53 protein-coding genes (2 of these 53 running past the window's edge) are annotated in these 57671 nt (G+C 67.3%); 25 read left to right on the forward strand and 28 right to left on the reverse strand.

What is annotated here, in order from left to right:
- Positions 1-543 carry the beginning of a glycerol-3-phosphate dehydrogenase/oxidase gene (locus QCD75_RS01450; protein ID WP_301224968.1) on the reverse strand. The gene continues 1209 nt to the left of window position 1, outside the view, so only the first 543 of its 1752 coding nucleotides appear in the window; it begins with the start codon at positions 541-543; the stop codon falls past the left edge of the window.
- Positions 544-617: 74 nt separating this feature from the next.
- On the reverse strand, positions 618-1754 hold the full coding sequence (locus tag QCD75_RS01455) for a GuaB3 family IMP dehydrogenase-related protein (protein WP_226762066.1): 1137 nt from the start codon (positions 1752-1754) through the stop codon (positions 618-620).
- A 190-nt stretch (positions 1755-1944) separates the two neighbouring features.
- Here QCD75_RS01455 and QCD75_RS01460 point away from each other — a divergent pair, with 190 nt between their 5' ends.
- From QCD75_RS01460 to QCD75_RS01475, 4 genes are all read left to right on the forward strand, one after another.
- Complete coding sequence (locus QCD75_RS01460; RefSeq protein ID WP_301224970.1) at positions 1945-2808, forward strand: hypothetical protein; 864 nt, start codon at positions 1945-1947, stop codon at positions 2806-2808.
- Between the two features lie 52 nt (positions 2809-2860).
- A complete protein-coding gene (locus QCD75_RS01465; protein ID WP_301224972.1) occupies positions 2861-3484 on the forward strand; it encodes a hypothetical protein in 624 nt (207 codons plus the stop codon).
- Positions 3485-3604: 120 nt separating this feature from the next.
- On the forward strand, positions 3605-4138 hold the full coding sequence (locus tag QCD75_RS01470; protein ID WP_301224974.1) for a hypothetical protein: 534 nt from the start codon (positions 3605-3607) through the stop codon (positions 4136-4138).
- Between the two features lie 34 nt (positions 4139-4172).
- Positions 4173-4601 (forward strand): hypothetical protein, encoded by a 429-nt coding sequence (locus QCD75_RS01475; RefSeq protein WP_301224976.1) that lies wholly within the window; start codon positions 4173-4175, stop codon positions 4599-4601.
- On the opposite strand, the gene QCD75_RS01480 is transcribed toward QCD75_RS01475, so the two are convergent.
- The 3 genes from QCD75_RS01480 to QCD75_RS01490 all read right to left on the reverse strand — a co-directional run bounded on the left by QCD75_RS01480 (position 4547) and on the right by QCD75_RS01490 (position 10241).
- Positions 4547-6388 (reverse strand): ABC transporter ATP-binding protein, encoded by a 1842-nt coding sequence (locus tag QCD75_RS01480; protein ID WP_301224978.1) that lies wholly within the window; start codon positions 6386-6388, stop codon positions 4547-4549. The two genes, QCD75_RS01475 and QCD75_RS01480, sit on opposite strands and share 55 nt — an antisense overlap.
- 100 nt (positions 6389-6488) lie before the next feature.
- Positions 6489-8000, reverse strand: a complete 1512-nt coding sequence (guaB, locus tag QCD75_RS01485) for an IMP dehydrogenase (RefSeq protein ID WP_301224980.1) — start codon at positions 7998-8000, stop codon at positions 6489-6491.
- Between the two features lie 180 nt (positions 8001-8180).
- A complete protein-coding gene (locus tag QCD75_RS01490; RefSeq protein WP_301225109.1) occupies positions 8181-10241 on the reverse strand; it encodes an acyltransferase family protein in 2061 nt (686 codons plus the stop codon).
- Positions 10242-10405: 164 nt separating this feature from the next.
- Between QCD75_RS01490 and QCD75_RS01495 the strand changes: the two genes are divergently transcribed.
- On the forward strand, positions 10406-11377 hold the full coding sequence (locus QCD75_RS01495; RefSeq protein ID WP_301224982.1) for a DUF389 domain-containing protein: 972 nt from the start codon (positions 10406-10408) through the stop codon (positions 11375-11377).
- A gap of 84 nt (positions 11378-11461) precedes the next feature.
- Here QCD75_RS01495 and groL read toward each other — a convergent pair whose 3' ends face one another.
- The 3 genes from groL to QCD75_RS01510 all read right to left on the reverse strand — a co-directional run bounded on the left by groL (position 11462) and on the right by QCD75_RS01510 (position 14096).
- Positions 11462-13072: a chaperonin GroEL gene (groL, locus tag QCD75_RS01500; RefSeq protein ID WP_226762074.1), complete on the reverse strand. Its 1611-nt coding sequence runs from the start codon at positions 13070-13072 to the stop codon at positions 11462-11464.
- Between the two features lie 76 nt (positions 13073-13148).
- On the reverse strand, positions 13149-13445 hold the full coding sequence (gene groES, locus QCD75_RS01505; protein ID WP_056635831.1) for a co-chaperone GroES: 297 nt from the start codon (positions 13443-13445) through the stop codon (positions 13149-13151).
- Positions 13446-13664: 219 nt separating this feature from the next.
- Positions 13665-14096 (reverse strand): hypothetical protein, encoded by a 432-nt coding sequence (locus QCD75_RS01510; protein ID WP_301224988.1) that lies wholly within the window; start codon positions 14094-14096, stop codon positions 13665-13667.
- 56 nt (positions 14097-14152) lie between these two features.
- On the opposite strand from QCD75_RS01510, the gene QCD75_RS01515 reads away from it, so the two are divergent.
- Positions 14153-15370 (forward strand): class I SAM-dependent methyltransferase, encoded by a 1218-nt coding sequence (locus QCD75_RS01515; protein WP_301224990.1) that lies wholly within the window; start codon positions 14153-14155, stop codon positions 15368-15370.
- Between the two features lie 65 nt (positions 15371-15435).
- Here the strand turns inward: QCD75_RS01515 and QCD75_RS01520 are convergent, their stop codons facing one another.
- Positions 15436-16269, reverse strand: a complete 834-nt coding sequence (locus tag QCD75_RS01520; RefSeq protein ID WP_301224992.1) for a shikimate 5-dehydrogenase — start codon at positions 16267-16269, stop codon at positions 15436-15438.
- 232 nt (positions 16270-16501) lie between these two features.
- On the opposite strand from QCD75_RS01520, the gene QCD75_RS01525 reads away from it, so the two are divergent.
- Positions 16502-17653, forward strand: a complete 1152-nt coding sequence (locus tag QCD75_RS01525) for a glutamate--cysteine ligase (protein WP_301224994.1) — start codon at positions 16502-16504, stop codon at positions 17651-17653.
- A 20-nt stretch (positions 17654-17673) separates the two neighbouring features.
- Here the strand turns inward: QCD75_RS01525 and QCD75_RS01530 are convergent, their stop codons facing one another.
- The 6 genes from QCD75_RS01530 to QCD75_RS01555 all read right to left on the reverse strand — a co-directional run bounded on the left by QCD75_RS01530 (position 17674) and on the right by QCD75_RS01555 (position 23291).
- Positions 17674-18852 carry a tRNA (adenosine(37)-N6)-threonylcarbamoyltransferase complex transferase subunit TsaD gene (locus tag QCD75_RS01530; RefSeq protein ID WP_301224996.1) on the reverse strand — a complete coding sequence of 393 codons (1179 nt, stop codon included), beginning with the start codon at positions 18850-18852 and terminating at the stop codon, positions 17674-17676.
- Positions 18849-19316 carry a ribosomal protein S18-alanine N-acetyltransferase gene (rimI, locus tag QCD75_RS01535; RefSeq protein WP_301225111.1) on the reverse strand — a complete coding sequence of 156 codons (468 nt, stop codon included), beginning with the start codon at positions 19314-19316 and terminating at the stop codon, positions 18849-18851. Before rimI ends, QCD75_RS01530 begins: the two co-directional genes overlap by 4 nt.
- A 137-nt stretch (positions 19317-19453) precedes the next feature.
- Positions 19454-20125, reverse strand: coding sequence for a tRNA (adenosine(37)-N6)-threonylcarbamoyltransferase complex dimerization subunit type 1 TsaB (gene tsaB, locus QCD75_RS01540; protein WP_301224998.1), 672 nt, complete (start codon positions 20123-20125; stop codon positions 19454-19456).
- Positions 20125-20784: a tRNA (adenosine(37)-N6)-threonylcarbamoyltransferase complex ATPase subunit type 1 TsaE gene (gene tsaE, locus QCD75_RS01545; protein ID WP_301225000.1), complete on the reverse strand. Its 660-nt coding sequence runs from the start codon at positions 20782-20784 to the stop codon at positions 20125-20127. Before tsaE ends, tsaB begins: the two co-directional genes overlap by 1 nt.
- A complete protein-coding gene (gene alr / locus QCD75_RS01550; protein ID WP_301225003.1) occupies positions 20781-22001 on the reverse strand; it encodes an alanine racemase in 1221 nt (406 codons plus the stop codon). Before alr ends, tsaE begins: the two co-directional genes overlap by 4 nt.
- Positions 22002-22199: 198 nt before the next feature.
- A complete protein-coding gene (locus tag QCD75_RS01555; protein ID WP_301225005.1) occupies positions 22200-23291 on the reverse strand; it encodes a PfkB family carbohydrate kinase in 1092 nt (363 codons plus the stop codon).
- 81 nt (positions 23292-23372) lie between these two features.
- Here QCD75_RS01555 and QCD75_RS01560 point away from each other — a divergent pair, with 81 nt between their 5' ends.
- The gene (locus tag QCD75_RS01560) at positions 23373-24818 is read left to right on the forward strand and encodes a family 4 glycosyl hydrolase (protein WP_301225007.1); all 1446 of its coding nucleotides are present in this window, start codon (positions 23373-23375) and stop codon (positions 24816-24818) included.
- A gap of 34 nt (positions 24819-24852) precedes the next feature.
- On the opposite strand, the gene QCD75_RS01565 is transcribed toward QCD75_RS01560, so the two are convergent.
- Positions 24853-25389: a GNAT family N-acetyltransferase gene (locus QCD75_RS01565; RefSeq protein ID WP_301225010.1), complete on the reverse strand. Its 537-nt coding sequence runs from the start codon at positions 25387-25389 to the stop codon at positions 24853-24855.
- Positions 25390-25530: 141 nt separating this feature from the next.
- On the opposite strand from QCD75_RS01565, the gene mshA reads away from it, so the two are divergent.
- From mshA to QCD75_RS22160, 4 genes are all read left to right on the forward strand, one after another.
- A complete protein-coding gene (gene mshA / locus QCD75_RS01570; RefSeq protein WP_301225012.1) occupies positions 25531-26817 on the forward strand; it encodes a D-inositol-3-phosphate glycosyltransferase in 1287 nt (428 codons plus the stop codon).
- 58 nt (positions 26818-26875) lie between these two features.
- Positions 26876-28648 (forward strand): formate--tetrahydrofolate ligase, encoded by a 1773-nt coding sequence (locus QCD75_RS01575; protein WP_301225014.1) that lies wholly within the window; start codon positions 26876-26878, stop codon positions 28646-28648.
- Positions 28649-28771: 123 nt separating this feature from the next.
- On the forward strand, positions 28772-29230 hold the full coding sequence (locus QCD75_RS22155) for a hypothetical protein (protein WP_367400616.1): 459 nt from the start codon (positions 28772-28774) through the stop codon (positions 29228-29230).
- A 105-nt stretch (positions 29231-29335) separates the two neighbouring features.
- The gene (locus tag QCD75_RS22160) at positions 29336-29689 is read left to right on the forward strand and encodes an endonuclease domain-containing protein (protein ID WP_367400617.1); all 354 of its coding nucleotides are present in this window, start codon (positions 29336-29338) and stop codon (positions 29687-29689) included.
- Positions 29690-29773: 84 nt separating this feature from the next.
- On the opposite strand, the gene QCD75_RS01585 is transcribed toward QCD75_RS22160, so the two are convergent.
- The 8 genes from QCD75_RS01585 to glmS form a co-directional block, all read right to left on the reverse strand.
- On the reverse strand, positions 29774-30859 hold the full coding sequence (locus QCD75_RS01585; protein ID WP_301225016.1) for an inositol-3-phosphate synthase: 1086 nt from the start codon (positions 30857-30859) through the stop codon (positions 29774-29776).
- A 171-nt stretch (positions 30860-31030) separates the two neighbouring features.
- Positions 31031-32068, reverse strand: a complete 1038-nt coding sequence (gene mgrA / locus QCD75_RS01590; RefSeq protein ID WP_301225018.1) for an L-glyceraldehyde 3-phosphate reductase — start codon at positions 32066-32068, stop codon at positions 31031-31033.
- A gap of 15 nt (positions 32069-32083) precedes the next feature.
- Positions 32084-33898, reverse strand: a complete 1815-nt coding sequence (gene treZ, locus QCD75_RS01595) for a malto-oligosyltrehalose trehalohydrolase (RefSeq protein ID WP_301225020.1) — start codon at positions 33896-33898, stop codon at positions 32084-32086.
- A gap of 43 nt (positions 33899-33941) precedes the next feature.
- Entirely contained in the window at positions 33942-36281 is a 2340-nt protein-coding gene (treY, locus tag QCD75_RS01600) for a malto-oligosyltrehalose synthase (protein ID WP_301225022.1), read from the reverse strand.
- A complete protein-coding gene (gene glgX, locus QCD75_RS01605) occupies positions 36278-38515 on the reverse strand; it encodes a glycogen debranching protein GlgX (protein WP_301225024.1) in 2238 nt (745 codons plus the stop codon). Before glgX ends, treY begins: the two co-directional genes overlap by 4 nt.
- 91 nt (positions 38516-38606) lie before the next feature.
- Positions 38607-40121, reverse strand: coding sequence for an NAD(P)H-hydrate epimerase (locus QCD75_RS01610; RefSeq protein ID WP_301225026.1), 1515 nt, complete (start codon positions 40119-40121; stop codon positions 38607-38609).
- A 63-nt stretch (positions 40122-40184) separates the two neighbouring features.
- On the reverse strand, positions 40185-40532 hold the full coding sequence (locus QCD75_RS01615) for a holo-ACP synthase (RefSeq protein WP_175321209.1): 348 nt from the start codon (positions 40530-40532) through the stop codon (positions 40185-40187).
- A 4-nt stretch (positions 40533-40536) separates the two neighbouring features.
- Complete coding sequence (glmS, locus tag QCD75_RS01620) at positions 40537-42429, reverse strand: glutamine--fructose-6-phosphate transaminase (isomerizing) (protein ID WP_301225030.1); 1893 nt, start codon at positions 42427-42429, stop codon at positions 40537-40539.
- Between the two features lie 134 nt (positions 42430-42563).
- Between glmS and coaA the strand changes: the two genes are divergently transcribed.
- The 3 genes from coaA to mscL all read left to right on the forward strand — a co-directional run bounded on the left by coaA (position 42564) and on the right by mscL (position 44947).
- On the forward strand, positions 42564-43529 hold the full coding sequence (gene coaA, locus QCD75_RS01625) for a type I pantothenate kinase (protein ID WP_301225032.1): 966 nt from the start codon (positions 42564-42566) through the stop codon (positions 43527-43529).
- Positions 43530-43564: 35 nt separating this feature from the next.
- Positions 43565-44464: a M15 family metallopeptidase gene (locus QCD75_RS01630; RefSeq protein WP_301225034.1), complete on the forward strand. Its 900-nt coding sequence runs from the start codon at positions 43565-43567 to the stop codon at positions 44462-44464.
- A 75-nt stretch (positions 44465-44539) separates the two neighbouring features.
- Positions 44540-44947 carry a large conductance mechanosensitive channel protein MscL gene (mscL, locus tag QCD75_RS01635; protein WP_301225036.1) on the forward strand — a complete coding sequence of 136 codons (408 nt, stop codon included), beginning with the start codon at positions 44540-44542 and terminating at the stop codon, positions 44945-44947.
- Between the two features lie 67 nt (positions 44948-45014).
- On the opposite strand, the gene glmM is transcribed toward mscL, so the two are convergent.
- From glmM to rplM, 3 genes are all read right to left on the reverse strand, one after another.
- Entirely contained in the window at positions 45015-46376 is a 1362-nt protein-coding gene (glmM, locus tag QCD75_RS01640; protein WP_301225038.1) for a phosphoglucosamine mutase, read from the reverse strand.
- Between the two features lie 181 nt (positions 46377-46557).
- Positions 46558-47064 (reverse strand): 30S ribosomal protein S9, encoded by a 507-nt coding sequence (gene rpsI / locus QCD75_RS01645; protein WP_301225040.1) that lies wholly within the window; start codon positions 47062-47064, stop codon positions 46558-46560.
- A 36-nt stretch (positions 47065-47100) separates the two neighbouring features.
- A complete protein-coding gene (gene rplM, locus QCD75_RS01650; protein ID WP_024367145.1) occupies positions 47101-47544 on the reverse strand; it encodes a 50S ribosomal protein L13 in 444 nt (147 codons plus the stop codon).
- 293 nt (positions 47545-47837) lie between these two features.
- On the opposite strand from rplM, the gene QCD75_RS01655 reads away from it, so the two are divergent.
- From QCD75_RS01655 to QCD75_RS01700, 10 genes are all read left to right on the forward strand, one after another.
- Entirely contained in the window at positions 47838-48503 is a 666-nt protein-coding gene (locus QCD75_RS01655) for a prepilin peptidase (protein WP_301225046.1), read from the forward strand.
- Between the two features lie 270 nt (positions 48504-48773).
- Positions 48774-48977, forward strand: a complete 204-nt coding sequence (locus QCD75_RS01660; protein WP_301225048.1) for a Flp family type IVb pilin — start codon at positions 48774-48776, stop codon at positions 48975-48977.
- A gap of 148 nt (positions 48978-49125) precedes the next feature.
- The gene (gene cpaB, locus QCD75_RS01665) at positions 49126-49854 is read left to right on the forward strand and encodes a Flp pilus assembly protein CpaB (RefSeq protein WP_301225050.1); all 729 of its coding nucleotides are present in this window, start codon (positions 49126-49128) and stop codon (positions 49852-49854) included.
- Positions 49851-51044 (forward strand): AAA family ATPase, encoded by a 1194-nt coding sequence (locus QCD75_RS01670; protein WP_301225052.1) that lies wholly within the window; start codon positions 49851-49853, stop codon positions 51042-51044. Before cpaB ends, QCD75_RS01670 begins: the two co-directional genes overlap by 4 nt.
- Positions 51041-52489 (forward strand): CpaF family protein, encoded by a 1449-nt coding sequence (locus QCD75_RS01675; RefSeq protein ID WP_301225053.1) that lies wholly within the window; start codon positions 51041-51043, stop codon positions 52487-52489. The genes QCD75_RS01670 and QCD75_RS01675 overlap by 4 nt, the downstream gene beginning before the upstream one ends.
- 23 nt (positions 52490-52512) lie before the next feature.
- Positions 52513-53439 carry a type II secretion system F family protein gene (locus tag QCD75_RS01680; RefSeq protein WP_301225054.1) on the forward strand — a complete coding sequence of 309 codons (927 nt, stop codon included), beginning with the start codon at positions 52513-52515 and terminating at the stop codon, positions 53437-53439.
- 58 nt (positions 53440-53497) lie between these two features.
- Entirely contained in the window at positions 53498-54334 is an 837-nt protein-coding gene (locus QCD75_RS01685; protein ID WP_301225056.1) for a type II secretion system F family protein, read from the forward strand.
- A 59-nt stretch (positions 54335-54393) separates the two neighbouring features.
- On the forward strand, positions 54394-54849 hold the full coding sequence (locus tag QCD75_RS01690) for a TadE/TadG family type IV pilus assembly protein (RefSeq protein WP_301225058.1): 456 nt from the start codon (positions 54394-54396) through the stop codon (positions 54847-54849).
- A 53-nt stretch (positions 54850-54902) separates the two neighbouring features.
- Positions 54903-56303, forward strand: a complete 1401-nt coding sequence (locus tag QCD75_RS01695; RefSeq protein WP_301225061.1) for a pilus assembly protein — start codon at positions 54903-54905, stop codon at positions 56301-56303.
- Positions 56304-56558: 255 nt separating this feature from the next.
- Entirely contained in the window at positions 56559-57047 is a 489-nt protein-coding gene (locus QCD75_RS01700) for an Hpt domain-containing protein (RefSeq protein ID WP_301225063.1), read from the forward strand.
- Here QCD75_RS01700 and QCD75_RS01705 read toward each other — a convergent pair.
- On the reverse strand, positions 57044-57671 hold the 3' portion of the coding sequence (locus QCD75_RS01705; protein ID WP_301225065.1) for a response regulator transcription factor. Its footprint extends 134 nt past the window's final position; 628 of the gene's 762 nt are visible here — the last part of the coding sequence; its start codon lies beyond the right edge, outside the window; its stop codon occupies positions 57044-57046. The two genes, QCD75_RS01700 and QCD75_RS01705, sit on opposite strands and share 4 nt — an antisense overlap.

Here is a 57671-nt window from a genome sequence, read left to right on the forward strand (position 1 = left end):
GGAACCGACGAAGGCGTCGTCCTTAAGGCTCGGCGCGGCCCGAAGGGTCCCCCTGCGGCTCAGGTGCTTGTGGAACGGCACGCCCCGGCGCTGACCGGTGGAAATGGACATGGCGTCGTACAGGGCAATGCCGGCGCCCACGTAGGGCCGTTCGAAGAAGGGCTTGGTGAGCGGGTACAGGAACGGAACCGGCCGGGCGAGGTGCGGGGCGAGCGCCGAGAGGATCAGCCCGCGTTCGTGCAGCGCCTCCTTGACCAGGGCGAAGTCGAGCATCTCCAGGTAGCGGAGTCCGCCGTGGATGAGCTTCGAGGAGCGCGAGGAGGTGCCCGCGGCCCAGTCGTTGGCCTCGACAATCCCGACGCTCAGGCCGCGCGTGACTGCGTCCAGGGCGGCGCCGGTGCCGACGATCCCTCCGCCGACTATCAGGATGTCGAGTTCCTTGCCCGGGCTGGTGGTGCCCCTGAGCACCGCCAGTGAAGCTTCGCGTTCCGCAGGCCCAAGGGCACCGCCGGCCTTGGGAGAGCCACCGGGAAAACTGTTCATGTCACGCCTCCATCAGCATCATCGCTCGTAGTGCACCACACTACTTCCAACTCCCCCGGATGGGCAGGGGGCTTTCAGTTGCCGGCGTAGGGCGAGACCACGACGTCGACCCGCTGGAATTCCTTCAGGTCCGAATAGCCGGTGGTCGCCATGGAACGGCGCAGCGCACCGATCAGGTTGGACGTCCCGTTGGTGTGGTGGCCCGGCCCGAAGAGAACCTCCTCGAGGGCTCCGACGGTGCCAACGTTGACCCTGTCGCCGCGGGGAAGTTCAAGGTGGTGCGCCTCCTGGCCCCAGTGCCAGCCCTTGCCCGGCGCTTCTTCGGCGCGGGCGAGGGCACTGCCCAGCATGACCGCGTCGGCGCCCATGGCGATCGCCTTGACGATGTCACCGGAGGAGCCCATACCGCCGTCGGCGATCACGTGGACGTAGCGTCCGCCGGACTCATCCATATAGTCGCGGCGGGCAGCGGCGACGTCGGAGATGGCGGAGGCCATCGGCGAGTGGATGCCGAGGGCGCGGCGGGTGGTGCTTGTGGCCCCGCCGCCGAAGCCGACCAGCACGCCGGCGGCACCGGTGCGCATGAGGTGCAGTGCCGGTGTGTAGCCGGCGGCCCCGCCGACGATCACGGGGACGTCGAGTTCGTAGATGAACTGCTTGAGGTTCAGCGGCTCGTGGTCTTTGGAGACGTGCTCGGCCGAGACGGTGGTGCCGCGGATCACGAAGATGTCGACGCCGGCTGCCACGACGGTCTTGTAGTGCTCCTGGGTCCGCTGCGGGGTGAGGGAGCCGGCAACGGTGACGCCCGCGGCGCGGATCTCCGCGAGCCTGGTGGTGATCAGCTCCGGCTGGATCGGCGCCTGGTAGAGCTCCTGCATCCGGCGCGTGACGGCCGGGCTGTTGGTCTCGTCCTGGAGCGCGCCGATCTGGTCGAGTACGGCCTGCGGGTCCTCATACCGGGTCCAGAGGCCTTCGAGGTCGAGGACGCCGAGTCCGCCGAGCCGGCCAAGCGCGATCACCGTCTCCGGCGACATGGCCGAATCCATCGGCGCCGCGATGACCGGCATGTCGAACTTGTAGGCGTCGATCTGCCAGGCGACGGACACATCCTTGGGGTCACGGGTACGTCGGTTGGGGACGATCGCAATGTCATCCAGGGAGTAGGCACGACGCCCACGCTTGCCACGGCCAATTTCAATCTCGTAAGTCACTGCTCTAGGTTATCCCAGCCGCGCCACCGGCCACGGACCCGGCGGGACCGTGGAGCCGGAATGTGCCCGGGACTGCAGCGGGGGACATGACATGGGCAGCGGTGCCCATGGCAGCCGCCCGCAGAATCCCATAGCCTGAGGGAAAAGGTCCTCGCCGAGTGCCCTTACCCCACTCCTAGGAGGACCACCCATGGCCCCTGGCCTCTACGGCGCCGATATTGAACAGTTGCGGTCACTTTCAAAATCCATGGGACTCTCCGGATCGCGCCTGTCGGACACCGAACACAGGATCAACGGCCTGGTCGCCAGCACTGCATGGAAGGGCGCCGACGCGGAGCGCTTCCGGATCGAGTGGACCGGCACTTTGCGCCCCAAGCTCAACCAAGCGACGCGGTCCCTGATCGATGCCTCCAAACTCCTTCTCACGCAGGCCGATGAGCAGCAGGAGGCCAGCACGCAGGGTGGCGGCGCAGGTTCCGGGCCCGGCGGGACGGCACATCCCGGTACCGCCGGAGACAGCCCTCCCACCGGACTGGAAGGCATCGTCTCCGGAGCCGGAAGCTCGCCATGGTGGGCCGCCAATGGGGCAGTCACCGGCGCCGGCCTCTACGCGGACGATCTGCTGGCCACCATGGCCAAGGGCGGGCTCGTCACCAAACTGACCAACTGGCCCATGCTCAGCGCACAGTACGGCCAGGCCGCCGAGGCCGGGTACGTCCGGGGAACCCAGCTTCTCAACGGGACATCCATGCTGGGACGCCTTTCCGGCGGATTGGGCGTAGTTACCGGTGGGATACAGCTGACGCAGGGATTGTCCACCGGCAACACCGGGATGGCGATCGACGGCGGCATCTCCACCGTCCTTGCGGCCGGGAGCTTCATCCCAGGAGCCGGACCCTTCTTCGCTGTTGCCGGCATCGCGTGGGGCGGCTTGGGCCTGCTGGCGGGCAACCTTGGCTACGGTTCCGCCTCGGAGATGATCGGGGATGCCGCCGAAGACACAGCCGATGCCGTGGCCGACGGCGCCAAGAAGGTCTGGGGCTGGCTCACCTGAGCGCCCACCTTCCCTAGACTAAGAACCGAGACCTGTCGCCCGAAAGGCTGCTATGACCACTCAAGACGACGCACCCCTGCTCATCACCGAACACGAACTGATTGCCTTGATCGCTTTGGCGGGCACCAGCGGGGCCCTCAAATGCCAGCGCATGTTCAGGCTCGACCACGCCGCCGGCGCACCCCTGGAGCAGGCCGGCGTGGCCACGCTCCTGGAACGTGGGCTCATGACAATCGAGGGAGAAGGTCTCCTTCCGGCCGGTCCCGCCACCAGCGTCACCGCCGCCCTGGCGGGTTCGGACGCCTGGCTGGAAATCGCGTTGGTCACTCCCAAGGCTGAACACGTCTATTTCCTCTTCGGTTCCGCCGATGGCGCCCTGATCCTCAGCCTCAGCAAATACGGCGTGCACGAACTGCGCCCGCTCACCAACGCTGACGGCATGTTCACTACTGCCATCGAGATGGTGAATTTCTACCTCGGCACCGCACCCGACGGCCGGCCGGCCGCGGGCACGCTCCGCAGGCACCTTGCCGACGACTCATTCCGCGCCGTCCACGTCAAAGCGGGATCGGATGGTTCCCTTGAGCTGCGCGAAGGCGAGGGTGAGGACCTCCCCGCCACTGCCCTGCTTCCGGAAGACCTGGAACAGCGACTGCGCAAGGGGCTGGGTCTGTAGTCCGACATGAGCCTTCCAACTCCTTTCCCCGCCGGCCAGCCTGCGCATCCCCTTGATTACTGGACTTCTCCGGAGCTGGCACGGGTCAGTCCACCCAACGCACCCTCCCGTTTGCGGCAGTTGGCTGATGCCCAGGGCACCCTTGCCGCGGCCTGGAGCAGCGCCATCGGATCCGGGCCCCTCCTGCTCCTGACCGGTGGCTTCGTCTCGGCCATGTCAGGCAACCCCGCCTGGGTCTTGATCCTGGGCTTGCTGGGCGTTGCTTTGACGGTGCTGGGCCTGGTCTCCTGGAGGCGGGTACGTGGCACACTGCCGAATACCAACAGGCTCCTCATTGCCCGCGGCCCGGGGTCGGCGCGCGGCGGCGTCATGATGGTGGCCGTCCTGGCCATCATTCTGGGCTGCATTCTGGCCACCGCTTTCCCCGGGATCGCTTCCCGGGGAACTGCGACGCTGGCCGCGGTGAGCGGCGCGTATGTACTCTTCGTGGCTCTCCTGGCAGCCTTTATCCTCATCCCGTCCGTAGTCCTGGGACGGGCCCGGCAGTCCTTCCGGCGAAGGATCCACACGGACCCGGGGCTCCGCACCGCGGTGGAGGGCGATCTGGCCATGTGGCGCGACCCACAGGGCAACGCGGGTTACGGCCCCCTGTAAAGGACTGCAGGCAGGAGTCCTACGGGGTGACGCCATGGTGGAACTGCCTTCCGGCCACCGGATCCCGCTGGCCCCGGCCGCCGAGATCAGCGAGTTTATCGCTGCCGTCTACAACTTTGACGAGACCCGCGTGCTGGACATCAACCCGCTCGCGGCCCGGCTCAGCGCCGGGGTCCGCACCGCAGGCTCCGCGAAGGGCGGGCGGCAGGAGTATTACGGGGTCACCGATCTGCACCGCATCGATTCGGCGAGCGTCGGCTGGGGCGGCGGCGACGCCGGGTCCCTGTCCGCCATCCGGCCCGCCGTCGCGTTTGGTTTCAGCAGCGTTCCCCGGGAGCCCAGCCTGGCGCGGGTAAGGACAACCGTGGTCCGGGCGGCAGCCGGCAGCGGAAGCCAGCCCGGGCCTCCTCAGACCCCCTCTGCGTCGTCCACGGCGAGCTGGGATTCGAACATCCGGAAGTAGCGGCCGCGCAGGGCCACCAGTTCCTTGTGGGTGCCCTGCTCCGCGATCCGGCCGTCCTCGAGCATGTAGACGACGTCCGCCTTCTCGATGGTGGCGAGCCGGTGGCTGATGGCGATGATGGTGCTGCTGCGGTCGGCGAAGAGCCGGGTGAAGATCCGGTGCTCCGCGAGCGCGTCGATGGCCGAGGTCGGCTCGTCCATGACCATGAACGGGGCATTGCGGTAGAAGTTCCGGGCCATCGCGAGCCGCTGCCACTGCCCGCCGGACAGCCCGCTCCCCTTCCGTCCACGCGGATCCTCCATCCAGTTGCTGACGTGGTTGTCCAGGCCGTTGGGCAGTTTGTTGATGAACTCCAGGGCCTCCGCGTCGGCCGCGGCGCGGCGGATCCGCCCGTCGTCTCGCGGTGCATCGACGTCGCCGAAGAAGATGTTCTCCGCCGCGGTGGCGAACTCGTACTTCAGGAACTCCTGGCTGAGCACCGCCAGATGGCGGTGCCAGGACTTCACGTCGACGGCGGCGAGGTCGACGCCGTCGAGCAGCACCTGCCCGGAGTCCGGGCGGTAGAGCCCGGCGAGGATCCGGATCAGGGTGGACTTGCCGGCGCCGTTCTCGCCCACGACGGCGACGTGCTGGCCTTCGCGGATGGTCAGCGAGATTCCCCTGATGACCTCCAGTTCGCTGCCCGTGTAGGTGAAGCGGATGTCGCGCAGTTCCACGGTGGTGGGCGCCTGCAGCAGCGGCGGCGCGTGGTCGGAGTGCACCGGCAGCGCCATGAAGAGCTCGTAGTCCTTGAGGTTCGCGAGGTCCTCGTCGATGGAGCTCAGGGAAGAGACGAGGCTGTTGGCGGTGGACAGGGCCCGGCTGACGATCTGCTGGACGTAGAGGAACTGCCCCACCGGCTGGGCCCGGGCGATGATCTGCCCGACCACCCAGATCAGCGACACGACCTCCGCGCCGTACTGCAGGGCATCGGCGGCGAGCTGTTTGGGGATGTAGCGCTTCTGGAAATCCAGCCGCCGGCGCTCGTCCGCGTCGCGCAGCCGGGAGCGGAGCCCCATCAGGTACCCGACGATCCCGTAGAGGCGCATCTCGGCGATGTGCTGCGGGCGCAGGAGGTTGGTCTCGATCATCCTGCGCTGCCGGCGGGAGTCGATCTGGGTGTTCCAGTGCGCGATCTGCTCGCGGGAGAGCTTGAACTGCAGGTAGACGCTGGGCACGATTGCCACGAGCACGATCACGGCAATCCACCAGCTGACCAGCAGCAGCGCCCCGATCGCGAGGAGCACCGAGACCAGCTGCGTGAAGATCGCGGCGATCCGGTCCAGGACCCGGGCGTAGGAATCGGAGAAACGCTTGGCCCGGTCGTACAGGTCCACGGTTTCTTTGTCGTCGTAGCGCCAGAAATCCAGCGCCAGGAAGCGTTCGTACATCAGGTCGCCCACGATCGCGCCGACCTTGAAGCTCATGAGCTGCTGGATGTAGCGGTCCACGCTGCTGAAGGCGCCCCAGAACAGCCCCAGCGCGGCCGTGATGATGACGTAGACAATCGCCTGCTGCCCTGCCACGGCGTTGCCCGCATAGGCGGCCGCGAGGGCCGTGGTGGTCAGGGAGGCGTAGTAGGTGGTGACCAGCGGCAGCAGCGCCGAAATCAGCGAGCCGGCAACTTTCATCACGACGGCGGCGGGCGAGGCCCGGAAGCTGACGCGCAGCACCTGCGCCACGGCCCGGGCGTAGGGCCTTAGCGCCAGTTTGCGCTTCGGCTCACGCGCGGGCAGGAGTTCGGACATGCCTCCAGCCTAGGACACCCGCCTGCCCATCCAGCTAGCAGCACGGGCCGTTATGGGGGTCCAAAACGGCCCCTGCTGCGGGTGAGCCGGGCGGCGCGGTTTAGCGCGAACCGTAGTTCGGTGCCTCCACCGTCATCTGGATGTCGTGCGGGTGGGACTCCTTCAGTCCGGCGGCCGTGATCCGGACGAACTTCCCGCGGGCCTTCAGTTCCGGCACGGTCGGTGCGCCGGTGTAGAACATGGTCTGGCGGAGGCCGCCCACCAGCTGGTAAGCCACCGAGGCGAGCGGGCCGCGGTACGCGACCCGGCCCTCGATGCCCTCCGGGATGAGCTTGTCATCGCCGGAGACGTCGGCCTGGAAGTAGCGGTCCTTGGAGTAGGAGGTGTTCTTGCCGCGGGTCTGCATGGCCCCGAGGGAACCCATGCCGCGGTAGAGCTTGAACTGCTTGCCGTTGACGAAGATCAGGTCACCCGGGGACTCGTCACAGCCGGCGAGCAGGGAGCCGAGCATAACGGTGTCCGCGCCGGCGACCAGTGCCTTGCCGATGTCGCCCGAGTACTGCAGCCCGCCGTCGGCGATCAGCGGTACGCCCGCCGGGATGGCGGCCTTCGCGGATTCGTAGATGGCGGTGATCTGCGGGACGCCGACGCCGGCGACCACGCGGGTGGTGCAGATGGATCCGGGACCGACACCGACCTTGATGCCGTCGGCACCGGCGTCGATGAGCGCCTGGGCGCCTTCGCGGGTGGCGGCCTGGCCGCCGATGATGTCCACGTGCGCCGCCACCGGATCGGACTTCAGCCGGGTGATCATGTCCAGAACGCCCTGGGAGTGGCCGTTGGCGGTGTCCACGAAGAGGGCGTCCACCCCGGCGTCGATCAGGGCCATGGCGCGCTCCCAGCCGTCGCCGAAGAACCCGATGGCCGCGCCGACGCGCAGCCGTCCTTCATCGTCCTTGGTGGCCAGCGGGTACTGCTCGGCCTTGGTGAAGTCCTTGGTGGTGATGAGGCCCTTGAGCCGGCCCTGCTCGTCAACGAGCGGGAGCTTTTCGATCTTGTTGGTCGCCAGTTTGTGCGAGGCTTCCTCGCGGCTGATGCCGACGTGCCCGGTGACGAGGGGCATCTTGGTCATGACGTCGCTGACCAGCCGGATCGGGAAGTCTGCTTCCGGCACGAAGCGGGTGTCGCGGTTGGTGACGATGCCCAGCAGCCGCATGCCCTCGTCCACAACGGGCAGCCCGGAGACCCGGTAGTGTGAGCAGATTTCGTCCAGTTCGGCCAGGGTGGCTTCCGGGCCGATGGTCAGCGGGTTGGTGATCATGCCGGATTCGCTGCGCTTGACCCGGTCCACCTGGTCCGCCTGGTCGGCGATGGAGAGGTTGCGGTGGACGACGCCGAGGCCGCCCTGGCGGGCCATGGCGATCGCCATCCGCGATTCGGTGACGGTGTCCATCGCGGCGGAGAGCAGCGGCGTGTTCACGGTGATGCGCTTGGAGATCCGGGAGGAGGTGTCAGCCTCGGAGGGGATGACATTCGTGTGGCCGGGCAGCAGCAGGACGTCGTCGTAGGTCAGTCCGATGAAGCCGAAGGGGTTGTGTTCGGGCTGGGTCATGAGTGCGCCTCTTACCTTGGGTTTTGGGTTTCACGGGTAGGGGTTGCAGCAGATGACCAGCCCGTCATTACGGGCATGGCCTGTGCAGAAGTGTTGAATAAATACTAGAACCTTGGCGGCGATCCCCATATTCCGGGGCAGTAATGTGAGCAACGGCACCGGCCGGGTGACGCCGCCGGGTCAGGTCCAGCCGGTGGCCGCCAGCAGGCGCTGCTCGAACATGGGGATCATGCTTTGGACGTACGTCTTGGTCAGATGGTTGTCGTCTTTGTAGACGTACACGTTCCCGACGACGGCCGGGCAGATCGCGTCGGCGCAGATGAAGTCGCTCAGGTCCATCAGGTGCAGCCCCGGCACCCTCCCCCGGTAGGCGTCCAGAGGTGAGGAGTCGGCCAGGGATTCCTGCAGCGGCACCCTGCACTTCGGGGCCTCGGGCCCGTTCTTCTGGACGCATTCGGGCATGCTCATGTTGAAGCGCGGGTTGTCGCGGATGCCGACCACTTCCATGCCGGCGCCGGTGAAGGCCTGGATGCCTTCAAGGTAGTCCGGCACCTCGGTTTCGAAAGGTGCATCCTTGTGGGTCAGTGAGGCGACGGTGAAGACGGCGTCGGGCCTGCGGTCCAGGACGTACTTGGCGCTGGCCTGGTTGAAGGCGTTGCATTCGGCGTCCCGTTCCGGGGATTCTCCGCCGAAGCGGCAGTTGCCCTTGAGGAGGGCGACGACCTCCCAGCCGTGGCTTCGGGCGACCGGGCCGAGCGCCGCCATGTACTGCTGGGCGTGGGAGTCGCCGAGCACAACGATGCGTTTGGTGACGGTGTCCGGGCGGCTGTTCTGCAGGCATCCGGCCAGCAGCGGGTCGCCGGGGACGTTGTCTTCCGTGCAGAGCCCGTCGATGTCAGCCCACTCGTTCTTCATCGCGGCCGGAGCCGGGATGATCTTGGCATCCGGCGTGGGCTTGCCCGCATTCTCGGGCGACAGGGCGGCGGCTCCGGGGGTCAATTCCTTCGGCTGCGCCGCGGCAGCCGCCTCGTCTGCCAGGATCCGGCTCTGCCACACGGACACCGGCCCGGCCAGCAGCGCGCCGCATGCTGCGATCACGACGGCGGTGCGCCAGACCCGGCGCTGCGGCCAGTGCCACTCGCGCAGCGGTTTCTCCACGAACAGGGTGGTCAGCACGGCCAGCACGATTGAGGCGGCCACGATCGCCAGGCCCTGGACCAGGTTCGGCGCGGGGATGCCCATCCCGGCGAGGCCCAGCACCAGCAGCGGCCAGTGCCAGAGGTACAGGGCGTAGGAGTTGTCCCCGAGGGCCACCAGCGGCTTCCAGGTCAGAAGGCGGTCAACCCCGAAGCGGCTGCCGCTCTGTCCGGCCACGATGATGGCGGCTGCCGCCAGCGTCGGCCACAGCGCGATGAAGCCGGGGAAGGAGCGGTCCACGGTGAGCAGGAGGCCGCAGGAGAGCACTGCGGCGAGGCCGGTCCAGCCGAGGACAACCCGCAGCGTTTTGCCGGGCTTGAGGTGCGGCAGCGCCAGGGCCAGCAGCGAGCCGAGTGCGAATTCCCAGAGCCGGGTGCGGGTGTCGAAGTAGGCGAAGGACTGGTTGGTGGCCGTCTGCCCGATGGAAAACACCAGGGACGCCACGAAGATCGCGCCGAAGGCCGCGGCCAGCAGGGCGGCATAGCTGACCCGGGCACCCAAGCCGGTCCTGCGCAGGAACCGCCACAGCAGGGCAGCGGCGGCAAAGACCAGCGGCCACAGCAGGAAGACCTGGCCCTGGATGGACAGTGACCAGAAGTGCTGCAGCGGGCTGGCCCCGGAGTGGTCCTGCGCGTAGTAGTCGACGGCGGTGTCCGCCAGGAGCCAGTTCTGCCGGTACCACAGGGACGCCCAGGCCTGCTCCAGCACGTCCGGCCAGCGGTTTTCGGGCAGGATCACCCGGGTGCCGGCCAGGACACCGAGGATCACCACGACGACGGCGGGAAGCAGCCGCTTGAGCAGGTGGAGCCAGTGGCCCAGGAGCCGCAGGGGTTTGCCGCCCTCGACCTTGCGGGCGAAGCTGAGGGTCATCAGGAACGCCGAGATCAGCAGGAAGATGTCAACCCCGCCGGACACACGCCCGAGCCACACGTGGTAAGTGACCACCATCAGGACCGCGAGCGCCCGGAGGCCCTGGACTTCGGGACGGTAGCCCGGTTCTGGGCGCGATTGAGCATCCGCCGCCGCAGTCTGCGGGGTGGCCATGGTTCGCTCGTTCGACACTCGTGACCCTCCAGGCCGGTTTCCAAAGCCTCAATGTTACCGAGCCGTATTTTTTCTGGCCAATCGCAGAGGCGCGGGAGCCGTCCCGCCGGCGGCTATCTGCGGCCCCGGAGGCTACCCTGTAACGAGCCAGAGGAGGCCGCATCGTGATCGCACAGCTGCGCATTTGTGTCCCGGAAAAGTTGTCCGACGCCGTCATGGACTGCTGCACCGGCGAGCTTGGCGTCGCGGAAGTTTCGCGGCAGCGCGGCGCGTCCGTCCTTCCGCCCGGGGACATCATCGATGTCCTGCTGGCACGGGAATCGGTGGAGCGGCTCGTGGAGAAGCTCCAGGCCCTGAAGGTCCAGGAACAGGGCTCGGTCTCGGTCAGCATGCCGGAGTTGGTGCTCTCCGACCGGGCCGACAAGGCCACCGCCGACGCCCCCGGCGAGGGCGCGGATGCCGTGATCTGGGACGAGGTGTCCCGGCAGACGGGCGAGGACTCCCGCCTCACCTGGAGCTATCTGGCGTTCCTGATTCTGGCGACCCAGCTGGCGGCCATCGGGATTGTCACGGATTCCACCATCGCCATTGTCGGGGCCATGGCGGTGGGGCCGGAATTCGGCCCGCTGGCGGCCCTGGCCGTGGCCCTGGTGCGGCGGCAGTGGCCGCTGGGGCGCAGTGCTGCCCTGGCGCTCGGCATCGGCTTCCCCGTGGCCATGCTGGCGGCAGCGCTCACAGCGTGGCTGTCCGTGCCGCTTGGCCTCTTTCCCCCGGATGTGCTCGAGCGCGGCTCCGCCGTCGAGTTCATCTATCACCCGGGGCCTTATTCGCTGATCGTTGCCGTGCTGGCCGGGACTGCCGGGATGCTGTCCGTGATCAGCCGGCGCTCCGCGGCCCTGGTCGGGGTCTTCATCTCCGTGACGACGGTGCCGGCCGCGGGCTTCGTCGCTGTGGCGCTGGTCCTGGGCGAATACCAGAAGGCGGCCGGCTCGGCCCTTCAGCTGGGGCTGAACCTCGTGGGAATCGTGGTGGCCGGAGTTGCTGTGCTGATTTTCTACCGGCTCGTCACCAAGCGCCTTCCGCAGGGCGAAGACCTGCGGCTGCGGCGCAAGGCCCTGGGCTCCCCCGAGAGCTGATCCGCGCCGGCGGGGCCACACACAAAGAAAGACCGGACCAGCTGGTGCTGGTCCGGTCTTTCGTCAAGCTGGTCCGGGTGGACCTTAGTGCTGGTGGCCCGCGTGCTGGTCATCGTCGGCAGGCTTCTCGACCACGAGGGTTTCCGTGGTGAGCACCAGTGCCGCGATGGAAGCCGCGTTGCGGAGGGCCGCACGCGTCACCTTCACGGGGTCGATGACGCCGGCAGCGATCAGGTCTTCGTATTCGCCGGTCTTGGCGTTGAAGCCCTGGTTGTTGGCGGATTCGGCCACCTTGGCGACGACGACGTAGCCGTCGAAGCCGGCGTTCTGGGCGATCCAGCGCAGCGGCTGGGTCAGTGCCCGGCGGACGATGCCGACAGCAGCAGCCGCGTCACCTTCGAGGGCCTGGACGGCAGGGTCCTCGTCGAGCGCCTTGAGGGCGTGGATGAGGGCGGCGCCACCGCCGGCGACGATGCCTTCTTCCAGAGCCGCGCGGGTCGAGGACACTGCGTCCTCGATGCGGTGCTTCTTTTCCTTCAGCTCAACCTCGGTGGCAGCGCCGACCTTGATTACGCCGATGCCGCCGGCCAGCTTGGCCAGGCGTTCCTGCAGCTTTTCCTTGTCCCAGTCGGAGTCGGTGCGGGTGAGCTCGGCGCGCAGCTGGGAAACCCGGGCTGCGACGTCCTCTGCCGAACCGGCGCCGTCCACGATCGTGGTGTTGTCCTTGGTGACGGTGATGCGCCGTGCGGTGCCCAGCACCTCAAGGCCGACCGTGTCCAGGCTGAGGCCCAGTTCCGGCGAGACAACCTGTGCGCCCGTGAGGGTGGCGATGTCCTGCAGCATGGCCTTGCGGCGGTCTCCGAAGCCCGGGGCCTTGACGGCAACGACGTTCAGGGTGCCGCGGATGCGGTTGACGATCAGCGTGGACAGTGCCTCGCCGTCGACGTCCTCGGCGATGATGAACAGCGGCTTGGAGCTCTGCAGCGCCTTTTCCAGCAGCGGCAGGAAGTCCTGGACGGAGGAGATCTTGCCCTGGTTGATCAGGATCAGGGCGTCTTCGAGGACAGCTTCCTGGCGTTCCGCGTCGGTGACGAAGTACGGGGACAGGTAGCCCTTGTCGAACTGCATGCCCTCGGTGAGGACCAGCTCGGTCTGCGTGGTGGAGGATTCCTCGATGGTGATCACACCATCCTTGCCGACCTTATCGAAGGCCTCGGCCAGCAGTTCGCCGATCTCATCGCTCTGGGCGGAGATGGAGGCGACGTTGGCGACCTGGGTGCCTTCGACGGGGCGGGCGTTTTCGAGCAGGCGGGCGGCGATGGCCTCGACGGAGACCTCGATGCCGCGCTTGATCTGGCCCGGGGCGGCGCCGGCCGCAACGTTGCGGAGGCCTTCCTTGACGAGGGCCTGTGCCAGCACCGTGGCGGTGGTGGTGCCGTCGCCGGCGACGTCGTTGGTCTTGGTGGCGACCTCCTTGGCAAGCTGCGCGCCAAGGTTCTCGTACGGGTCGTCCAGCTCGACTTCACGGGCGATGGTGACGCCGTCGTTGGTGATTGTGGGGGCGCCCCACTTCTTGTCCAGCACGACGTTGCGGCCGCGGGGGCCAAGCGTCACCTTGACCGTGTTGGCGAGCTTATCGATGCCGGCTTCAAGCGACCGGCGGGCAGCGTCGTTAAACGCAAGCTGCTTTGCCATGGTTTTGTCCTTTCAAGACAGAACCCCGCGCAACTGACCCGTCTGAGAGGGGTCGGCGGCGCGGGGTCCAAGAGAGTTACTTTACGACGATCGCCAGGACGTCGCGGGCGGACAGCACGAGGTACTCGGTGCCGCCGGTCTTGACTTCAGTTCCGCCGTACTTGGAGTAGATCACAACGTCGCCGATGGCGACGTCGATCGGAACGCGGTTGCCGTTGTCGTCAAAGCGGCCGGGGCCTACTGCAACAACTTCGCCTTCCTGCGGCTTTTCCTGCGCGGAGTCCGGGATAACCAGGCCGGAAGCCGTGGTCTGCTCGGCTTCGAGCGGGCGGACAACAATGCGATCCTCAAGAGGCTTAATAGAGACCGACAATGACCTCTCCTTTTCGTCAGCAAATTCGTGGACATTAAAGCTGTGGGGCCAAGGCGTACAGACCGTCGTCGCGGTGCCGGCAGCAGCCTGGCTGATAAAGCTTCAGGTGTTAGCACCCTCCTAGGGAGAGTGCTAAGCACGACTCTATGTAAGGAGTTAGCACTCGGTCAAGGCGAGTGCCAGAATTATGTCCCCGGCGAACGCTGCGCCGCTGCCGGATCAGCGTCCGCCGAGGTCCTCGAAGTCGACGTCTTCGCCGGTGTCCCCGTCATCGGCGCCGGCATCGTTCCGGTGCCGGTAGATCACCAGGGCTCCCGCCACGGCCACGACAGCCCCCATGACCAGGAAGGCGATGCCGCCGGCTCGGACCCCGGCGTAGTTCTCCCGGATGGCCTTCGCCTCCTCGGTGGCGTCCGTGACGGACTTGCCGCCGACGGAGTAGACGGTGGCGTTGAAGGAGTCCAGCAGGAAGATGATCACCAGCAGGGCCGCGCAGACGACGACGATGATGCCGCCGGCGACGAGCGCGGGCCGGGCGTAACGGGCGAGCCCCTGGCGGGCGGGGCGGCCGCCGTCGGCGTCCTGCTGTGCGGCGCCGTCGTCCGGGTAGGTTTCATCCATGCCGCTGTTTGCCGTACCGCTGTCATCCATGCCGTCAACCCTATCGGGCGCAAGCTCCGGCGGCGCCCTGAACTAGGCTTGATTCCATGGCTGACGCACCGCAGGACCAGATCGCCCCGCTCCTCAACCCCGAAGGCTGGGAGCTGCTGGCGTCACTTGGCCCGTACCGGGAGGATGAGGCGTTCCGCCTCAACGCCTCCCTCCGGAAGGCCGGCCACTCCCCCGAGCTCGTTTCGGCCGTGCTCACCCAGTCGCGGCTGCGGACCAAGGCCGAGGCCAAGTTCGGCGAGTTCGCCCGGCAGATGATCTTCACCCAGGCGGGCCTGGAGCAGGCCACCCGGCTGACCGTGGCGGCACGGCACGCGCAGCGCTTCGCGGAAGCCGGCGTGCAGCACGTGGCGGACCTTGGCTGCGGCCTCGGCGCCGACGCGATGGCGCTCGCCTCGCTGGATCTCCAGGTCACGGCCGTGGAAATGGACGAGACGACGGCCGCCTGCGCAACAATGAATTTGATCCCGTTCCGGAACGCCACGGTGGTCCACTCCGACGCGACCACAGTGGCCCTGGAGGGGATCGACGGCGTCTGGCTGGACCCGGCCCGCCGGACCACCTCGACCTCGGGGACGAAGCGGCTCTGGGATGCGGAAGATTTCTCCCCGCCGCTGTCCTTCGCCGAATCCCTGGCCGGCGCCGGCCTGGCCGTGGGTGTGAAGATGGGCCCGGGCATGCCGCACGATTCGGTTCCCAAGGACTGCGAAGCCCAGTGGGTTTCGGTGGGCGGGGACGTCACGGAGGTGGGGTTGTGGTTCAATGCGGTCCGGCGTCCGGGGATCCGGCGGGCGGCGCTGCTGCTTGGCCCCGCGGGTGCGGCGGAGCTCACCAGCGCTGAGGACTTCGACGGCGGACCGGTCGCCCCGGTGGGGCCCGTCGAGGGGTACCTCTACGAGCCCGACGGCGCCATCATCCGGGCGGGCCTGGTGGCCGACGTCGCCCTCCAGCTCGGCGGGCACCTCGTGGACGAGCACATCGCCTACATCTGCGCCCCGGAACTGCGCGACACCCCGTTTGCCCGGGCCTACAAGGTCCTGGACGTGATGCCCTACAACGTCAAGGCGCTCAAGGCGTGGGTCAAGGACCAGGGCATCGGGGTGCTGGACATCAAGAAGCGCGGCACATCGGTGACTCCGGAGGAACTGCGCAAACAGCTTCTCCCCGGACGGAAGCCGAAAGCCAAGAAAACGGCCACCCTGGTCCTCACCAGGATCGGCGAGGAGCGGGTGGCCATTTCGGTGGAGCCGGTCTAGGGCCGGGCCGCTGGTCGGCGGCATTCCGGGCTGGCGGATTGCCGGGATGCCGCGAGGCCCGGATGCTACTGGGCCCGCATGAAGTCCTCGGCGGCCCGGACCTGCTCGTCGGTGGGCCGGATGCCGGTGTACAGCACAAACTGCTCCAGCGCCTGGATGGTCGCCACCTCGGCTCCGGTGATCACGATCTTCCCGGCCGCCCGGCCGGCCTTGATCAGCGGGGTCTCGGCCGGCAGCGCGACGACGTCGAACACCACCTTCGCGGCGTCCACCGTTTCCTGCGGGAAGGACAGGGAGTCCGCGTCGGGGCCGCCCGCCATACTCCCTGCCATGCCAATAGGTGTGACGTTGATGATCATGTCGGCCGTCAAGGACGGATCGACGTCGGCGCGCCAGGCGAAACCATAGAGCCCGGCGAGCGCCCGCCCGGCCTCCTCATTGCGGGCGATCATGGTGACGTCCCGGAACCCGGCGTCGCGCAGCGCCGCGGCCGTCGCCTTCGCCATCCCGCCGGCGCCCCTGAGCAGCACCGAGTACGCGGCAGGCACGGCGTTGCGCTGCAGCAGCTGCTCGATCGCGGTGTAGTCGGTGTTGTAGGCGGTGAGCGTGCCGCCGTCGTTGACGATCGTGTTGACCGAGTCGATAGCTTTCGCGGACGGGTCCATCACATCCACGAGCGCGATGACGTCCTCCTTGTACGGCATCGACACGGCGCAGCCGCGGATTCCGAGGCCGCGCACGCCGGCGATCGCCTGCGCGAGGTCGGTCGGGGCGAAGGCCTTGTAGATCCAGTTCAGGCCGAGCTGTTCGTACAGGTGGTTGTGGAAGCGCGTCCCGTTGTTGCTCGGGCGGGCCGAGAGCGAGATGCAGAGGGTCATGTCTTTATTCAGGATGGGCACCCCTCCATTAAACGCCAGGCGGCCCCCGGGCCGCCCCGTTCCCGGACGCAGTGCCGCGATCCGATCAGTTTTGTGAAGACTTTCACGTTTCCGCTGCCGTCCGGCCACGGGCTGCAGGCCGCCCCTGCACTAGACTTGAGCCACCGTTGCCCCGCCAACTGTCCGGCGAGTCCGCCCATGACGAAAGCCGGCCGGGGCATGGAAACGGACCGCACAACAATGAAAGGACCACATGAAGATTGATTTCGCTTCATCCAGGCAATCAACTCTTGGTGTGGAATGGGAACTTGCCCTCGTGGACGCGGAAACCGGGGAGCTTGCCTCCGTGGCAAAGGAGGTCCTCCGCGGGGTCGCGGCACGGCATCCCGAACTGAACGAGGACGACGAACACCCGCACATCAAGCAGGAGCTGCTGTTGAACACGGTGGAGCTTGTCACCGGCATCTGCAACACCGTGGCCGAGGCCAAAGCGGACCTGAACAGTTCCCTCGCCGCCGTCCGTGACGTCACGGATCCGATGGGCGTCGAGATCTTCTGCGCCGGCAGCCACCCCTTCAGCCCCCCGCAGCTGCAGCCGGTGACGGACAAGGAGCGCTACGCCAAGCTCATTGACCGCACGCAGTGGTGGGGCCGGCAGATGGTGATCTACGGCGTCCACGTGCATGTGGGCCTTGACAGCCGGGACAAGGTCCTCCCCGTCCTGGACGGCCTGGTGAACTACTTCCCGCAGTTCCAGGCGCTCTCCGCCTCCAGCCCGTTCTGGGGCGGCGAGGACACCGGATACGCCTCGCAGCGCGCCCTGATGTTCCAGCAGCTGCCCACCGCCGGCCTGCCCTTCCAGTTCGCCAGCTGGGAGGACTTCGAGTCCTACGCCCAGGACATGTTCACCACCGGGGTGATCGACTCACTTTCCGAAATCCGCTGGGACATCCGGCCGGTCCCGCATTTCGGCACCATCGAGATGCGCATCTGCGACGGACTGGCCTCGCTCGAGGAAGTCGGCGCCATCGCCGCCCTGACGCAGTGCCTCGTCGACGAGTTCTCCACCACGCTGGACAACGGCGGGACCATCCCCACCATGCCGCCGTGGCATGTGCAGGAGAACAAATGGCGGGCGGCCCGTTACGGCCTGGACGCCATCATCATCCTCGACGCCGCGGGCAACGAACAGCTCGTCACCGACCACATCCGCGAGACCGTCGCCCGGCTGGAACCCGTCGCCGTGAAGCTGGACTGCGTCGCCGAACTGGCCGACGTCCTGAAGATCATTGAGCGCGGCGCCGGGTACCAGCGGCAGCGGCGCGTGGCGGCGGAGCACGGCGGCGACCTGCGCGCCGTCGTCCTGGACCTGGTCCAGCAGATGCGCAAGGGCCCCGAAGCCTAGCCCCGCGCCCCCGGCGGGTCTTACGCGGAGACGGTTGTGACCGGCATCGAGGAGTCGGGCGCGAACGCGATGCCGCTCGGCGCGATCCCTGCCATCACCAGCTGGGCGCCGAGGGCCGCGACCATGGCGCCGTTGTCCGTGCACAGCGAAAGCGGCGGGACGGTCAGCCGGATTCCGGCGGCGCTGCAGCGCTGTTCCGTGAGCTGGCGAAGCCGGGAATTCGCCGCCACGCCGCCGCCGAGCAGCAGTTCGGTGATGCCGTGCTCGCGGCAGGCCAGCACCGCCTTGGAGGTAATGATGTCCACCACGGCCTCCTGGAAGGCCGCGGCGATGTCCGCCACGGGCACAGTTTCTCCGCGCGCCTCGAACTGCTCCACGCAGCGTGCGACGGCGGTCTTGAGTCCGCTGAAGGACCAGTCGTAGCGGTGCGGCCCGGGTTCTTCCGCGGTCCCCATGTATTTGGGCTGGCTGAGGCCGCGCGGGAAGCGGATCGCTTTGGCGTTGCCGGTGCGTGCCAGCTTGTCGATGGCCGGGCCGCCCGGATAGCTCAGGCCCAGGAGCCGTGCCACCTTGTCGTAGGCCTCGCCGGCGGCGTCGTCGATCGTGGACCCGAGCAGCTCAACGTCCCCGGTGATGTTCCGGATCCGCAGGATTTCGGTGTGACCGCCGGAGACCAGCAGGGCGCCCAGGTTTTCCGGCAGGGTGTTCTCCCGCGCGGCGTTCTCCCGGGGGGCGTTCTCCCGGGAGGCGCTCTCCGGGGAGGCGCTCTCCGGCGCGGAGCGGGCGGGGGCCAGCGGCCCGCCGTCGCCGGTCTGCAGCAGCCCGACGCCGACATGCGCGACGAGGTGGTTGATGGCGTAGAGCGGCTTGCCCGTGGCGACGGCGAGCGCCTTGGCCGCGCAGACGCCCACCATCAGGGCTCCGGCGAGGCCCGGGCCGGACGTGACGGCGATCGCGTCGATGTCTTCCAGGGTCACCCCGGCCTCGGCCAGCGCCGCCCGGAGCGTGGGCACGAAAGCATCCAGATGGGCGCGGGAGGCGATCTCGGGAATCACGCCGCCGAACCGGACATGCTCATCCATGGAGGAGGACACGGTGTTGGTCAGCAGCCGGGTGCCGCGGACAATCCCGACGCCGGTCTCGTCGCAGGAGGATTCGATGCCAAGGACCAGCGGCTGGTCCTGGTCGGTGGTGTTCATGGGTGGTCTGCTTCCCTGGGCGTCGTGTGGAGTCCGCGGGTGCCGAGCCGCAGCCGCATGATCAGTGCGTCGACGCCGTCGCGGTAGTAGCGGGGCCGGACATGGATCTGTTGGAATCCGTAGCGGCGGTAGAGCTGCTGGGCGCGGGGGTTGTCGGCCCGGACCTCCAGAAGGACGTCCTCGGCACGGCGCCGCCGGCTTTCTTCGATGAGCTCGGTGAGCAGTGCCGACCCGATGCCCTGGCTTTCCTGCTCCGGGACGACGGCGATGGTCTGGACGTCCGAGATCGGCTCCATGCACATCAGCCCGGCGTAGCCCACGATCCTCCCGGCCCGCTCGGCCACGAGGTAGTGCCGCGTTTCGGCCTGCGCCAGCTCATCGACGAACATCTGCAGCGGCCAGGCATCCACCGGGAACAGCCTGCACTCGAGTTCGTGCACGGCGGGGATGTCCGCCGCGGTCATCTCCCGCAGCGTCACACCGCCCGGCACCCTTGCCTGCCCGGCTGCGGGGTCTGCGCCCTCCGCTGCGCCTTGTCCGGCGCCCCGTCCTTTGTCCTGTCCGGCGCCCTGTCCTTTGTCCGGTCCTCCGGCCCCGGCGTTCACAGCGCTTTCTTCCGCGGCCCGGGTACCTGGGCGTCGGACTCGCGCAGGTAGAGCGGAGTGGAATCGAGCAGCTGCTCCCCTGCGGCGAGGCGCGCGAGGGCGAACTGGCCCAGCGAGAGGGCCTCCGGCTGGCGGGAGCTGAATTCGGGGACAGCCTTGAGGACGTCGGCATGGAGGCCGGCGCCGGCTCCGTAGACCGGAAGCTCGGGCAGGTCCGCGGCGAAGCCGACGTGCGGGCCGTCCAGGAGCCGAGGCAGCTGGCTGCCGGCGAGGGCGTACCGGGCCCAGTAGACCTCTTTCCGCCGGGCGTCCGTGGCGACGAGGAACTCCGGCGCCGCGTCGGTGGATTCCGCCACTTCCAGGGCGATGGCGTCCAGGCTCATCAGGCCGTAGAGCGGTTTGCCCCACACGAACGAGAGGGTCCGGGCGGTGACGATGCCCGAGCGCAGGCCGGTGAACGGGCCGGGCCCCACCCCGGTGACGACCGCGTCGACGTCGGCGCCGCCCAGGCCGGCCTCGGCGAGGAGAGCTTCGATGCCCGGCGCCAGCACTTCGGCGTGGCTCCGGGTGTCCTCGGTGGCGAAGCTGCCCACGAGAGACTCCGGGGTGTCATCAGAGACGAGCGCGGCGCTGGCCACGGCCGAGGTGTCAATGGCAAGTATCAGCATCAGGTCCCTTCCGGGGTGTGGGGCGCCGGGCCGGTCTCAGCGGGGGCGGGGAGTGCTGGGGCGCGTGCCGGGAGTGCTGGCGGGTCCACCCAGCGGGGGCCGAAGCCCCGGATCACGATCGTGCGGGGTTCGTCGTCGTCGCCGGTGTCGAAGTCCAGCACCCCTGGGTCATGGACAGCGGCCAGCTCCCCGGAGGATTCCGGGGCGGGGGCCGCTTGCGGGGCGGGCGCGCCGCCTCCCAGCCTGCGGAGCAGGTCCACCTCAAGCCGGCTCTCGCTCAGGTGCTCCACGCGGTCACGGCCCCATTCGACCACGGTCACGGCGCTGTCCATCGTGTTTTCCAGGTCGATGTCATCGATTTCCGAGGCCGAACCCAGCCGGTAAGCGTCAACGTGCACCAGGTCCGGTCCGCCCGGCCGGGGGCCGTGGGGAAGGTTCGGGTGGATGCGGACCAGCACGAAAGTCGGTGAGATGATGCCGGCCCGGACCCCGAGGCCCTCCCCGAGGCCCTGGGTGAACGTGGTCTTGCCCGCGCCCAGCTCACCGGTGAGGACCAGCAGGTCCCCGGCCTGGAGCTGGGAGCCGAGGCCGGCTGCGAGGGCGTGGGTCTCGTCCGCGGTCCGGACTTCCAGGGTCCGTTCCCAGGCTGCCGCGCTCACGGGCGGGACTCGTCGCCGGCGGGCGCTTCATTGATGTAGCGGCGCGGCACCCGGGGGCTGATCCGGGTGACGATCTCGTAGTTGTTGGTGCCGGCCGCCCGGGCCCAATCCTCGGCGGTGGGGCCGCCGTCGGCGCCGTTGCCGAAAAGGACCGCCTCGGCGCCGAGGACGCTGGGCCCTCCGGCGGAAACGTGGAGCGGGCCGAGGTCGATCACCATCTGGTCCATCGCGATACGTCCCACGACCGGGTAGTTCACGCCGCCGACGCGGACCGGTCCCCCGGTGGCGATCCGGGGGACGCCGTCGGCGTAGCCCAGCGGGATCAGCCCCAGGGTGCTGGTGCTTCCCGTGCGGTAGTTCAACCCGTAGGACACGCCCTGGCCGGCCGGGACATCCTTGCAGTGCGAAACGACGGTGCGGACGGTCATGGCGGGGCGCAGGCCCAGCTCTTCCGAGCCCTGCCCTTCGAACGGGGAGAGTCCGTACAGTCCCAGCCCCACGCGGACCAGGTCAAAGTGGGTGTCAGGACGGGACAGGGTGGCCGGGGTGTTGGCGAGGTGCCGCACCTCGGGATCGACGCCGGCGTCCTGTGCGATGGCGAGGGCTTCGCGGAAGGCCGCCAGCTGCTCGTCGGTTTCCGGGCGCTCGGGTTCGTCGGCGACGGCCAGGTGGGAGAAGATGCCCACCACCCGCAGCAGGCCCTGGTCCTGGTATTCCATGGCCTCGCCGACCAGGCTGTCCCAGGCATCCAGGGTCGCGCCGTTGCGGCCCAGTCCGGTGTCCACCTTGAGGTGCACCCGGGCCGGCCGTTCCTGCTCGCGGGCGGCTGCCACGATACGTTCCAGTTCCCAGCCCGAGCAGCCGATGTCGATCCCCGCGGCCACGGCGGCGGCAAAATTGCTCTCCGGGGTGTGCAGCCAGGCCAGCAGGGGCGCCTCGATGCCCGCGGCGCGCAGGGCCAGGGCCTCGGAAATGTGCGCGGTTCCCAGCCAGTGGGCGCCGGCGCTGAGCGCCGCGCGGGCGACGGTAATGGCGCCGTGGCCGTAGGCATCGGCCTTGACCACTGCCATCACCCGAGCCGGTGACGCCACGGCCGCCAGCCGGCGGACATTGTGCCGGATGGCCTCGAGGTCGATTACCGCCGAGCGTTCCTCGGCGAAGGCTGGCGGAGCCTCCGGGACGGGCTGGAAGTCACCTGTTGCTGCTGGGTAAGTCACTTAACGATTCTAGGGGTGGCAGCGCACTCGGCTGAATTCGGCCCCCTTTCGGCCCCGCGGCACCACTCCGCCCCGCCCCAATCCGCCCGAGGGACATGCCCAGTGCTCGCGCCCGCCACTGGGCACAATGCCATCATGTCCATTCCCCACCCCGAACGGAGGACATGTCCAGCGGGAGGGGGCGGGCGGCAGCGCAGGCTACGCGTCCGAGAGGTGCGCGATGGTCGCCGTCGCCCGCCGCTGCGCTTCCGGCGGCACATCACGGACGATGTCCTCAAGGAAGCTGTAGCGTCGAAGCCATTGGCTGCTCTGGCGCTCCTTCCGGGCATTGGCCCGCTGCCACCAGTCGGCGATGTCCCCCCAGCCGGGTGCGGCCAGCGAGCCGCCGACCTCCTGGACGGCCAGGGCGGCGCAGAGGTTGGCGAACCGCAGCCGGTCGCCGAGCGGCCAGCCGGCCAGGCAGCCGACGATGAAGGCGGCACCGAAGCAGTCGCCCGCGCCGGTCGGATCGTAGGCGGCCACCGGCAGCGAGGGCACCCACTCCTCCTCGCCCGTCTCGGAGTCCACAGCCATCGCCCCCTGTGCCCCCAGGGTCACGACGGCCACCGGCACCCGGTCCGCCAGGGCGTACAGGGCCGCCCACGGGTTGTCATTGCCGGTGAAGGCCATCGCCTCGTGCTGGTTCGGCATGAAGGCGTGGAAGTGCTGCAGGTTGTCCAGCCTTCTGGAGGACCAGACGCCGGTGGGATCCCAGCCGACGTCGCCGAACAGCCGGACCCCGGCCTTGTGGGCGTCGAGTGCCCACGGTTCCAGCTCCTCGCCGAGCTCAGCGACGGCGGCGAGCGCCGGCGGCGGGCAGCCGACCAGTTCGCTGGAGCTCACCGGGGCCGGGTGGCCGTGCGTCACCATGGACCGGTCATGCTCCACGCTGAGGGACACCGTGACCGGTGAATGCCAGCCTGCCACGCGCCGGGACAGGGACAGGTCCACGTGCTCCTGTCCGGCCAGGATCTTCCAGTTGTAGTCGCCGTAGCCGTCATCGCCGAACGCGGCCGCCAGCCCGGTGCGCAGCCCGAGCCGTGCCGCGGCAATCGCCTGGTTGGCCACGCCGCCCGGGCAGCTGCCCATCCCGTCACTCCAGATCTCGGTTCCGGCGACGGGCGCGTGCGGCAGCCCGGTGAAAATGATGTCCTGGAAAACGGTTCCGGTCAGCAGCAGGTCAAAGCCCACCGCCTCCGGGGTCCGGACGGAGGAAAGCGGATCAAAACGCCGCGTCGGTATCGCGTCCATGTATGGCACATTACGCCGTCCCGGTACCGCAGGAAAGGTGGGCGACGGGCCTGGCAGGACCACTGTGCATAGACTGTTTGCATGCGGCTGATGATTGCCGGAGGCGGCGGGTTCCGCGTACCGCTGGTCTACCGGGCGCTCTGCGCGGGACCCTTCGCCGGGCTGGTCCGGGAACTGGTGCTGTACGACGTCGATCCCGGCCGCCTCGCCGCAATCAGCGCGGTCCTGGCGTCCTACCCGGGGCCGGCCGAGCCCGGCGCCGCGGCCGACGAAGGGCCCGGCGCCGCGCCCCGTCCCGTGGTCCGGGCCACCACCTCACTGGCCGAAGCGCTGGACGGCACGGACCTGGTGTTCGCCGCGATCCGCCCCGGCGGGACGGCGGGCCGCACCGCCGATGAGCGCGTGGCCCTGGACCTGGGGCTCCTCGGGCAGGAAACCACGGGAGCGGGCGGCATCTCCTATGCGCTGCGGTCCATCCCCCGCATGCTCGAGCTCGCCGACCAGATGCGGCGCCACTGCCCGGACGCGTGGCTGCTCAATTTCACCAACCCCGCGGGCATGGTCACCGAAGCCCTGGTTCCGGTGCTCGGCCGCAAGGTGGTGGGCGTCTGCGACTCGGCCAGCGGGCTGGTGTACCGGGCAGCGCGGGCCGCCGGCGTCGGACTTCCCGAGGGGAAGCTCGACGGCGTGGGGTACTACGGCCTGAACCATCTGGGCTGGCTGTACCGGCTGGAGTCCGGCGGCAGGGACGCGCTGCCCGGGCTGCTGGCCGACGCCCGCGCCCTGGCCGGTTTCGAGGAAGGCCGGCTGTTCCCGCAGCGCATCCTGGCGGAACTGGGATGCCTGCCCAACGAATACCTCTACTACTACTACGAGACCGGGCGTGCCCTTGCCGGCATCCGGGCCTCGGCTACGACCCGCGGCGAGTCCATCGACCGGCAGCAGACCGAGCTCTACCCCCGGCTCGCGGCGGCCGGCCAGGACGCCTACCGGCTGTGGGACGCCGCGCGCCGCTCCCGCGAGGAGGGCTACCTCGCCGAGGCCCGGGCCGCCGGCGAGCACCGGGATGAGACGGACCTGGCCGGCGGCGGCTACGAACGCGTCGCGCTCGCGGTCATGCGGGCCCTCTCCGGCGGCGGTCCGGCGGAGCTGATCCTGAACACCCCGAACACCACCGGCGCTGCCGGGGCCGGGGCCGGGGCCGCGGCGGCGATTCCGGGGCTGCCGGCGGACGCCGTCGTCGAGGTTCCCTGCCGGGTGACGCCCGACGGCGTGGTGCCGCTGCCGCAGGAACGTCCGGCGCCGGCGCAACTGGCCCTGCTCCGGCAGGTCAAGGACGTCGAACGCCTCGTCGTGACGGCCACCGCCAGGGACGCCGGGACAACGGGCCCGGGCCGGCGGGAAGCGGCGCTGGCAGCCTTCGCCGGGCACCCGCTGGTCGGCTCCGCGGATCTCGCGGGAAAACTGCTCGCCGGCTACGAGGCCGCGTTCCCGGACCTCGGTTCGCTCTGGGCCGGGAACCCCTGAGGCCGCCGGCGCCAGTCGTCCGGCGCCGGCACCGCTACAGCCTGCGGTACATCAGGTGCAGGCCCACGTAGCCCAGCCGCGGGTGCAGGAACGCTTCCGGAACGGTGGCCAGGATCTCGAAGCCCAGGGACTGCCAGGCGGCAACCGCCCGGACGTTGCTTTCCACGACGGCGTTGAACTGCATGGCGCGGAACCCGGCCGCCCGTGCCGCGTCCAGCGAGTAGGCGCACAGCGCACGGGCCACCCCTTTGCCCCCGTGCGCCGGGTGGACCATGTACCCGGCATTGGCGACGTGGCTTCCGCCGCCGCCCTGGTTCGCGTGCAGCTCGCCGGTGCCCAGAATGGCACCTTCGAACTCCCCCCGCCCCGCCGCGACGAAGGTCCGGCCGGGGGCCTGCTTGAACCACCGTTCGCGCGCCTGGTGCTCGGTGGTGTCCCGGTCCCAGGTGAAGGTCTCCCCGGCCCGGATCACCGGTTCCAGGATCCCCCAGATCGCCGGCCAGTCCCCGCTCGTGGCCGGGCGGATATCCCAGCCGGGGGCGGTCGAATCTGTCTCGTCACGTGTGCTCACAGCCGTCACGTTAGCAGCATGCCCGGCGCTGTGACCGGCGCCGGCCGCCGGCCTGTGAACCCGCGGGAACTTCAGGAGTAGTGTTTTATCGAAACGCAGTTCCGGCAGCGTCCGCAAGGGCCTGTCCAGAGAGGGAGATGAATGTCGCTGATCCGCCGCGTGGCCTTCCTCTCGCTGCACACCTCCCCGATGGAGCAGCCCGGTTCCGGCGACGCGGGCGGCATGAACGTGTACATCCGGGCCCTCGCCGCGGCACTGGCCGAAACCGGCGTCGAGGTGGAGATCTTCACCCGGTCCACGGCCGCCGGCCAGGCCGCCGTCGAGCACCCCTCCCCCGGGGTCTGTGTGCACAACGTCCTGGCCGGCCCGTCCCGGAAGCTGCCCAAGGAAGAACTGCCCGAGCTGCTGCACAGCATGGTCGCCGAAATCGACCGGATCCGGCAGCTCCAGCCACACGGCCGCTACGACGTGATCCATTCGCACTACTGGGTTTCCGGGGTGGCCGGGCTTGAACTCGCCAGCCTGTGGGGCCTGCCCCTCGTCCACACCATGCACACCATGGCCAAGGTGAAGAACCTGCACCTGGTCGCGGGCGAGCAGCCCGAGCCGCGCCGGCGTGAGGACGGCGAGCAGCGGATTGTGGACGGCGCCACCCGGCTGATCGCCAACACCGGCACGGAAGCGGCGGAGCTGGTCTCGCACTACAGCGCGGACAACGACCACATCGACGTGGCGCCGCCCGGCGTGGATCTGGGCATTTTCACCCCTGCCTTCCGCACCCGCGCCCGCGCCGAGCATGGGGTGCCGCCGGGCCGGTTCCATCTGCTGTTCGCCGGCCGGATCCAGCGGCTCAAGGGCCCGCAGATCCTGGTGAAGGCCGCCGCCCTGCTGCGGGACCGGCGCCCGGACATCGACCTGCAGCTGACCATCGTCGGAGCGGTCAGCGGGTCCAAGGACTTCGATCTGAAGTCGCTGATCACCGCCGCCGGAATGGACGACGTCGTCACCCATCACCCGCCGGTCAGCGCACCGAAACTCGCCGGCTGGTACCGGTCCGCCGACGTCGTGGTCATGCCCTCCTACAGCGAATCCTTCGGCCTCGTGGCACTCGAAGCCCAGGCCTGCGGGACACCGGTGGTCGCCACCAAAGTCGGCGGACTGTCCCGTGCCGTGTTCGACGGCCGCACCGGGCTGCTCATCGAGGGCCACAAGCCCGCCGACTGGGCCGACGCCCTGGAAGCCCTGTATGACGACCCGGAGACCCGAGGGGACATGGGGCGCGCGGCCGCCCTGCACGCGCAGGAATTCGGCTGGCAACGCACCGCCGCCATCACGCTGGAGAGCTACCACACCGCGTTGAGCCAGTACTTTGGAAACCTGACCATTCCGGTGGGCCACACGCCCTCAACCGGAACCATGGGCCGGTAACAGCGGCCTGAAACCACTGGCCGGAACACCCACCGACGCCACGAGCCAAAGGACAACGATGCCTGAATCGACGATTCCCGGATCCGCCGCCACAGCAGCTGCCGGTACCGCGGCGGGGGCCGGGGCCGCTGTTGCGGGGGCCGCCGCGCTGAGTGATCTGGAGATCGCGCAGCGGGCCACGATGCGGCCGATCGAGGAGATCGCCGCAGCGGCCGGAATCAACGCCGAGGCCCTCGAGCACTACGGCCGGTACAAGGCGAAAATCGATCCGGCCAAGCTCGCCGTTCGGCACCCCGGCGGTGTTCCCCGCACGCCCGGCAAGGTGGTGCTGGTCTCCGCGATGTCGCCCACACCAGCCGGCGAGGGCAAGTCCACCACCACCGTGGGCCTGGCGGACTCCCTGGCCCGGGCTGGTCACAAGGTGATGATCGCACTGCGCGAACCGTCACTGGGCCCGATCCTGGGCATGAAGGGCGGCGCCACCGGCGGCGGTTACTCCCAGGTCCTGCCGATGGACGAGATCAATCTGCACTTCACCGGCGACTTCCACGCCGTCACCTCGGCGAACAACGCCCTGATGGCCCTCGTCGACAACCACATCTACCAGGGCAACGAACTGAACATCGACCCGCGCCGGATGACTTTCAAACGCGTGCTGGACATGAATGACCGGTCGCTGCGCGAGGTCGTCATCGGCCTCGGCGGGCCGACCCAGGGCATCCCCCGGCAGGACGGCTTCGACATCACGGTGGCCTCCGAGATCATGGCGGTGTTCTGCCTCGCCGCCGACCTCGCGGACCTGCGGGAGCGGCTCGGCCGGATCACCTTCGGCTACACCTACGACCGGCAGCCGGTCACAGTGGCGGAACTGGGCGTCCAGGGCGCCCTGACCATGCTGCTCAAGGACGCGCTCAAACCGAACCTGGTGCAGACCATCGCCGGGACCCCGGCCCTGGTGCACGGCGGACCGTTCGCGAACATCGCCCATGGCTGCAACTCCCTGATCGCCACCCAGACCGCACGCAGCCTGGCGGACATCGTCGTCACCGAGGCCGGATTCGGCGCCGACCTGGGCGCGGAGAAATACATGGACATCAAGTCCCGCATCGCCGACGTGGCGCCGTCCGCCGTCGTCGTGGTGGCGACCGTCCGGGCGCTCAAGATGCACGGCGGCCTCCCCAAGGACCAGCTCAAGGAGCCCAACCTGGACGCGCTGGCCGCCGGCGTCGTCAATCTCCGGCGACATGTGCGGAACGTGGAGAAGTTCGGCATCACGCCGGTGGTGGCGATCAACAAGTTCGCCACAGACACCCGGGAGGAGCTGGACTGGCTGCTGGAATGGTGCGCCGCCGAGGGCGTCCAGGCGGCCGTGGCCGATGTCTGGGGCTGCGGCGGGGGCGGCGACGGCGGCGACGAACTCGCGGCCAAGGTCGCCGCGGCCATCGACGCCCCGCACACCTTCCGGCACCTGTACCCGCTGGAGATGTCGGTGGAGGAGAAGATCCGGACCATCGTGCAGGAGATCTATGGCGCCGACGGGGTGGATTTCTCGGTCCCGGCGCTCAAGCGGCTCGCGGAGATCGAGAAGAACGGCTGGTCCGGCTTCCCGGTCTGCATGGCGAAGACCCAGTACTCCTTCAGCGACGATGCCACCAAGCTCGGCGCCCCGAAGGGTTTCACCGTGCACGTCCGCGATCTCATCCCCAAGACCGGCGCCGGCTTCATCGTGGCCCTCACCGGCGCGGTCATGACGATGCCGGGCCTGCCGAAGACCCCGGCCGCGATGCGTATGGACGTCGACGACGAGGGCAACCCCGTCGGCCTCTTCTAACCCTCCCGTTGCGCTATCACTTTTGGCTGCCATTTCGGGTGAATGGCAGCCAAAAGTGATAGCGCAACGGGGCCCTGTGGATAACCGAAGCGGGAATCCGCCGTTCGGATAAGAATGGTCCGCATGCACCCACCAGCAGCCCTGCCGGCCCACCTCGCCTCCGCCCCGTTCACCGTCTACGAGGCGCGGGCTGCCACCCTGGGTAGCGCCCGGCTGCGCGCTGCCGATCTCTCGACGGCCGGCCAGTTGCTCTATTTGCCCACTGGCTGGGAGTTTGAACTCCGGGGGCTGGCCCGTGCCCTGTCCGCCGCGACGCCGGGCGCATGGATTTCGCACCTCACGGCCGCAACGTTGCTGGGGCTGTGGCTACCGTCCTGGTACCGGGGCTGCCGGGAACTGCATCTCAGCAAGCCCAATGCCCTGCCACCTGTCCGGCGTGATGGCGTGGTCGGGCATACCGTCCTAATGTTCGACGACGAGCTTATGGTCTGGGACGGAATCCTGATTTCAACGCCCGCGCGGACCTGGCTGGACCTGGCCCGTATCCTGCCGCTGGAGGACCTCGTGGCAGTGGGCGATTAGCTGGTGCGGCAGCCCCGCGTTGGGCTCGAGGGCCGCACCCAGCTGTGGGCGACACTTTCCCAGCTCACGGCGATGCTCGCACGGCATCCAAAACTCAAAGGAATCGTGAAGGCTCGCCAGGCTCTCGAGCTCATCCGGCCCGGCTCCGACTCCGCGCCGGAAACGTTCCTGCGCCTGGCGTTAACCGATGCCGGGCTGCCGGAGCCCGAGCTGCAGCTCAAGATTATGCCGGGCGACCCCTATTCCCCCGCTGCGGACCTTGGCTACCGGCGGCAAAGGGTCGCCATCCAGTACGATGGCGGCCACCACCGCACGCGCGAGCAGCAGTCCCGCGACAACCGCCGCGACGAATCGTTCAACGCGGCCGGCTGGCGCTATTTCAAGTTCAACGCCGACGATCTGGCAGATGACTTCCGCGGCGCCGTCCGACGGGTCCGGCTCTCGCTCCACGGCCGTTAAACGCCGATTGCCCTATCACTTGTGGCGGTCAAACCAGGGGTTTGAGCACCGTAAGTGATAGGGCAACCGGGGGGTGGGGCAGGGTTAGCGCTCCAGGTCGCCGCGGATGAAGGCCTCGACCTTGTCACGGGCGAGGTCGTCGTTGAACTGCTCCGGCGGGGACTTCATGAAGTAGCTCGACGCCGAGAGCAGCGGGCCGCCGATGCCGCGGTCCAGGCCGATCTTGGCGGCACGGATGGCGTCGATGATCACGCCGGCGGAGTTGGGCGAGTCCCAGACCTCAAGCTTGTATTCGAGCGACACCGGGGCGTCGCCGAAGTTGCGGCCCTCGAGCCGGACGAAGGCCCATTTGCGGTCATCGAGCCACTGGACGTAGTCCGACGGACCGATGTGGACGTCGCGGGGCGCGATCTCGGCTTCCACGTTGGAGGTGACGGCCTGGGTCTTGGAGATCTTCTTGGACTCGAGGCGGTCGCGTTCCAGCATGTTCTTGAAGTCCATGTTGCCGCCGACGTTCAGCTGGTAGGTCCGGTCCAGGGTGACGCCGCGGTCCTCGAACAGCTTAGCCATGACGCGGTGCGTGATGGTGGCACCGATCTGGCTCTTGATGTCATCGCCCACGATGGGGACACCGGCGGCGGTGAACTTGTCCGCCCAGGCCTTGGTGCCGGCGATGAAGACCGGCAGGGCGTTGACAAAGCCAACCCCGGCGTCGATCGCGCACTGCGCGTAGAACTCCGCGGCTTCCTGCGACCCGACCGGAAGGTAGCAGACCATCACGTCGACCTTGGCGTCCTTAAGGGCCTGGACGACGTCGACCGGCTCCTCCGTGGACTGCTCGATGGTCTCGAGGTAGTACTTGCCGAGCCCGTCGAGGGTCGGCCCGCGCTGGACGGTGACACCGGTCGGCGGGACGTCTGCGATCTTGATGGTGTTGTTTTCGCTGGCCAGGATGGCCTCGGACAGGTCCAGGCCCACCTTCTTGGCGTCAACGTCGAACGCGGCAACGAACTCGACGTCGTTGACGTGGTACTTGCCGAACTCCACATGCATCAGCCCGGGAATCGTGGCCTTGGGATCGGCATCCCGGTAGTACTCAACGCCCTGGACCAGCGAAGTGGCACAGTTTCCTACGCCGACGATTGCAACACGAATCGGATGTGAAGACACGGAACTCCTTTGAGAACAAACTTCAAATGCCCGGGCGAGGACGCGCTGATGCGCGGCGGCGGCAGACGGGCATGGCGCCGTACGGCGCCCTTAGCATTCTAGTCAACGGCGCCGGCCGGCTGCTTGTTCCCGCCAGCCGGCGCCATCTGTGTTACTTGCGGCCGCAGCCGGCTACTTCTGGGCCCACAGATTGATGTCGGACTCGACGGCGAACTCGTCGATCGCCGTCAGCTCCGCCGCGGTGAAGTCGAGATTGTTGACCGCGGACAGGGTGTCCTCGAGCTGCCGGACGCTGGACGCGCCGACGAGCGCGGAGGTCACGGAGGACCCCTTGCCCTGCTCGCGCAGGATCCAGGCGATGGCCATCTGCGCGAGGGTCTGCCCGCGGCCCTCGGCGATCCGGTGCAGGCCGCGCACCCGGTCCAGTTTGTCCTCGGTGATGCTGTTTTCGTCCAGCGACTTCTCCTGCGCGGCACGGGAGTCGGCCGGGATCCCGTTCAGGTAGCGGTCGGTGAGCATGCCCTGCGCCAGCGGCGAGAACGCGATCGAGCCGGCCCCCACCTGCTCCAGCACCTCGTACAGGTTGGGGCTGCCGTTTTCGGTCCAGCGGTTCAGCATGGAGTAGCTGGGCTGGTGGATCAGCAGCGGGGTGCCGAGTTCCTTCAGGATCCGGGCGGCCTCGAGGGTCTGTTCCGGGGTGTAGGAGGAGATGCCCGCGTACAGGGCCTTCCCGGAGCGGACAGCGTAATCCAGGGCGCCCATGGTCTCTTCCATCGGCGTTTCCGGGTCCGGCCGGTGGCTGTAGAAGATGTCCACGTAATCCAGGCCCATGCGGCCCAGGGACTGGTCCAGGCTGGCGAGCAGGTATTTGCGGGAGCCCCATTCGCCGAACGGGCCCGGCCACATGTTGTAGCCGGCCTTGGTGGAAATGATGAGCTCGTCCCGGTAGGGGGCGAAGTCGTCCCTGAGGTGGCGGCCGAAGTTGGTTTCCGCGGAACCGGCCAGCGGCCCGTAGTTGTTGGCCAGGTCGAAGTGGTTGACGCCAAGGTCGAAGGCCCGGCGGAGGATGGCCCGCTGGGTTTCGAAGGGCTTGTCGTCGCCGAAGTTGTGCCACAGGCCAAGCGAAATGGCCGGGAGCTTCAGCCCGCTAAGGCCGACGCGGCGGTAGGGCATGGAGTCATAACGGGTCTCTGCTGCAACATACGTCATTCGTAAAATCCTGTCCTATTTCGAGATGATGGCGGCGCTGTGGCCGGGCAGGTCGAGCTGGCCGGCGTCGAGGCGCACACCGGCGTCGGTGGCCAGCGCAATCGAGGCACCGGCAACGCCGAGCCGGCGCGGTTCGGCGGAGAAGTTCATCGCCACCTCCGTGCGGCCGCGGCGCAGGCGCAGCCAGCCGTCGGCGTCGCTGAAGGCCACGGCGGTGTCGTCGAAGCCCAGGCCCGCGAGCTCCGGCGTCGAGCGCCGCAGCGCGATGAGCTGCCGGTACAACTCCAGCAGCCGCGCGTGCTCCCCCGACTCGGCTTCGGCCCAGTTGAGCTTGGAGCGGGTGAAGGTGTCCGGGTCCTGCGGGTCGGGCACGACGGCGGGGTCCCAGCCCATCCGCTCGAACTCCCGGATCCGGCCCTCCGCGGTGGCCTTGCCCAGTTCCGGTTCCGGGTGCGAGGTGAAGAACTGCCACGGGGTGGTGGCACCGTATTCCTCGCCCATGAACAGCATCGGCGTGAACGGGGACGTCAGGGTTGCGACGGCGGCCAGTGCCAGCTGCCCGTAACCGAGGGTCTGGGAAAGCCGGTCACCTGTGGCCCGGTTGCCGATCTGGTCGTGGTTCTGGCTGCAGACCACGAGGGCTGCCGGGTGGACAGCGGCCGTGTTGATGGGCCGGCCGTGGTGCCGGCCGCGGAAGCTGGAGTAGCTGCCGTCGTGGAAGAACCCGTCGACCAGGACCTTCGCCAGCGCGCCGACGGAGCCGAAATCCTCGTAGTAGCCGGTGGTCTCGCCGCTGACGTTGACATGGACGGCATGGTGGAAGTCATCGCTCCACTGTCCGGCCAGGCCGTAGCCGTTGGCATCCCGCCGGTAGAGCAGGCGCGGGTCGTTGAGGTCCGACTCGGCGATCATCGTGGCACGGCGCCCGGTTTCAGCGGAGACTTCGTCCGCAAGCGCACCGAATTCCTCCAACAGGTGGATGGCCCGCTCGTCCTTGAAGGCGTGCACGGCATCGAGCCGCAGCCCGTCCACGTGGTAGTCCCGCAGCCACATGGCGGCGTTCTCGAGGATGTAGCGGCGCACGACGTCGGAGCCGGGGCCGTCGAGGTTTACCGAGTCGCCCCAGGTGTTGCCCTCCCCCGACTTCAGGTACGGACCGAAGCGCCCAAGGTAGTTCCCGCTGGGGCCGAGGTGGTTATAGACCACGTCCTGGATGACGCCCAGCCCGGCGGCATGGGCGGCGTCGACAAAGCGCTGGTACGCCGCCGGCCCGCCATAGCCTTCGTGCACCGCGTACCAGAGGACCCCGTCATAGCCCCAGTTGTGGGTGCCGTTGAAGCCGTTCACCGGCAGCAGCTCCACGAAATCAATGCCAAGGTCCACCAGATAGCCGAGCCTGCCGATGGCTGCATCCAGCGTACCCTCCGGGGTGAAGGTCCCCAGATGCAGCTCGTAAATCACGGCCCCCTGCAGCCCGCGGCCCCGCCACTGCCCGTCTGCCCACTCGTGGCTGCCGGCGTCGAAGGTCCGCGACAGCGAGTGGACGCCCTCGGGCTGCCGCCGGGACCGGGGGTCCGGCAGCGGTATGGTGTCCCCGTCGAGCAGGTAGCCATAGTCCACGTCCCCGGAGGCCGGGGCGTCCGGGGCGGTCCACCAGCCGCCCGTGCCGTCAGCGCCGCCCAGCCCGGCCAGGCCGGGACCGTCGCCGGAGATGCGGCGCATCGGGTACTCCCGGCCGCCGGCGAGCAGCGTGACGGTGTGCGCGTCCGGCGCCCAGAGGTTGAAGCGTTCGTGTGCAGGCAGGGTGGTTCCGTGTGCAGGCAAGGTCATGGCATTCTTCCGTTCCCCGAGATGGGTTCGTCGGTGGGTGCGGTCAGGAGGTGGGCACCAGCAGCGCCACCGGGTAGTCGCGGAGGATGGCGGAGAGGGGCACCGTGCCGGCGCGGAAGGTGCTCCCCGTCAGCTCGTCCGCCATGTCCACGGCAAGGTCGACGGCGGTGTCCCGCCAGCCGCCCAGCTGTTCCAGTCCCCGCGGCAGCCGGGTCGCGAGCGTGAGAGCCCCGGCGCCCGCGGCACTGCCGCGGTCAAAGCCGACCAGGTGCCCGGCCGCAGAGCCGGTGGCGGCCACGGGGCGGTAACCGGTGAACAGCTCCGGGCGGTCGCGGCGCAGCCGCAGCGCCCGGGAGGTGACCAGGAGTTTCGCCGCGTCGTCGGTGTACGACGCCGGGAGGTCCCCGGCGTCGAGCGCCGCCAGGGCCGCGCGCCGCGCAGCGTAGTCGAACGGGCGGCGGTTGTCCGGATCCGTCAGCGAGCGGTCCCAGAACTCGGTGCCCTGGTAAACATCCGGGACCCCGGGCATGGTCAACTGCACCAGCTTGGCCCCAAGCGAATTGACGGCACCATAGGGCGTCAGGAGCTCCACGAGGGTTTCCAGTTCTGCCCGGACCTGAGGGTTGTCGAAGACCGCGTCCACAGCCGCGGAGAGCTGCTTCTCGAAGGCCTCGTCCGGGTCCAGCCAGTCGGTCGAGTTGCCGGCCTCGCGGGCCGCCTTCTGCGCGTAGTACTGGAGGCGGTCACGGTCCGCGGGCCAGGCACCGGCAATGGACTGCCACAACAGGTTCGCGAGCGGCCCGTCGGGCAGCGGCGCCACTTCCTGCAGCCGGGCCAGGGCGGCCTTCCATTCGCCCGCCAGCTCGGCGAGTACCGAGATCCGGGCGCGGGTGTCCTCGCTGCGTTTGGTGTCGTGCGTGCTCAGCGTGGTCATGGACAGTGGAAGCTCCGCCTGCCGGCGGGCCATCCGGTGGTGGAATTCCTCTGGCGCGATGGAGAACTCGGTGGGATCGGCCCCGACCTCCGTCAGCGTGCCCAGCCGGGTGTAGCGGAAGAACGCGGTGTCCTCCACGCCCTTGGCCATGACCATGCCGGAGGTCTGCTGGAAGCGGCGTCCCAGCTCGGCGCCGGCTTCCGGACCGGCGTCGAGCAGCAGCGGCAGCAGCAGCCCGACGGCGTCCGCCAGCTCGGGGCGGCGGCGGACGGCGAGCGCGCACGCTTCCCGCAGGACCTCCGCCCCCTCGGGCAGGTAGCTGCGGTAGACCGGGAAGGCGGCGATGATTTCGGCGAGCGCATCGGCGGCAGGTTCGACGCCGAGCCCCGTTCCGGGCGGCACCAGCCGCGCCAGCCGGAGCATCTCGGAGTGCAGGATCCCGTCCGTGATCCGGCGCTTGGTGCCCCGGATCATCTCCTCGTAGTCGGCGGGCTGGCCGCCGCGCAGTTCCGTGTCGAGGGCGTCGAGGGCCTCCTGCCCGGCGGGGTCGACGAAGAGCCGGTCCACGTCCGCGAGGGCGTCGTAGCCGGTGGTTCCCTCGCAGTCGAAGCCGGCCGGAAGCACTTCCCCGGGCTCGAGGATCTTCTCGATCAGCAGGTAGCTGCCGCCGCTGACCTCGCGGAGCCGGCGCAGGTACCCTTCCGGGTCGGCCAGGCCATCCGGGTGGTCGATGCGGAGCCCGTCGACCAGCCCTTCGCGGAACCAGCGGACGATCTCCGAGTGGGCCTCATCGAAGACCTCCGGGAGCTCCACCCGGATGCCGGCGAGGCTGTTGACGGCGAAGAACCTGCGGTAGTTCAGCTCGTCGTCGGCCCGGCGCCAGCCGATCAGTTCGTAGTGCTGCCGGTCGTGGACCTCGCGGGGGTCATCCGCAGTGGGGTCACCGGCCGTATAGGTTCCCTCGGCGAGCGGGAAGCGGTGGTCGTAGTACCGCAGCTCCCCGTCCTTGATTTCCAGCGCGTCAACGTCGGAGTCGGATCCCAGCACGGGGATCCGGACCCGGCCGCCGCCGAAGTCCCAGTCAACGTCGAACGCCGGGGCGTAGCGGGACTGCTGCCCCTCCTTGAGCAGGGACCACCACCACGGGTTCTGGACCGGGGTTGCGACGCCGACATGGTTGGGCACGATGTCGACGAGCACCCCCATGCCGGCTTCCCGTGCCGCCTGCGATGCGGCGAGCAGGCCCTCCGCGCCGCCACGGTCCGGGTCGATCGCGGAGGGGTCGGTGACGTCATAGCCGTGGTCCGAGCCCTTCTCCGCGGTCAGGATGGGCGAGAGGTAGATCCAGTCCACGCCGAGCGACTTCAGGTAGGGCACGGTCCCGGCAGCATCCTGGAGGGTGAAGCCGGGCCGGATCTGAAGCCGGTAGGTGGAGACGGGTGTCCTCATTTGGCGGTAGCTTTCGCGACGGCTGCGGCGGCCTCGTCCTGGGCCTCCACCATCTCCTCGATGGCCTCCTCGTGCTCGGCCATGGAGGCCAGTGAAGCGGCCGCGGAGTAGTCCACTTCCACCTCGGGGCCGGAATGGGCGCGGAGCACCACCATGGACTTGGCTGCCAGTTTCAGCACCGCCTGCGCCTTGAGCGGTTCTTCGGTGTTCGCCTGGTCCGCGGTGTCCACCAGGACGTCCCAGAACTTCGAGTATTCCTCCGCGGGCAGCGCAAAGTCCACGTCGTCGTCGTGGGCGTTGAATGCGAGCACAAAGCTGTCGTCGGTGATCCGGCGGCCGCGGGAGTCCTGCTCCTGGATGCCGTGGCCGTTGTAGAAGACGCCGATGGTCCGGCCGAAACCGCTGTCCCAGTCCTCCGGGAGCATTTCGGTGCCGTCCGTGTTCAGCCAGACGATGTCCGGCAGCTTCTCGCCCTCACCGCGGCGCACCGGGCGGCCGTCGAAGAAGCGGCTGCGCCGGAACGTCGGGTGGTCATGGCGGATCTTGTTGACGACGGCGGTGAACTCCACCAGCGGCTGGTCCATGGCTTCCCAGTGGATCCAGCTCAGCTCGGAGTCCTGGCAGTAGGTGTTGTTGTTGCCCTGCTGTGTGCGGCCCAGTTCGTCACCGTGCAGAAGCATCGGGACGCCCTGCGAGAGCAGCAGGGTGGCGATGAAGTTGCGCTGCTGGCGGGCGCGGAGGGTCAGGACGTGGTCGTTGTCCGTGTCCCCCTCTTCGCCGCAGTTCCAGGACCGGTTGTGTGATTCGCCGTCGTTGTTGCCCTCGCCGTTGGCGTCGTTGTGCTTCTCGTTGTAGGAGACGAGGTCGCGCATGGTGAAGCCGTCGTGGGCGGTGACGAAGTTGATCGAGGCCACCGGGCGCCGCGCCGAGCTTTCGTACAGGTCCGCGGAGCCGGTCAGGCGGGAGGCGAATTCGCCCAGGGTCGAGGGCTCGCCGCGCCAGAAGTCGCGGACCGTGTCGCGGTATTTGCCGTTCCATTCGGTCCATTGCGGCGGGAAGTTGCCCACCTGGTAGCCGCCCGGGCCGATGTCCCAGGGTTCGGCGATCAGCTTGACCTGGGAGACGATCGGGTCCTGCTGGATGAGTTCGAAGAAGGTCGACAGTTTGTCGACGTCGTAGAACTCGCGGGCCAGCGTGGAGGCGAGGTCGAAGCGGAAGCCGTCGACGTGCATTTCCGTGACCCAGTAGCGCAGGGAGTCCATCAGCAGCTGGAGCGAGTGCGGGTGCCGGACGTTGAGGGAGTTTCCGGTGCCGGTGTAGTCCATGTAGTGCTTCAGGTCGTCATCGACCAGCCGGTAGTAGGCCTGGTTGTCGATGCCCTTGAAGGACAGTGTGGGGCCGAGGTGGTTGCCTTCCGCGGTGTGGTTGTAGACCACGTCCAGGATCACTTCGATGCCGGCCTTGTGCAGATCGCGGACCATGGCCTTGAATTCCTGGACCTGGTGCCCCACATCGCCGGAGGAGCTGTAGGTGTTCTGCGGGGCGAAGAAGCCGATGGTGTTGTAGCCCCAGTAGTTGTTGAGGCCCTTCTCCTCGAGCGTGCCGTCGTTGACGAACTGGTGCACCGGCATCAGCTCGATCGCGGTGACGCCGAGCTTCTTCAGGTGGTCGATCACCGCCGGGTGCGACACACCTGCATAGGTGCCGCGCTGTTCCTCGGGGATGTCCGGGTGGAGCTCGGTCAGGCCCTTGACATGGGCCTCGTAGATGACCGATTCGTGGTACGGGACGCGCAGCTGGCGGTCGCCGTCCCATTCGAAGAAGGGGTTGATGACCACGCCGTGCATGGTGTGCGGTGCCGAGTCGCTGTCGTTCCGGGAGTCGGGGTCACCGAATTCGTAGGTGAAGAGCGCCGGGTCCCAGTCGATCTGGCCCTGGACGGCCTTGGCGTAGGGGTCCATCAGCAGCTTGTTCGGGTTGAAGCGGTTGCCGTGCTCCGGCTCGTACGGGCCGTGGACCCGGTAGCCATATTTCTGTCCCGGCTGGATGTGCGGCAGGTAGCAGTGCCACACGTAGCCGTCCACCTCGGTCAGCTCAATCCGCGTCTCGCTCAAATCATCAGCGAGGATGCACAGCTCCACCCGCTCGGCGCGTTCGCTGAACAGGGCAAAGTTGGTACCAGTGCCGTCAAAGGTGGCTCCCAGCGGGTATGCCGTTCCGGGCCAGACTTCCATGTGTACTCCTCATGCATAAGCGGACAATCTCTAGACAGACTACTTGTAAGTAGGGTTATCATCCCTGTCGGGACGGTTGGCGGGCTCTGCGTTACATCGTCCGCAGCACCTCCGGGACGGCCCCGGCGATGCCGCCCGCCCTCACCGGCGCGCCGTCCGAGGCGAGGCTTCCGGCCCGGCCGTGGACGCTGGCGGCCATCGCCGCGATGCCGGCCCAGCGGTCTGCCGCCGGGATGCCGAGGGCGGCGAACGCACCGGGGCTTTCGGCCAGCTGAGCCAGCAGGGAACCGAGCACACCGGCCAGGACATCCCCGCTGCCGGCCGTGGCCAGCCAGGGTGTCGCCTCGGCCTGGCTGAAGACGGCACCCGACGGTGCGGCCACCAGCGTTGTGGCGCCCTTGAGTAGCACGGTGGCGCCGGTCAGGTCGCTGGCCCGCCGGGCCGCGGCGAGGGTGGCGTCCTCCACGTCGGAGCGGCCGGGTTCGGCGCCGTACCGCGCCAGCAGGGCGGCCAGTTCGCCGGCGTGCGGTGTCAGGACAAAGTGCGGGGCGAGGGCCCGGGGCAGGGCCGGCAGGGCCCCGGCGTCCGCCACGACGGGAAGCCCGCTGGCTGCGGCTTCGCGGACGCGCTCCAGCTGCTCGTGGGCATCTTCATCGAGGCCCGGGCCCAGGAGCCAGGCCTGGACGTGGGTGTCAGCTGCGCTCCCGGATCCGCAGACGACTTCGGGGCAGGAGCGCCGGACCAGGTCGGCGACGTCCGGCGGGCCGAGGTAGCGCACCATCCCAGCCCCGGACGCCAGCGCCCCGCGGCAGGCGAGCACCGCTGCGCCGGGGTAGCGCGACGAGCCGGCCACGATGCCAAGGACGCCGCGGGAGTACTTGTGCGAGCGGCGGCCGGGACGCGGCAGCAGGACGGACAGGTCCTCCGCTTCGAGGCGGCGCAGGGCCGGCTCCGGGAGGGCGGCGTCGATTCCTATTGGGATGACCAGCACCCGGCCGGCGAAGTCCGCGCCGGGATCGGCCAGCAATCCGGCCTTGGCGGCCCCGAAAGTCACGGTCAGCTCCGCCTGCAGCACCGGGGCATGGGCCTCGCCGGTATCGGCGTCCACGCCGCTGGGGATGTCGCAGGCCACCACGAGCCCGGCCCGCGATCGTCCCAGTGCCTCGATCAGTGCCGCGGCAGGGCCCCGCAGGCCGCCCTGGGCGCCGGTACCGAGGACCGCGTCGATGACGACGTCGGATGCGGCGGCGGCTGCCGACGCGTCGGTCACGTTCTCTGGCGTCAGCCGGAGCACCCGGCCGCCGGCCTTGTGAAAGGCCGCGAGCCCTGCGGGGTGGGCCCCGTCGGCGGTGAGCAGCGCCGTCGTCCGCATGCCGCGGCCGGCCAGCATCGCGGCGGCGAACAGTCCGTCGCCGCCGTTGTTGCCTTTGCCGGCGAGCACCGTGGCGCTGGCGCCGTAGAGGCGCCCCCCGCTGGCCCGCAGTTCGCGGACCACCGCATTGGCCAGCCCGTAGGCGGCCCGCTGCATCAGGACAGCGCCCATACCTCTTTCCAGAAGCGGCTTTTCGGCCCCTCGTATCTGGGTTCCGGTATAGGCGCTGATCATGGTTTCAGTCCATTCGCGGTGCAGTCGCTGCGGGAAGTCCGGCTCGGTTCAGGCTGGGAATGCTCAGCCTTCGGCGATCACCGTGGCCGTGGCGATGCCGCCGTCGTGGCTGATCGAGAGGTGCCAGCGTTTGACGCCCTTCGATTCCGCGACGGCCAGCACCGTGTCCTTGACCTGGACGGTCGGCCCGTTCTGGTCCAGTCCGATCCAGCAGTCCTGCCAGTTCATGCCGGCCGGGGCACCGAGCACCTTGGCCACGGCCTCCTTGGCGGCGAACCGGGCGGCCAGGGAACGCGTGTTCAGTTCGCGCTCCGCGGGCACGAACAGCCTGTCGCGCAACCCGGGGGTGCGCTCCAGCTGCCGGCCGAACCGTTCAATGTCTACGACGTCTACGCCAATGCCAACAATCATGGCGCTATTCTACGGTCACGCTCTTGGCCAGGTTGCGGGGCTGGTCCACGTCGTAGCCCTTGGCGCTTGCGAGTTCGGCGGCGAAGATCTGCAGCGGCACCACGGCCAGCAGTGGAGCGAGGAGCGTCGGCGCCGCTGGAATGTAGAAGACATGCTCGGCGTACGCCTTGACCGCCTCGTCCCCCTCTTCCGCAATCACGATGGTCTTGGCGCCGCGGGCGCGGACTTCCTGGATGTTGGAGACCACCTTCGCGTGCAGCGAATCCCGGCCCCGGGGCGACGGAACGATCACGAAGACCGGCTGGCCCTCCTCGATCAGCGCGATCGGGCCGTGCTTGAGCTCTCCGGCGGCAAAGCCTTCGGCGTGGATGTAGGCGAGTTCCTTGAGCTTGAGCGCGCCCTCCATCGCCACCGGGAAACCGACGTGGCGGCCCAGGAACAGCACGGATTTGGCGTTGGCCATCTCCCGGCCGAGTTCCTTGATCTGGCCCTCGTTGTCAAGGATCTGCTGGATCTTGGCCGGGATCTTGCCAAGGTCCGCAAGAATGTCCTTGATTTCGCCCTGGAACATGTTGCCGCGCAGCTGCGCCAGGTACAGGCCAAGGAGGTATGCGGCGGTGATCTGCGCGAGGAACGCCTTGGTCGAGGCCACTGCGATCTCCGGGCCTGCGTGGGTGTAGAGCACGGCATCGGACTCACGCGGGATGGTGGAGCCGTTTGTGTTGCAAATGGAGATCGTCTTGGCGCCCTGCTCCTTCGCGTAGCGGACGGCCATCAGCGTGTCCATCGTTTCGCCGGACTGGGAGATGGATACCACCAGGGTGTTCTCATCGACAATCGGATCACGGTAGCGGAATTCGTGCGAGAGCTCGACCTCCGTGGCAATCCGGCACCAGCGCTCAATCGCGTACTTCGCGACCTGCCCGGCGTAGGCCGACGTGCCGCAGGCGAGCACGATGATCTTGTTGATGTGCTTGAGCAGTTCCGGATCGATCCGCATCTCATCGAGGGTCAGCTTGCCGTCGAGGTCCGAACGCCCGAGCAGCGTCTGTGCGACCGCGTCGGGCTGATCGTGGATTTCCTTTTCCATGAAGGACGGGAAGCCGCCCTTTTCCGCGGATGCCGGGTCCCAGTCAACGTGGTATTCCTTGCCCTCGGCCGGAGCACCGAAGAAGTCGGTAATGTCGACGGTGTCGGCTGTGATGGTGACAATCTGGTCCTGGCCGAGTTCCACGGCGCGTCGGGTGTAGTCGATGAAGCCGGAGACGTCGGAGCCGAGGAAGTTCTCGCCGTCGCCGAGGCCGACGACGAGCGGGGAGTTGCGGCGGGCCGCCACGACGACGTCGGGCTGGTCAGCGTGGATGGCCAGGAGGGTGAAGGCGCCTTCCAGGCGCTGGGAGGCGAGCTGCATCGCTTTAGTGAGCCCGCCGTTGGAGTTGTCGCCGCCCAGCTGGTTCCGGTAGACGTCACCCAGCAGTGCGGCGGCCACTTCGGTGTCAGTTTCCGAAATGAACTTCACACCTTTGTCCAGCAGTTCCAGCTTCAGTTCCGCATAGTTCTCAATGATGCCGTTATGGATCACGGCCAGCTTGCCCTCATCGGCGAGATGAGGGTGGGCGTTCTGGTCCGTGGGGCCGCCGTGGGTTGCCCAGCGAGTGTGACCGATGCCGGTCAGCGATTCCGGCAGCGGGCGGGCCTCGAGTTCAGCGATCAGATTGCTCAGTTTGCCCGACTTCTTGCGGGACGAAATGGTTCCGTCAGCTACCACGGCGATGCCTGCAGAGTCATAGCCCCGGTATTCCAAGCGCCGCAGTCCCTCAAGGACAACGTCCAGGGCATTGTGTCCAGTATTTACCCGGCCAGCGGAGTGGCCCACATATCCAACGATTCCACACATGGACGTAAGCCTAGCGGGTTTCCCGGAAAGCCGGCGTAAGATGACCGGCCACAACACGCCGTTGGAGGCCCGGGCGGAGCATCCCCGGAGCGCCCCATTTCGCTCTGGACGGTGGGGAGGGCAGAATCTCTAGGGTGACTTTGCAACGCAATGATGCGAACGGCGACGGCGTCTCCCCGTTCGTGGAGCTGGACCGGCAGACCTGGTCCCGGCTCGCTGCCCAAATGGAGCAGCCCCTCAACCAGGAGGACGTGCTCCGTCTCCGCGGCCTCGGCGATCCCCTGGATATGAAGGAAGTCCGCGAGGTCTACCTCCCGCTGTCCCGGCTGCTGCACCTGTATGTCGAGGCGGCGGGCCAGCTCCACGCGGCCACGACCACCTTCCTGGGAGAGCAGACCCAGCGCACACCGTTCGTGATCGGCGTCGCCGGCTCGGTGGCTGTGGGCAAGTCGACCATCGCCCGCGTGCTCCGCGAGATGCTCCGCCGCTGGCCCGGCACCCCCAATGTTGAGCTCATCACCACGGACGGCTTCCTGTACCCGCTGGCGGAACTCAAGCGGCGCCAGCTGCTGGAACGCAAGGGATTCCCCGAGTCCTATGACCGCCGCGCGCTGCTGCGCTTTGTGAGCGAGATCAAAAGCGGCGCCGAGGAAGTCCGGGCGCCCTGGTACTCCCACGTGACCTATGACATCGTCCCGGGCAAGGAAGTAGTGGTGCGCCGTCCCGACGTGCTGATCGTCGAGGGGCTGAACGTCCTGGCGCCGGCCCGGCCGCGGCATGATGGGCGCCAGGGACTGGCCCTGAGTGACTTCTTTGATTTTTCCATCTATGTTGATGCCAAAACGTCCTACATTGAGGAGTGGTACGTGGACCGCTTCCGCAAACTGCGGACCACAGCGTTCGCGCAGCCGGAGTCCTACTTCCACCGCTACGCCACGCTCTCGGACGTCGAGGCGGAACAGACTGCCCGCGACATCTGGAAGCGCATCAACGAACCAAACCTTGAGGAAAACGTGCTCCCCACCCGCGGCCGCGCCCAGCTGGTCCTCACCAAGGACCCCGACCATTCCATCCGCCGCATGCTGCTCCGCAAGGTCTAGCACAGGTGTGCTACGACGCGTCCGCGGGATCTCCGGTGGCGCCGGAACCCGTTCTGCGCACCCACGGCCGGCGGGCCTTCAGCCGCCTGCTGCTCGCCGGATCCGGCCTCGCGGCGCTGAGCGCCTGTGCCCCGGAAGCTCCCCGGCCGGTGCTGCCGGACCCGGCTTCGGCCTCGGGCTCGGGCTCAGCGTCAGCGACGACGGCGGGTGCCGGGACGCCGTCGGCCGTTGCCGGCGGCACGCCGTCCGCTGAGAGTCTGCCGGCCAGTCCCGACGCGACGACGCCGGAGACCGCGCCGCCGTCCCCGGCGCCCTCCGCCGCGGCCGTGCGGCAGCACTCGCTCACCGACCCGGCGAGCCCCTGGGTGGTCGTGAACAAGCACCGCCCGCTCTCCCCCGCCACGTATCGGCCGGCGGACCTGGTCCAGCCGGGCGTCCGCCTGGCCACCTCCGGCGAAGCGGCGCTGCTGAACAGCACGACGGCGGCCGCGGCGGAGCGGATGTTCGCCGCTGCGGCCGGGGCAGGCGTCATCCTGACCCTGGCCAGCGGCTACCGGTCCTATGCGACGCAGACCGGAACGTACAACGGGTATGTGTCCTCGCGCGGGCAGGCGGAGGCCGACACCGCTTCGGCCCGGCCAGGCTACTCCGAGCACCAGACCGGCTGGTCCTTCGACCTGGGCGACGGCGGCGGGGCCTGCAGCTTCCAGCCCTGCTTCGCCGAGCAGCCCGCAGCGGTCTGGGCCAGGAACAACGCTTACCTGTTCGGTTTCGTGGTGCGTTACCCGTGGATGCTCCACACCATCACCGGCTACTACTACGAGCCGTGGCACCTGCGCTACATCGGGGTCGAGGCCGCGGGAGACATGAGCACCCGTAGCATTGCCACCCTAGAGGAGTACTTCGGGCTCGAGGCAGCACCGGCATACCTGTAGCAGGCACACCGACACGGACCACGGACCTAACCTGCCCGACACGGCGTGTTCACGCAACTGGGCTAGGTTGGGCACATGCTGACAGGATTCAAGAACTTCATTCTCAAGGGCAACGTCGTGGACCTTGCCGTCGCAGTCGTCATCGGCGCCGCGTTTGGCGCCGTGGTCACGGCCCTTGTCCAGAGCGTGCTGATGCCGTTCATTTCGGGCCTCGTTGGGGCGCCCAACTTCGACAGCTTCGCTGTCTTCACCCTGAACGGCAACGACATCAAGTTTGGCGTGTTGCTGACCGCGATCGTCAACTTCCTCCTGGTCGCTGCAGCCATCTACTTCGTGGTCGTCGTCCCCATGAACCACATGATCGAACGGCGCAACCGCCGCCTCGGCATCAGCCCGGAGGTCAAACAAGAGGCAGCCGAGGACCCGCAGATCGCCCTGCTCACCGAAATCCGTGACGCGCTCCGCACGGAGCGCCCGCGGTAACTCCCCACAACCACCAAAGGCGCGTCCCGCAGGGGCGCGCCTTTCGTAGGTCAGGAGACAGTAAGGCTCATTCCGCGACGAGCTCCAGGGCCAGCTCGGTCCGGACCACCTCAGCCAGGCGCTCCGCGACGTCCTGGGCGGTCTCCTGGGAAGCCGCCTCCACCATGACACGGACCACCGGTTCGGTTCCGGAGGGACGCAGGAGCACCCGACCGGTTTCACCAAGCTCGGCCTCGGCGAGGGCCACGGCCGCGGCCACGGCCTCGTCACCCTTGACCCGGGTGCGGTCGACGCCCTTGACGTTGATCAGGACCTGCGGAAGCTTGGTCATCACTGCCGCAAGTTCCTTCAGCGGCCTGCCGGTGAGGGCAACCTGGGCCGCAAGTTGAAGCCCGGTCAGCACGCCGTCGCCGGTGGTCGCGTGTTCGGAGAAGATCACGTGGCCGGACTGCTCGCCCCCAAGGCTGAAGCCGCCCTCGCGCATTGCTTCGAGGACGTACCGGTCCCCCACCCCGGTTTCCCGGATGGCGATGCCGGCATCGCGCAGGGCCAGCTTGAGGCCGAGGTTGCTCATGACCGTGGCCACCAGCACGTCGTCCTTGAGCTTGCCCGCTTCCTTGAGCGCGATCGCGAGGACCGCCATGATCTGGTCGCCGTCAACCTCGTTGCCCTCGTGGTCCACGGCAAGGCAGCGGTCGGCGTCGCCGTCGTGGGCGATGCCCAGATCGGCCCCGTTGGCGACGACTGCGGCCTTGAGCGGCGAAAGGTGGGTGGATCCCACGCCGTCGTTGATATTGAGTCCGTCCGGTTCAGCGCCGATGACAATCACCTCGGCGCCCGCGGTCTTGAAGACCTGGGGGGAGCAGCCGCTGGCCGCGCCGTGGGCGCAGTCCACCACCACCTTGAGTCCGTCGAGGCGCTGCGGGAGCGTCCCGAGCAGGTGCACGATATAGCGGTCCTCCGCGTCGGCGAAACGCTGGATCCGGCCGACCTCCCCGCCGACGGGCCGGAACGGCGCTTTGCCGAGCTGGTCCTCGATGGCATCCTCCACCTCGTCGGGGAGCTTCTGTCCGCCGCGGGCGAAGAACTTGATGCCGTTGTCCGGTGCCGGGTTGTGAGAAGCGGAGATCATTACGCCGAAGTCTGCGTCCAGGTCGGCCACGAGGTAAGCCGCGGCCGGCGTCGGGAGGACGCCGGCGTCGTAGACGTCGATGCCGGAGCTGGCCAGCCCTGCTTCCACGGCCGCGGCGATGAACTCGCCGCTGGCGCGGGGGTCGCGGGCAACCACGGCGCGCGGGCGCGTTTCGCTCGTATTGCGGTCATGGCCAAGCACGACGGCGGCGGCCTGGGCCAGCTGCAGCGACAGCTCAGCGGTCAGCAGGCCATTGGCCAGGCCTCGGACTCCATCTGTTCCAAATAATCTAGACATCGGGTCAAGCTTAGACGATAGGCGGGGCTGGGCCGCTACGGACACCACCGCCCGGGAAGTGGGTGGGGTCACGGCGCGGCCCTCGGATGAGAGCGCAACAGCCGGTTAACGGCAAAAGCCCGCCCCGCCATGGTGGCGGAACGGGCTTTCGTGCAAGCGCCAGAAGCGCTTGGAAGCGGTCTTAGCGCTTGGAGTACTGCTGAGCCTTACGGGCCTTCTTGAGGCCGGCCTTCTTGCGCTCGATGACGCGGGCGTCACGGCGCAGGTAACCGGCCTTCTTCAGCGTGGCGCGGTTGTTCTCGGTGTCGATCTCGTTCAGTGAACGGGCGATGCCGAGGCGCAAGGCACCGGCCTGGCCGGAAATGCCGCCACCGTGGATGCGGGCCATGACGTCGTAGGCGCCATCAAGATCCAGGATCTTGAAGGGCTCGTTGACGTCCTGCTGGTGCAGCTTGTTCGGGAAGTAGTTGGCCAGCTCGCGGCCGTTGATGGTCCACTTGCCGGTGCCGGGCACGATGCGAACGCGTGCCACGGCTTCCTTGCGACGGCCAACTGCTGCGCCGGCAACCGTGAGGGCCGGGCGTTCCTTCTTGGGCGCTTCTGCTTCCGCAGGACCGCTTTCCGAGGTGTAGCTGGTCAGGTTTTCCTCAGCCACAACGGCCTCGGTGGTCTCTTCGTTCTGAGCCACGATTCTCCTTGCTAAAAAGTTGTTTGGTGGCCAGGACTACTGGGCGACCTGGGTGATTTCGTAAGTCTTGGGCTGCTGTGCGGCGTGGGGGTGCTCGGCACCCTTATAGACCTTTAGCTTGCCCAGCTGCTGTGCAGCGAGGGAGTTCTTCGGAAGCATGCCCTTGATGGCCTTCTCCACGGCGCGGACCGGGTTGGATTCCAGCAGCTCCGCGTAGGTGACGGAGGTCAGGCCGCCCGGGTAACCGGAGTGGCGGTATGCGCGCTTCTGCTCCAGCTTGGCGCCGGTGAGGGCAACCTTTTCAGCGTTGATGATGATGACGAAGTCGCCCATGTCCATGTGGGACGCAAAGGTGGCCTTGTGCTTGCCGCGCAGCAGGATTGCGGTCTGGCTCGCGAGACGACCAAGGACAACGTCTGTGGCGTCAATGACGTGCCACTGGCGGTTGATATCGCCGGGCTTCGGGGTGTACGTACGCACGGTGTTTGCCTCGTTCTTGTTCTGGCGTTCTTGTTTTAGGCGTCACGCGGAGGTGCACCTACTATCTATGCGCTACCGGAACAGAGGTGAGGGCTCCATGTAACCAGTCGTCCTGAGTCTCGAATGTGCACGTTGAGTAGTCATCCTGCAACCGGATCCTCAAGCGGGCACGCATCATCGAGAAGGACACGCACAACGACTACCAAGAATAGCCGATGACGTGTCGCTGGGTCAAAATGAGGTGTCCGGATGCATTCTGCCCGCCCCCGGCCCGCCGTATCCCTGGAGGAACCGTGTTCGACACCGCCGCCGCCGGCTCCGCATCGCCGCTCTTTGTTGCAGTGGTGGGACTTGCCGGCGCATGCCTGGGGCTGCTGGCCCACGCCCTCATCCGGCGCGCCCTCCCCCAGCTGGCCGGCGAGGCCACCACCCGGCTGAGGATCACGACGGCGGCCGCCACCTTTGCGCTCTCGGCCCTGCTGGCCTGGCGCTTGGGGATTGCAGCCGAACTTCCCGCATACGTATTACTCGGCATATTCGCCGTTCCGCTTGCCCGGATTGATATCGCGCATCACTTGCTGCCGGACCGGCTGGTCGGGCCGTTGCTGGGGGGCGGCCTGGTGCTCCTGGCCTCCGCCGCGCTGGCCCACGGAGTTGCGGGTGACCTGGTTCGCGGAGTCGCCGGGTCCGTAATCCTGTTCATTTCTTACTTAATTCTTGCCTTGACCAGCAGAAACGGCCTCGGAATGGGTGACGTGAAGCTCGCTGCACCACTTGGACTGTACTTAGGCTACCTAGGCTGGTCGCAACTGTTCTACGGCGGAGCCCTGGCCTTCGTCGCAGGCGGCCTCGCTTCCGTGATCCTGGTGCTGAAAAACCGAGGGAACAAGCCAAAAGAGATTGCCCACGGCCCCTCGATGCTGGCAGCAGGACTCGCCATCGTCCTGCTTCTTCCGTAACTCTTGCCACTGCCGTAACTCTGCCCCCATTAGTAAGCAGGCGTAACAAAACAAGTACCAAGCCCCCATAGGCCGGGGTGAACTGAGTACACGCCTGATAGCCATAGGTGTCGCGCTCCTATTCCATCGAAAAAATTCGAGTATTCCGATGCATTGCTGCGCCCTTAATCGTCATGCAAATGTTGTTCCAACGAAGCCCCGGAAATAAAGCAACAGGGGATTTGCCGGGAATTCGTTTACTACTCAAACTCTGGAAAAGGAAAACCCAAAATGACTGGTCTCATGGTCTCAATGATTGCTTTCGTCGCCGGCGTAAAGGACCGACTCACCTCCGAAAAGGGCGCCACCGCCGTTGAATACGGAATTATGGTCGCGCTGATCGCAGTCGTCATCATCGCCTCGGTCGCCCTCTTCGGCACCAGCCTCCGCACTGTCTTCACCAACATCACGACCCAGCTCAACACGGTCCGATAAGCAGCCTCACCGCCCGCCGCCCTGCCGGCTGTCCGCCATATGGGGGACAGCCGGCAGAGTCGTTCCCGGCCCGGGAACCACATCCAGCCTGACGCCACAACGTGCGTCCGCGCATTGTTGAGCTGTACGAAGAGGTGAGGAAGCAATCATGAAATCGCGTTTATTCGCAGGGCTAGCTGCGCTCGTACTGGCAATCGCCGGCACTTTAATGCTGGTTAATTACGTATCGAATGCCGACCGCCGCGCACAGGAAGCGCTCGATCCTGTTGACGTCGTCGTCGTCGATACGCCGGTTCCGGCCGGAACAAGAGTGGAAGACCTGGCATCTCATGTTCGGGTCCGGTCAATCCCGGCTGCGGCGAAAGCCGACGGCGCACTGACTTCCCTTGAGGGTTCCGGCGGGCAGGTCACGTCTGTTGCCCTGGAACCCGGGGAGCAGGTGCTCGCGAGCCGCTTGGTCGACCCGTCACAACAGACCACTCCGGGAGCCGTTGAAGTTCCTGATGGAATGCAGGAACTCACCATCCTCCTGCCGCCGGAAAGCGTTGTCGGCGGCACCCTCCGTGCAGGAGACCTGGTGGGACTCTACGTCACTCAAACAGACCCGGCGTCACCCCAGCAGGCCAGCACACAACTGGTTTTCGACAAAGTACTTGTTACCGCTGTCCAGCAGGCCGCGCCGAGTGCCGGAAGTGGAGACAAAGGGACCTCAGCCGTCCCGAGCGGTTCATCGTTCGTCACCCTGGCCCGCAATTCCACCGACTCGGCGAAAATCATTCTCAGTGCCCGCGTTGGCAATATCTGGTTGACGAAGCAGACGGTGAAAACCCCGGCCAGCGTGCGCACGGCCGTCACTACCAGCGGGATCTTCCAATGAGCCGCTTCCTGGTCCTGACCTCATCAGCGGAGTTCGAGAGCCACCTCGCCACGGCACTGGGAGACGCGCACGAGGTTCAGGTCCTTGCATCCGAAGCCGCGGGGGGCAGCCCGGGCCACCTGCTGGCCCGAAACCTGGGCGGGGCCGTCGATGTGATGGTTTTTGGCCCTGACATCAGGACAGAACAGATGCTCGCCATGGCGGCCGGCCTCGAGCACGCGTTCCCGGACATCGTGCTCGTGCTGGTGGCAAATGCGGCACCAGAACTCATGCTGGCCGCCATGCGGTCCGGCGTCCGCGATGTCCTGCCACCGGATACGGAGGCCGGACGGATGCGTGCGGCGTTGGAACGCGCTGCCGAAACGTCCAGAAGCCGCAAGCAGCTTGCCTCCGAGGAGGCAGGCCAGAAAAGCGTCCGCGGGCGGGTGATCTCCGTGATGTCCCCGAAGGGAGGAGTGGGGAAGACCACCGTTGCCACCAACCTGGCTGTTGGACTGGCCAAGCTGGCGCCGATGGGGGCGGTCATTGTCGATCTCGACCTTCAGTTCGGCGACGTAGCCTCGGGGCTGGGCCTGGAGCCCCAGTACACCATCAACGACGCGGTGACCGGTGCTGCGTCGAGTGACGCCATGGTGCTGAAGGCCTTCCTAAGCCGGCATCCGTCCGGGGCCTATGCCATGTGTGCGCCGCGACGGCCGGCGGAAGCGGACCTTATCAAGCCCGCGCACGTGACGACCCTCATCAACCAGCTCTCGCTGGAATTCCCCTATGTCATTTTGGATACGGCGCCTGGCCTCGGGGAAGAAGTCTTGGCGGTCCTGGAACTGGCCACCGACGGCGTCTGGGTTTGCGGGATGGACATTCCCAGCATCCGTGGCCTCAACCACGGGCTGGAAGTGCTGCGGCAACTTGACCTCATGCCCCCGTCCAACACGATTGTCCTCAACTTTGCCGACAAGCGCAGCGGACTAACCGTCCAGGACGTCGAAGCCACGGTCGGGCTGCCGGTCGACATCATCCTGCCGTGGTCCCGCACATTGCCCTTTTCAACCAACGCCGGCGTACCGCTGCTCCAGGACAGCCGGCGGGATCCTGCCCTGAAAGGGTTGAGGAACCTGATAGCCCTTCTCGGCCCGAATTCGTCGACACCTGCCAGTAAGAACGCGCACCGAAGGGACGAAAAACCATGAGTCTCGTTGATCGACTTCAAGCCGCCCGAACGACAACGGCAAACCCGGCGGAGGCGCTCAATCCGCCCGGTGCCCCTCCGGTTCCGGTTCTCCCAACGGCCGAACCGGCCGGCGGCCAACTCTTGGGAACCCTGGCCAAAGCGCCCCCAACTGCCACGTCGGATGCCCTGGCCGGGATCAAGAAGCGCGCGGCCGAAGAACTGACAGCCCGCCTGGGCAGCCGGATCACTGACAGCAGCCTCGATGAAGGTGACGTGCGGCGCATGGTGCGCGAGGCACTTGGGGCGTTCATCGATGACGAACAGGTTCCCCTGACGCCCGAGGAACGACGGCGCTTGGTCCGCGAGATCGTTGACGAAATCCTGGGTCTCGGGCCGCTCCAGCGACTCCTGGACGACCCGTTGGTCACCGAGATCATGGTCAACGGCTCTGAACGCATCTACGTCGAACGCGGCGGCCGGCTGCACTTGACCGGGACATCGTTCACTTCGGATGCCCACCTGCGCAGGGTCATCGAGAGGATTGTTTCGCGGGTTGGGCGTCGAATCGACGAGTCCTCGCCGCTGGTTGATGCCCGGCTGCAGGACGGCTCACGGGTCAACGCCGTGATCCCGCCCCTCGCTGTGGACGGTCCATCGTTGACCATTCGAAAGTTCTCCGCCGTACCATTGACCGTCGAGGACCTGATCAGGTTCGACTCCATTTCACCGGCCATGGCACAGTTGCTCCACGCATGTGTCCAGGCACGACTGAACATCATCGTTTCCGGCGGTACCGGCACGGGAAAGACCACACTGCTCAATGTTCTCTCCTCGTTCATTCCTGACGACGAACGCATCGTCACCATTGAAGATGCCGTTGAGCTTCAACTGCAGCAGGAGCACGTGGTCCGTTTGGAAAGCCGGCCGGAAAACGTTGAAGGCCGCGGTGCCGTTGGCATCCGCGAACTCGTTCGGAACTCCCTGCGCATGCGCCCTGACAGGATCGTGGTTGGCGAAGTCCGCGGCGGAGAAGCCCTGGACATGCTCCAGGCCATGAACACCGGCCATGACGGTTCCATCTCCACCGTGCACTCCAACTCGCCCCGGGATGCAATAGCCCGCATGGAGACCCTCGTTCTCATGGCTGGGATGGATCTTCCGCTACGGGCCATCCGTGAACAAATCGCCAGCGCAGTCCACCTGATCGTTCAGTTGAGCAGGCTGAAGGATGGGACGCGCCGGGTCACCCACATCACCGAAGTCCTGGGCATGGAGGGGGACGTCGTGACGCTGCAGGACGCTTTCGTCTTCGACTACGCGGCCGGCGTGGACCAGGATGGTCGATTCATCGGCAAACCCATTCCCACAGGTGTCCGGCCGCGCTTCGTCGAACGGTTCGCCGATCTCGGAATCAGCGTTCCCAGCGAAATCTTCTTCCCCGCGCCCCACAAGACTGGACGGTGAGCCCTGTGCCCCAGGATTCTGTTTTGCTTGCAGGTGCCGTGCTCATTCTGCTCGCCGTGGCCCTCGGCTTTTTTGTGGCCTTCCGGCCCCGGTACACCGACATCCACGTCGACCGGAGAAGGCCGCCGGCGGAGTCCAACTCCTCGATGGTTTCGAAGCTGAGCGGCGTCACTGTCGCGGCCATGGAGCGTCGCGTCGGACACAAGAACAGCGGCCCTTTCGGTCGAGATGCACTCGGGGGGGCGGGCCTGAAACTCCAGCCCGCCGAATTCGCAGTCCTGGTCTTGGTTGCCGCGTTCATTCTGGGTCTAGCGGGCTACGTGCTGCAGGGCTGGCTTCTGGCCGTCGTGTTCGCCGGCATGTGTCCGGTGGCCGCCAAGGCCCTTATCTCATTCAGAACCGGCCGCCGCCGTGCCGCCTTCGAGGCCCAGCTCAGCGACATGCTCATGTCCCTCTCCGGCAGCCTGCGTGCCGGCCACAGCATCGCCCAGAGCATGCGCAGCGCCAGCGTAGAGATGTCGGCTCCGATGGGTGAGGAACTCGCCAGGATCGTCAACGAGGACAGGGTCGGCCGTCCGCTTTCAGAGTCCATGGCCGAGGTAGGCCTGAGGTTGCAGTGCGAGGACTTCCAGTGGCTCAGCCAGGCAATTGAGATCAACCGTGAGGTTGGCGGCGACTTGGCCGGGGTGCTCGACCACGTTGCAGACACGGTGCGCGAAAGGGCCCAGATCAAGGGCCAAATCCGTGCTTTGGCGGCGGAAGGAAAATTCTCGGCATACATCCTGATTGCCTTGCCGTTCTTCGTCGCAATCTTCATCAATCTCGTCAATCCGGGGTACATGGCCGTCCTGACGGAGACCATGCTGGGCTGGCTACTCATGGCCGTCAGCGTGGTCATGATGGCCATCGGATCCTTCTGGATCAGCCGCATGGTCAAGATCGCATTCTAAGGAGCTGAGCACATTGACCCCCACAGTCTGGCTACTGATCGCAAGTATTATCCTTCCCTTGACCTACTTTGCCTGGTCACTGATTGGCGTCGACAGGGCCACCGGCCGTTTGATCCAATCCAGGCTCGCCGCTGCTTCAACCTCGCAGCCCGGTGTTTCCGAGACCGGTCCCCACCGGCTGGTCCTTCTGGCGCGCAAGCTGACACCGACAGCTTATGTGCACCACTTGGACCAGATGCTCGGGAAGGCGGGACGGCCTGCCTCAATGCCGCTGGACCGCCTCCTGACGCTGAAACCGCTGGCGGCCCTTGGCGGTGCCCTGCTAACCGTTCTTTTCGGTGGAGCAAAGAGCCCGCAAGGTGGGCTGATGTCTGTCGGTCTGACGGCGGCCTGCTACGTCCTTCCCGACCTGCTCGTTTACAACAGCGGTACGAAGCGCCAGGCGAGGTTGCGGCTGGATCTGCCCAATGTCATGGACCAACTGCTGATCTCGGTCGAGGCAGGACTGGGGTTCGAGGTCGCCATGTCCCGGGTGGGGGCGAACGGTTCTGGTCCCGTCGCGGAAGAGATGGTGCGGACGCTGCAGGACATCCAGGCCGGGAGTACACGCCGTGACGCCTACAAAGCCATGGCCGCGCGGTCCTCGGTTCCGGAGTTGAAGAGCTTCGTGAGCGCAATCGTCCAGGCTGACGTACAGGGACTTTCCGTGGCGCGGGTATTGAAACCCCAGGCGGACCAGATGCGGATCAGGCGACGTCTTCGGGCAGAGGAAAAAGCCATGAAACTTCCAGTGGCGGTGGTATTTCCGCTGCTTCTCTTTATCTTCCCGCCGCTGTTTATCGTCATCCTTGGCCCGGCCGTCATTAACACCATCGCCACATTTTCGGGCCGTTGACGAATGCATCCGACCGGCACGCGGTTCAGGAATCACTTTCGGATTGAAAGGAGCAAGAGATGCGTAAGTCCAAAACACGTCATCGACAGGTTCGGGATGACCGGCAGCGCGGTGCCACGGCAGTTGAATTTGCCTTGATTCTGCCCTTGCTCCTGTCCATGCTCCTTGGCGTGATCGACTTTGGGATTGCCTTCGGTCAAAGCGTCAGCCTGCAGGGAGCGGCCCGCGAAAGTGCGAGGCAGGGGGTGACGCAAGGTGACGTCATTGCGTCCGCCAACCACGCAGCGGGTTCACTGGACAGCAGCCAACTCCAGGTTCGGTTCGCCGTCGACACGTCAGCAGGGGCTCCGGGAGTTATGGTCGTTTGCCTGCGCTACCCCGAGTCCTCCCTGACCGGTTTCTATTCCTGGGTACTCGGCGGCGTCTTCGAGGCCAAAGCCGTTATGAAAATGGAAAGCCCGGCGGTTGTGGCCTCGGGCGCACAGCGTTGGACCGGAGGATCATGCACGCCTTGACACCAGGATCGTTCGTGAAGCGGCGACGTCGCGTCAGCAATAGCCGGGAGCACGTGAAGGAAAAGAACAACCCCGGCAAGGCATCCCGGGAGCGTGGAGCGGCTGCAGTCATCTTCGCCCTGACGATTCCTGTCCTCTTCGGAGCCCTGGCAATGGCCCTCGACGTCGGCGCGCTGGTGTACGAGCGCCAGCACCTGAGCAACGCGCTGGACGCCGGCGCTCTGGCCGGTGCAGCGTCGCTCCCAGGCGATCCGGTGGCCGCCCGTAATGCCGCGATCTCCTTCGCCCGGGCCAACGACCCCGCAGCGGCACCCACGGTCACCTTCTGGTGCGTGGTCGCTTCAACAGGTGCTGCCCGGACGGTGCAAAGCAGCCAGATCCCCAGCGTCTGCAACGCAGGAACGACGTCGGGTGCCAGATGTGACATGACTATCTGCGCGATACCCTGCATCCCGGGGACTGGAATCTCCTGTAACTCAATTACGGTAACCGACGATAAGAACGTCGCGTTCCAGTTCGCCCCCGTGATTGGGATCAACACCGGAAACACCGGATCGCTGGCGTCGGATGCGTGCAAAGGCTCCTGCGGCTCTCAAAGCCCCAACCCCATGGACATCGCCATTGTCGCTGACCGCACCAGCAGCATGAGTGACCAGAACATCACGGACATGAAGACCGGGATCAAGAACACTCTCCTGACCATGTCCAGGGATCAGCAGTATGTGGCATTTGGCACCATCCACAGGAGCAGCCCCATCGTCGGCGGTTGCCAGACCAATCCGTCCGGCTCGGCCACGGAAGGCCCTTGGATCCCGGTTCCCTTCTCCAACGACTACAACAGTCCCGGTACTACACCGACCGCCAACGGCAACAGCACGCTCGTCAAAGCAATATCTTGTTTGAACAAGTCGTCGGGCTTTGGCACATACCTTGCGTCGCCCTTAAAGGCCGCCGCACGCTACGTTCTCGGCAAAGACCCAAACAACTTGTTGGCGCTGCCCGCGCGCGCTGGAACTGCGCGCAAGGCCATAATCCTGGAGACCGACGGCCAGCCGAACGAGAGTAACATGGCAGGCTCCACAGCAGTAAACACTCCCGGCGACATCGGAAGTTCAACCGTTGCCGCTGCCTGCAAAAACCTGAAGGACGTCGCGGCCGATGCCAAGTTCAAAGACATCCTCATCATCACTGTCGGCTTCGGAAGCGCAAACACAGACTCTTGCGGTAGCGGCGTACTTGTCCGCGATGTGCTCGCCGCTGCTGCCTCGGAGAAGAGTCCCGGGGTCGCCAGTACTGCCAGTAACGACTGCCAGACCCCTGCCAAGCGGGCTGCGGAGAACGCGGATGGCGACTTCTTCTTCTGCGCGGCCAGCGGATCAGAACTTGGCCCGATTTTTGTCTCGGCGATCAATGCGATCAGCGGGAACTCCCACCTGATTCGGATCCCCGGCTGACAGCCCAGCTGCCGGACGGCCTTGGACCAGCGCCAAGGGGGTCATTCTGTCAACCGCGACCCGGCAAACGGGAGATGCTCGCGCTGGGCACGGATCCTGCCGAACTCACAAGTGTGCGCACAGCAGCCGGCGGGAACGGGCCGGCCACGGGAAACCGCAGGGCAGAACGCAGGAAGCCCTCCGGAAAGCCGCAAGGTTGCCGCAGGATCAACAGGTTCGCCAGGTACCGCCCGGAGCAGGAAGTAGCGTGGTCACATGTCCTTTCAAGGTGATTCAGACGACGGTGACGCGAACAATGACTTCTCCGCCGGCGCCTGCACCTGCGGCACGGGTCGGACCGGCGTAAGCCCGGCCGGTGCAGGCCTGGCCCCAGCGCCGGCCGACACCACGCCCCCACTGGTGGACCCCTCCGCGCTCCAGGAACTCGGGTCCCAGCTGGACAGCCCTGCCGTGGCCAAGGGCTTCGCCAGGGACTACACAAACATGTGGGACCAGCGCTACCAGTCCCTCGCTTCGTCCCTCGACAGCGGTGATGAGGACGCGGCAATGGACGCCGTCCTGAGTTTGAAGACATCCTCGGCGATGGTTGGCGGCGTCCGCCTGGCCGAGCTTGCCAGCGAGCTGGAGGACGCCATCCGCGTCCGCGACGCCCACCGCGCGCGGTTGCTGCTTCGTCAAGTCGCAGAAAGCGGAAACGAAACGGTGGGCGAGCTGCAGCTCAGCCACAATCTCCGGGACGGTTAGTCCAGGGCGGGCGCGAGCCGGTACCCCACGCCGCGGACCGTCTGGAGCCAGCGGGGCCGCTGCGGATCCTCCCGCAGCTTGCGCCGCAGATTGCCAATATGTACCTCGACAGCCCGCTCGTCGGATTCGCCGATGTACGCGTCCGCGCCGTAGTGCTCGCCCCGAACCACCCGCACCAGATCGACCTTCGACCGGACAGCACCGGCCCCCTTCAGCAGGGCGTGCAGGAGATCGAACTCGCTTCGGGTCAGGCTGGTGGGAACGCCGTCAAGGGTGACCGACCGGGTGTGCGGGTTCAGCACCAGTCCGTTGTGCCGATATACCGCATCCTGGGGCAGCGCCAGACCCTGTGAGGCCTGCTCCCTGGGGGTGTCTTCGGCGGCGTCCAGCCGGGGCCTGCGCATCATGGCGGCCACCCGGGCCCGGAGCTCGCGCGGCCGGAAAGGTTTGGTCATGAAGTCGTCGGCACCGGTGTGCAGCGCCGTCAGCGTGTCCAGCTCGTCCGTCCTCGCGGTCAGCATGACCACATAGGCATCGCTGAACTGCCGGATCCGGCGCAGGACTTCGAAGCCGTCAATATCGTGAAGGCCCACATCCAGGGTGACGACGCTCGCCTTCCGGCTC

Origin of the sequence: Arthrobacter sp. PsM3, from assembly GCF_030433895.1 — a bacterium.
GTDB lineage: Bacteria > Actinomycetota > Actinomycetes > Actinomycetales > Micrococcaceae > Arthrobacter.

Coding starts and splice junctions, on each gene's coding strand:
- QCD75_RS01670 (WP_301225052.1), top strand. CDS start 49,851: ATGAGCCGCTTCCTGGTCCTGACCTCATCAGCGGAGTTCGAGAGCCAC.
- cpaB (WP_301225050.1), top strand. CDS start 49,126: ATGAAATCGCGTTTATTCGCAGGGCTAGCTGCGCTCGTACTGGCAATC.
- QCD75_RS01510 (WP_301224988.1), bottom strand. CDS start 14,096: ATGGATGACAGCGGTACGGCAAACAGCGGCATGGATGAAACCTACCCG.
- mscL (WP_301225036.1), top strand. CDS start 44,540: ATGCTGACAGGATTCAAGAACTTCATTCTCAAGGGCAACGTCGTGGAC.
- QCD75_RS01525 (WP_301224994.1), top strand. CDS start 16,502: ATGAAGATTGATTTCGCTTCATCCAGGCAATCAACTCTTGGTGTGGAA.
- QCD75_RS01610 (WP_301225026.1), bottom strand. CDS start 40,121: ATGATCAGCGCCTATACCGGAACCCAGATACGAGGGGCCGAAAAGCCG.
- mshA (WP_301225012.1), top strand. CDS start 25,531: ATGTCGCTGATCCGCCGCGTGGCCTTCCTCTCGCTGCACACCTCCCCG.
- treZ (WP_301225020.1), bottom strand. CDS start 33,898: ATGACCTTGCCTGCACACGGAACCACCCTGCCTGCACACGAACGCTTC.
- glmM (WP_301225038.1), bottom strand. CDS start 46,376: ATGTCTAGATTATTTGGAACAGATGGAGTCCGAGGCCTGGCCAATGGC.
- QCD75_RS01615 (WP_175321209.1), bottom strand. CDS start 40,532: ATGATTGTTGGCATTGGCGTAGACGTCGTAGACATTGAACGGTTCGGC.
- QCD75_RS01660 (WP_301225048.1), top strand. CDS start 48,774: ATGACTGGTCTCATGGTCTCAATGATTGCTTTCGTCGCCGGCGTAAAG.
- guaB (WP_301224980.1), bottom strand. CDS start 8,000: ATGACCCAGCCCGAACACAACCCCTTCGGCTTCATCGGACTGACCTAC.
- rimI (WP_301225111.1), bottom strand. CDS start 19,316: ATGACCGCGGCGGACATCCCCGCCGTGCACGAACTCGAGTGCAGGCTG.
- QCD75_RS01480 (WP_301224978.1), bottom strand. CDS start 6,388: ATGTCCGAACTCCTGCCCGCGCGTGAGCCGAAGCGCAAACTGGCGCTA.
- QCD75_RS01675 (WP_301225053.1), top strand. CDS start 51,041: ATGAGTCTCGTTGATCGACTTCAAGCCGCCCGAACGACAACGGCAAAC.
- QCD75_RS01690 (WP_301225058.1), top strand. CDS start 54,394: ATGCGTAAGTCCAAAACACGTCATCGACAGGTTCGGGATGACCGGCAG.
- QCD75_RS22155 (WP_367400616.1), top strand. CDS start 28,772: ATGCACCCACCAGCAGCCCTGCCGGCCCACCTCGCCTCCGCCCCGTTC.
- QCD75_RS01560 (WP_301225007.1), top strand. CDS start 23,373: ATGCGGCTGATGATTGCCGGAGGCGGCGGGTTCCGCGTACCGCTGGTC.
- QCD75_RS01490 (WP_301225109.1), bottom strand. CDS start 10,241: ATGGCCACCCCGCAGACTGCGGCGGCGGATGCTCAATCGCGCCCAGAA.
- tsaB (WP_301224998.1), bottom strand. CDS start 20,125: ATGCTGATACTTGCCATTGACACCTCGGCCGTGGCCAGCGCCGCGCTC.
- QCD75_RS01465 (WP_301224972.1), top strand. CDS start 2,861: ATGACCACTCAAGACGACGCACCCCTGCTCATCACCGAACACGAACTG.
- QCD75_RS01575 (WP_301225014.1), top strand. CDS start 26,876: ATGCCTGAATCGACGATTCCCGGATCCGCCGCCACAGCAGCTGCCGGT.
- groL (WP_226762074.1), bottom strand. CDS start 13,072: ATGGCAAAGCAGCTTGCGTTTAACGACGCTGCCCGCCGGTCGCTTGAA.
- QCD75_RS01460 (WP_301224970.1), top strand. CDS start 1,945: ATGGCCCCTGGCCTCTACGGCGCCGATATTGAACAGTTGCGGTCACTT.
- QCD75_RS01700 (WP_301225063.1), top strand. CDS start 56,559: ATGTCCTTTCAAGGTGATTCAGACGACGGTGACGCGAACAATGACTTC.
- QCD75_RS01515 (WP_301224990.1), top strand. CDS start 14,153: ATGGCTGACGCACCGCAGGACCAGATCGCCCCGCTCCTCAACCCCGAA.
- QCD75_RS01555 (WP_301225005.1), bottom strand. CDS start 23,291: ATGGACGCGATACCGACGCGGCGTTTTGATCCGCTTTCCTCCGTCCGG.
- QCD75_RS01475 (WP_301224976.1), top strand. CDS start 4,173: ATGGTGGAACTGCCTTCCGGCCACCGGATCCCGCTGGCCCCGGCCGCC.
- QCD75_RS01530 (WP_301224996.1), bottom strand. CDS start 18,852: ATGAACACCACCGACCAGGACCAGCCGCTGGTCCTTGGCATCGAATCC.
- treY (WP_301225022.1), bottom strand. CDS start 36,281: ATGAGGACACCCGTCTCCACCTACCGGCTTCAGATCCGGCCCGGCTTC.
- mgrA (WP_301225018.1), bottom strand. CDS start 32,068: ATGACGTATGTTGCAGCAGAGACCCGTTATGACTCCATGCCCTACCGC.
- glgX (WP_301225024.1), bottom strand. CDS start 38,515: ATGGAAGTCTGGCCCGGAACGGCATACCCGCTGGGAGCCACCTTTGAC.
- glmS (WP_301225030.1), bottom strand. CDS start 42,429: ATGTGTGGAATCGTTGGATATGTGGGCCACTCCGCTGGCCGGGTAAAT.